Below are 57,671 nucleotides of genomic sequence, written 5' to 3'. Positions count from 1 at the left end.
GCAGAATGCCACCGTTGCCATATCCGGTGAAGCCGCTGACGAAATATTCGGCGGGTACCCCTGGTTCCACCGGGAGGAATCGCTGCAGGCTCGGACCTTTCCCTGGGCGCTTGCGTCCGGCATGCGTGCGGATTTGCTGGCCCCGGATATTGCCGATTGGATCAAGCCGCTGGATTATATCGAAGCCCGGTATGCTGAAGCAATCGGTGAGGTTCCGACGCTCGCAGGTGAAGATGCTGCCCAGCAGCGGATGCGTGAAATGTCCTATCTGAATATTACCCGCTTCATGCCCACTCTGCTCGACCGCAAGGACCGGATGAGCATGGCTGTCGGGCTCGAAGTCCGCGTGCCGTTTTGCGACCACAGGCTTGTTCAGTATGTATTCAATATCCCGTGGGAGATCAAGACGGCCGGTGACCGGGAAAAGGGCATTCTTCGTCAAGCGCTCAAGGGAGTGCTTCCCGATGATGTCTTAACCCGCAAGAAGAGCCCTTATCCCAAGACACATAACCCTAATTATCTGGAGGCCGTGAGAAGCCGCCTGCTGGAAGTGCTCGCGGACAGCTCTTCGCCGCTGCTGCAGCTGATTAATGTCAAGAAAATTAGAGAGATTGCCGAGTCGGATGCTGCCACCTCCAACATTCCTTGGTTTGGACAGCTGATGTCCGGTCCGCAGCTGTTTGCCTACCTGACACAAGTTGATACCTGGCTTCGAACCTATAAGGTCTCTATCCGATAGAGATGACTATGCATGCAAGAAAGGGCTGGGTCCAAAACCTGTTCAGTGCGAACAGGAGTGGACCAGCCCTTTTTTTCATCCTTATGATCGGTCTATATGCTAGTTAGTCCGTCCGTAAACCGCCAAGCTCATCAATCAGCCGTTTCAGCGCTTGCCCTCTATGGCTGATGGACTGCTTCTCATCCTTGGACAGCTCCCCCATCGTCCGGTTGTAGGAAGGAACCCAGAAGAGCGGGTCGTACCCGAAGCCTTCCTCGCCGAAGGGACGGTTAATTATCCAGCCCTCCGCAAACCCCTCTGACTCTGTGAAGGTACGGGAGATCGGATTGTAGAATGCCAGCGCGCACACGAAACGCGCCCGGCTGAGAACCTCAGCGCCATCAGGAAGCCTGCCAGCCACATCCCTGTTATACAGTTCTCCGGCAGCTTCCGGCCGCTCCTTCCTGATCCGTTCGAGCTCGCTCAGCAGCTTCTCATTATTTGCCCTATCGCTGGCACCTTCCCCGGCATAACGCGCGGAATAGACGCCGGGCGCCCCGTCAAGCAGTGCCACTTCAAGGCCGGAGTCGTCCGCTAGGACAGGCAGACCAAGTGCCCGGCCAACCGACTCCGCCTTCTTCCTGGCGTTTGCCCGGAAGGTGTCCCCATCCTCCACGATCTCGGGAAGATGATCATAATCGAACATGCTGTGAACGCTTAAACCAAGCGGGGCAAATGCATGGGCAAACTCGCGGACTTTACCTGCATTCTTCGTTGCTACGATAACCGTATTACCGCTGCCTGCCGCACTCATACCAGCTGAACTCCAATCCTGCTGCCCGCATCGCCCAGTACCTCGCGCTGCTTGCCGACCAATTCACGGATGCCTGTCTCGCCAAGCATCAGCAGCATGTCCAATTCATCACGGGAGAATGGTGCCTCCTCACCCGTGCCCTGAATCTCCACGAATTTTCCCGCACCGGTCATGACCACATTCATATCCACCTTGGCCTGCGAGTCTTCTTCATAGTTAAGATCAAGAAGGGCCTCTTCTTTGATGACCCCGACGCTGACAGATGCAAGGTAATCGGTGATCGGATATCTGGCGAAGTTGTGCTGCTGCGCCAGCTTATGTACAGCGAGCGACAGAGCAACAAAAGCGCCTGTTATCGATGTAGTGCGCGTTCCGCCATCCGCTTGGATTACGTCGCAATCCAGTGTAATCGTCCGCTCACCGAGCGCCTGAAGATCAACGACCGAACGCAGCGCACGGCCAATAAGGCGCTGGATTTCCATTGTACGACCAGTAAGCTTCCCGCGGGCCGACTCCCTCTGATTACGGGTTTGGGTCGCTCTGGGCAGCATAGAGTATTCCGCATTGATCCAGCCTTTGCCCTGCCCCTTCATGAATTGGGGCACCTTCTCTTCCACAGTCGCCGTACACAGCACCTTGGTTTCGCCCATCTCAATCAATACAGAGCCCTCAGCATATTTATTAACATTCAACTGTATCGTAACCGGCCTCAGCTCATCGCTCTGGCGTTTATCTGTTCTCATCCGGTATGCCTCCTGACAATCTTATGGTGGCCTTGAAAGCCTTTCTTATTTTACCAAAGTCATCAGCGAAAAGCATCCCGTGGGCCGGACAGCGGTTATCAGAGTCTCTGCAGCGCTTACTTATACCTTGCACATAATGAAGGAGGACCCGCGCACCAGGCAGGTCCCCCTTCTCGGTTTAGTGGCCTGATTCCTCTTCCTATCAAGCCTTCAGCGCATTCACGAAATCGGGCCTTCCCACCGGCTCCGCATAGGAGCGGTTGTTGGTATCTACCACATCCGACAAGCCGTTGACGCGGATTAACACCTTTGCTGCACCCGTATTCTCGGTGACGGACAGTACAACTGCCTGAAGCATCTCGGCCGGGAGCTGCTGGCCCTCCTCATAGGTTTCCTCGTTCAGCTCTACGGTTACGGTGTCGCCTTTCAAGCTGATAGACTTTACCTCGACATCCGATGTCATGACATAGTTAAGTTCACGGGTGTCCAGAGGCCCCGATATCAGCTGCTGAAGAACTTCCCTTGCCGGCTCCTCACTGCGGTCAACTAGACGTGTAACCGGCACATAATACTGCTTGTTATCCTCTGACAACGCGGAGAAGTACAGTGTTACCGGCATGGATTGGCTGTGCTCCACACCAGGACCTACTTCAAGATTAATGCCGATCTGTCGGGTTAGCGGCTTGCTGAGCGGATATCCATCCACCGGCATCTCCGCCAGCTTCTCCCCTTCATGCAGAATCTCTACCTGCTCAACACCGGCAATGCCAGTTAATGTCCAGGTGATGGCTTCGACAATTTTCCGTTCGTCCTGAAGGCTATAGTCTGTAAACGGCTTGGTAAAATCAACGGTTGCCAGCTTCTGCTTGGCATCGATGTGTACACTACTGACACCGGTACCCTTAGGCAAAATCCCACGGAAACCGGCCGGCAGCTCACCCGCATGCGGTCCATCCTCCACCATCATTTCCAGCGCGATACGGCCGGCTTCCCCTGCTTCCTCTGCCGGGTCAGCCGTCAGCGTTACCGGTGCCAGATAATCTGCGCTGTCCTTTAAGTAAACCGTCAGCTGCTGCCCCCCCTGCTTCGCAGCCGTGTCCGCTAGGGCAGCTCCCGCTTGCGCTGCCTCTTCATTGCCCATATTATACTGAACCACAGGCGGATCGATCTGCTCTGCCGATTGGCCGGGCAGCAGTCCGCATCCGGCCGTCAGCAGCGGTATAGTGAGCACCCCCAGCGCCGCCCTTCTCTTCCATCCACCAGTTCGAATCATAGTATCCGAGCCTCCCCTTTGCTTGTGTGTCCGAAATTTGGTACAACCATCGTTTTGTAGTACTATGTATACGAGCCCTTCTTCTTTTTAGACCACTAACGGCCAAAATCGTACAAGGGGTGTTGAACATGTCTGATCCAAGCAAGTACAGCCTGAACAGCAAGCTCGTCGCACAAGCAACCGAAGAATGGCTTGAGAAGCGGGGGGTCACAAAGAGGGAAATTGCCGAGCTCGTCATGGTGCTCCAGCAGGCCTATTTCCCGGATCTGACCATTGAAGAATGTGAGCAGAACGTCAATGCGGTTCTCTCCAAGCGGGAAGTCCAAAATGCCGTCCTGACAGGCATTCAGCTTGATTTGCTGGCGGAGGAGGGCAAGCTGCTGCCGCCGCTGCAGGAAATGATCAAGCATGATGAAGGCTTATATGGCTGCGATGAAGTATTGGCGTTGTCCATTGTAAACGTCTACGGCAGTATCGGCTTCACCAACTTCGGCTACATTGACAAACTGAAGCCCGGCGTACTTATGCGCCTGAACGATAAGTCGGATCGTGAAATCCACACCTTTCTCGACGATATTGTGGGCGCGATTGCCGCTTCCGCAAGCAGCCGGATTGCCCACCGCAAACAAGCAGAGCGGGAAGGCAATATGAATGTACCGATCGACTAAGCATAGAATGGCCTGTTAGGCGACTGTTACCCGGGCCGCAACAAGCAAATCGCCAGCGCAAGTCCTCCACGGACACGCTGGCGATCTTTTTATACTGTATGAAGTCTTTGACTGGTTCTGTTGACTGGTTCTGTTGACCGGTTCTGTTGATCGGTTCTGTTGATCGGTTCTGTTGACCGGGTTGCTATCCAGGTTGCTATACAGCTGCCCTGACGTATCTGAACAGGCCCGAGCCATCCTGCACTGCAGCCGCCCGGCCCTTCTGCACCAGATGCTCAAGATGGGCAAGCGTTTCGGACATGGCGAACCGTAAATTGTGGGCACTGCCCATTGTCCGCGCACCGAACAGACGCTCACAAAGCTCATAACCGGTCACAGGCTTTTCCAGGAGCCCCTCTATCAGTTGAAGACGCTGCTCATGATGGGTGATTAAGTCCTGAACCCTTCCGCGAAAACCGGCAAACGGTTCCCTGTGCCCGGGATAAGCCATGCCGACTTCGAGGCCCGACAGCCGGTTCAGGCTGTCCAGAAACTGCTGGAGCGGGTCAGGATGCTCACCCGGAACAAGGCTGATATTGGGCGTTATTCCCGGAAGCACAGCGTCACCGCAAATCATGTCCAGACCGGTATGATCATAGAAGCAAATATGCCCGCTGGCATGACCCGGCGTGTGAAGCAGCTCCCACGTTCTGCCGCCGAACATCATACTCATGCCTTCCTCAATATAGGTGACATTCGGCTGCGGGCTTACACGCTCTACGAAGCTGGCCAGATGGCCGGCTATCTGTTCAAGCAGAACATCCGGCATGCCATGCTGCCTGAACTGCCCGGTAAGCTCCCTATCAAAGCTGCGGTCCTCTCCCCATAATCTGGTTGCATAACGGTGTGCCTCCCGCGACATGTAGACAGGCGCCCCGGACTGCTCCTGAAACCACCCGGCCAGCCCGTAGTGATCGGGATGCTGATGTGTCAGCACAATCTGATTAATTTGGCCTGCCGTAACAGAAAGTCCTCCAAGCACCTCAGTCCATAAGGCTGCCGCTTCGGGGGTATGCAGCCCAGGATCGATCAGCGTCCAGCCTTCACCTTCAGGCAGAAGATAGCTGTTAACATAACGGAGGGAGAAGGGAAGCGGAACCTTCACCCGAATCCAGCCATTATCGCACAGTTGGAGAGGAAGCCCGTTCCCAGTCATACTCAAGCGGTTACGCCCCCTGTCATAATCAGCCGCTGTGATTCCCGGCTGTCATAATCCGTCCCGTCATAATTTCCGTATACCCGTTCCAGCTGCAGACCTGCAGCAGCCAGCTCCCTATTAAACCAGTCCAGCTGATAGAGCCTTACCCGCTCTGTATATACCCGCTCCCTGCCATCAGGCAGAATGATTCGAATATCCTTGATGACTGCTCCTGATTCAATCCGTCTGTCCTCACGAATGATCCAGCCCGTATCCCCATCAGTGCGTTCCGAATGCGGAACCAGATTCGCCTGCACATACACCGGGTTCAGAAAATCAATCAGGAACCGGCCCCCGGGTTTCAAAACCCTTCTCAGCTCCCTAATGACCGTCCTATTGTCCGCCTCATCCTCGAAATAGCCGAAGGAGGTGAAGAAGTTTACCGTCCCGTCAAACTGGCCGTCCGCAAACGGCAAGCACCGCATATCCCCGCGCTCCCACCTAACACTTCCCTCAGTGTCCCTGGCCCGCGCCTCTGCCAGCAGCTGTTCCGAGAGATCCATCCCGGTGACCCGAAAGCCCAGGTCATGAAGGGCAAGTGCATGCCTGCCCATCCCGCAGCCTACATCCAGCACCTCGGCACCTTGCGCAAGCCCCAAATAACCCACCATATTGCAGACCTCACGGTACGCGTTATCCCAGTCCCTATGCTTATAAACAACCATATAATCCTCGCCGAAGCTGTGTTCAAACCATTCCCCCACGACTATGTACCTCCTGTAGATCCCTGCTTATGATAAACGCACCAGACGGTCTGTTCCATGCAGCTCCTCAAGTGACGCCGCACCTATTCCGAACATGGCAGCCTTGAGTTCAAACTCAATACGCTCCAGCTGATGATAAATCGCGGCCAGACGCTCTTCGCGTCCGCCAACTGCCGCACCTGCCAGCAGGGAGCGGCCAAAGCCGGCCAAATCCGCGCCAAGGGCAAGCGCTTTGGCTGCATCCACCCCGCTTCTCAGGCCGCCGCTTGCTATGAGAGTGACATCCTTTAAGCAGGAGCGCACCTCATGTATGCATTCGGCTGTCGGAATTCCCCAATCCGTGAAGGCCTCTGCCGCTTCTCTGCGGACCTTATCCGTACTGCGGTGTTTTTCTACCTGGCTCCATGAGGTTCCGCCAGCTCCGGCCACATCTATAAAGGCTGCGCCAGCCTCTGCCAGCCGGACGGCATTGGCGCCGTCTATGCCCCAGCCGACCTCTTTGACCCCTACCGGCACCTCCAGCTTCGCACACAGCGTTTCAATCCGTGCCAGCAAATTCCTGAAGTTGGTGTCTCCCTCGGGCTGGAAGATTTCCTGCATGCTGTTCAGATGGAGGACAAGACCGTCCGCTTCCGCCAGCTCCACGATTTCACGGCACTGCTCCACACCGAAGCCATAGTTCAGCTGAACGGCTCCGACATTCGCGAGAACCGGTATAGTAGGGGCTGCCTGCCTGATTTTAAAGGTCGGGGCGAGCTCGCCATCCTCAATAGCTGCGCGCATCGAGCCGAGCCCGATTGCCCAGCCCCGCTCCTCTGCAGCTTCGGCCAGCAGCAAATTGATGGCGCCAGCTTCATCCGTACCGCCTGTCATGGAGCTGATCAGCAGAGGAGCCGCCACCTTCTTCCCCAAGAAATAAGCGCCCGTCCCTATATCCGAAAAATTCAGCTCCGGAACGGCAGCATGCCGAAACCGGTAGCTCTCAAAGCCGGCCGTTAATCCGCTTTCTACCTGTTCTTCCAGACAGATTCGGATATGCTCGCTCTTGCGCCTGGCCGTGAGGCGTCCTGCATTCTGTATCGTTTCATGCTCCCGTTTCATAGATCGACTCCCATCGGCTGCATCCAGCTTGGTGATTTACTTGCCGTTTTCCCCTAGACCTTAAAATATGTCATATAGACTTCCACTTTTGCTAGCATAGCAAAAATCTCCGGTGATTGGTATTCGATTGATTCATCCTTCCAATTGTACCCTTTTCCGCTGTTATGCGCATCCCAATGATACAAGAGCAGTAGAAGCCCCCTTTACATGAGAGTTGTGGAGCCGGTGAGCCTCTTGAGCATTATGGACGGCCTCTGTCTATACACTTGATTCCATTTACGAATGCTTCAATCCAGCTGTGTTGATTAAGCCGCAAAGGTAGGGGTACTATTAAGGAAAAACCGGACTCTGGATAGGAGGCTCTTAAAGCGATGAAGATCAAGAGATTCGACGACAAGGCTGCACTTTACGCCTATGCAGCCAGGCTGATCACTCAGCTTCTGCAGGAAAAACCGGATTGTACGCTGGGATTCGCCACCGGCTCAACACCTATCGGCATCTACGAGCAGCTCGTCAGCTTGTATTCGCAAGGCCGCGTTTCCTTCGCAAAAGCGCTGAGCTTCAATCTGGACGAATATGTCGGACTCTCCGGAAGCCATCCGCAGAGCTACCGGCAATACATGCTGCAGCACTTGTTCCGGCATACCGACTTCAATCCTCGGAACATATACATACCTGACGGAATGGCAGCTGATCTCGAGGCCGAATGCCAGCGATATGACAGCCTGCTGGAGGAGCATCCGATTGATTTGCAGCTGCTTGGTATCGGCCATAACGGGCATATCGGATTTAATGAGCCGGGTCATGCATTGACCGCGAGAACCCATTTGGTCACCCTGGAGCCGGAAACCCGCGCAGCGAACGCGCGTTTCTTCCACTCGGAAGATGAAGTGCCGAGGCAGGCCATTACAATGGGAATGGGTTCGATTCTGAAGGCAAGGTCCATTCTGCTCGTCGTCACAGGGGCAGACAAAGCGGCAGTTGTTAGTGAGGCTTTGGCTGGGTCAATCTCAACCGCATGCCCGGCATCATTGCTGCAGACCCATGCCGACGTTACCGTTCTGCTGGACCGCGATGCTGGGAGGGAGCTTCATGATTCCAGCCTCTAAAACGGAGTGGCGTCTCTACAACGCGCAGATTGCAGCAGGCAATGCTGTCATATTCGGCAGCGTTCATATACGGGATGGCCGAATTCTGGCGGTAGAAGCAACTGGTGCAGCAGAGCCTCATCATACCTTATCAGGTGAACAGCCTTCGCCGGACCACCAGAATGACTGTCCGGCTGTTGATGCGCATGGCGGATGGCTGCTGCCTGGCTTTATTGATATCCACTGTCACGGCGGCTCGGGCGGTGATTTTATGGATGCTTCCATCCCATCGTATGAGCAGATCACCCGCTTTCATGCAGCCCACGGCACAACCGGGATGCTGGCTACATCTGTGACGGCATCCAAGCCTGCAATTGAAAGGATGCTTGCCGCTGCTGCCTCCTGGCGAGAGCAGGATCTCAGCAAGGGGGCCAGGCTGCTCGGGGTTCATCTGGAGGGACCGTTCATCAGCCCGCGCTGGCCAGGCGCCCAAAATCCCGCTTTTATTACAGAACCGAATACGGTGTGGCTGAAGCAGTGGACCGCAGATTACCCGGAGCTCATCAAGATCGTAACTCTTGCACCCGAACAGCCAGGAGCAACAGAGCTGATCCGGTTTTTGAAATCAGAAGGGATTATTGCCAGCTGCGGGCATACCGATGCATCTTACGATGTGATCAGGGAGGCGGCCGGCGCGGGACTTCAGCATGCGGTTCACACGTTTAATGCGATGCGCGGCCTGCACCATCGAGAGCCCGGAACAGCAGGTGCTGTCTTGACTATGGACGGTATCAGCACCGAAATCATCGCTGACGGCCACCATGTCCATGAGGGGGCCATCAGGCTACTGCTGCGCTGCAAGCCGGCTGACAAAATAATCCTTATAACAGATGCCATCTCGGCAGCAGGTCTTGGCGACGGAAGCTACGAGCTCGGCGGGCTTCCGCTGACCGTTGAGGATGGTGTAGCCAGACTACAGAAGGACGGAAGCCTGGCGGGCAGCACATTAACCATGCTCAGCGCTTTCCGCTTTGTCATCGAGCATTGTGGTCTTAGTCCCCTGGAAGCCAGCCGTCTAGCCAGCACCAATCCCGCCCGCCTGCTCGGCATGGATGACCACCTTGGAACCATCGCTCCCGGTATGTCTGCCGACATGGTGCTCCTGAACAGACATTTTGAGCATCAAGCCACATGGATAGGCGGTGAGCTCGCCGGATAATTGTGTGGTTGTGCTGCCACTACAGCAAAGCCGGCTTTAGCCTACAGGACAAAAAGAAGAAGCTCATCCAGCCGGCAGGCTGAGAGAGCTCCTTCTTGATATTAGACGGAGAATACTAACGCTCCACCCATGCCCGGTCCTCAAGCAGACGCTCGACAGACTGCCAGTCGGGAAGCGCTTCCCAATCTCCGCGCCCTTGAACGACCAACGAGCCGCAGATGCTGGCAATCCGCACTGCGTCAACTGCTGTTCGTCCGCGCAGCAGACCTGACAAAAATCCTGCACAGAACCCGTCCCCGGCACCAACCGTGTCAACGACCTTCTCAGCCGGGTAGAACGGTACTTCGGTCCGGCTCCCTTGCTCCAGCACTAGCGTGCTGCCGTTATAGCCCTTCACAATTGACACGGCCTTAAGCTTCGCAAGCCTGGTCATGATATCCTGTTCGCTGTCTGTATCGTAGAGCAGCTGCAGCTCATCCCAGCCGGGCAGGAAATAATCCGCTTCCTCCGCTATTGGCAGCAGGACACGGCGGGCCTCCTCTGCGCTCCATAGCTTAAGCCTGAGATTCGGGTCAAAGCAGACGGTCACGCCGGCTTCCTTCGCCATCCGAACTGCCTCTAGCATCGTATTGCGAGCGGTTTCACTAATGGCTGCGGTGATGCCTGTCACATGGAGCAGCTTGGCTCCCTGTATGTATGCCTGGTCAAGATGCTGAGGCTCCATCCGGCTTGCCGCCGAATGCTTCCGGTAGTAATGAACCGCCAGCTTGCCGGCGATGCTCTCCCGGAACATTAAGCCAGTCTGTTCACCGGCCAGCAATCGGGCACGGGACACATCCACACCTTCCCCGCGGATTGCCTTGAGAATACGGGTGCCGAACGGGTCATTACCCAGCGCACCGAACCAGCCGACGGAGCTGCCCAGGCGGGCCGCTCCAATCGCCACATTACTCTCTGCGCCGCCGAATGAGTGCTCCAGCGCTGATGAATGCTCCAGCGCGCGAAATTCCGGTGTCATGAACAAGGCCATCGTTTCCCCGAATGTAATCAAATCAGGTGATTGTCCAGTCACGTTCCCTTCTCCCTTCGCTTTGGCTGTTTCTGCTTATACCACTTGCTTGTACATCGGATACTGCATGAAATACAGAATAACCAGATATATGACCAGAACAATCAGGCTCATCGTGCGAACGCGCTTGATCATCTCAGCTGCGCTCTTACCTGAACGGATTGAAGAGACAATTCCCTTCAACGGCTTGGTCATGATTCCGCCAAGCGCAGCAATCGCCAGGAACAGTACGATGACGATAATCATCCATGCAACGGTGTATTCACCAGCCTGTGAAATCAGGTAACCGCCGGTAAGAAGCTGCAGAATCAGAAAATACTGTGCGATCCGGTTGCCGAGCACCAGCCCTTCGGCCAGACCTGCCTGCCCTTCCCCTGTCAGCTGCGTGGTACGCCCTACGAGGAACGGCAGCAGCAGATAGAAGCCCATACCGCCTGTTCCAATTACATGGAGCAGCAGCATAATATCCAACATATCAGCACCCCCAAATTATTCTATTAAATAGTATACTGCAATCGCAATTCAAAGACAAAATCAGGCTCCCATTCTACGCTTGCACAGCACGGCCTTAATCATAAAATAATCAATTTCATCGGGCAGTGCTTCCTTCAGCGGCTTCAGCTTGTCGTCGCCCAGCTCGTCAGCCGCACGGTGAATAGCCGCCTCTTGTTCCTCGTTCACAATGCGGGACCAGTCCAGCTCGCTGCCTTCCTCCGCGCAGCGGATCAGATGTCCCTCGATTGTAACAGTGCTCATGCCCCTCTCCGCTGCAATCTGCTTAGGCGACATGCCGCTCTGAAACATTTCCCAGGTTACCGTGTGACTGGCCTCCGCCTTGCCCTCATCCCTTGAGCTGCTTCTCCGGTAATCCGTTCTTTCTCCGTGATCAGGATTGCTGTCAACCCGTTCTTCATCCCTCATCAAACTGCTGCCGCTGTCTATTACGCCGCCCGAATGCTCAGCTATCAAGCCGAGCACTGCTCGGCCATATTTCTGCGCCTTCGCAGTTCCTACTCCCTTGATGCCAAGAAGGTCCTCGAGCGTCCGCGGGCGGGCCTCCGCCATCTCCCTCAGAGCGGCATCAAAGAAGAGCATGAACGGCGGAACGCCTTCTGTAGCGGCTGCCTCCTTACGCCAAGCGCGAAGAGCCTCAAAGAGCGGGGTATTGACGGCGTTACTGGATTGTGCCGCACCCCCCGCGATTTTACGGGACGGCTGCGACAGAACGGTTTTACGGCGGTAGAGCGTCTCCTTGCCTTCAAGCACAGGCAGTGCCTTCGCTGTTAAGGCGACTGTGGGATACTGTCCGTCGCTCATCCGCAGCAGACCTTCGGCAACAAGCCAGTATAGAAGGTCCGCGATCTCCTTCTCGGAACGGCTGCGCATTAGACCGTAGGTCGTCAGCCTGTCCAAACCAAATTCCCGGATTCTCTTCTCTCCGGAGCCCTTCAGCACCTTTGCTGCCATTACGACCCCGAACCGGCCTTTCATCCGGCCAACACAGGATAGTGCCATCTGTGCATCCGCTGTTATATCAATCGGCTCGCTCGTATCCAGGCAGCTGCTGCATTTGCCGCAGGGAGCGACATCCGCTTCGCCAAAATACTCCACAATAAATTGCTGAAGGCAGCGCTCCGTGCGCGTGTAATTCATCATGGTCTGCAGCTTCGACAGCTGGATGGATTTGCGGGATTCATCACCGGTTCCCTGATCGATCAGGAATCGCTGGATCTGCGTATCCTGCGGTTCAAACAGCAGCACGCATTCGCTCTCCTCGCCGTCGCGACCGGCACGGCCTGCTTCCTGATAGTAAGACTCAATGTCGCCGGGCATCTGATAGTGCACGACATACCGGACATTCGGCTTGTCGATCCCCATCCCGAAGGCGTTGGTTGCCACCATGACACGCAGCTCGTCAAAACGGAACTTCTCCTGATTCTCTGTCCGCTCGGCATCGCTCAATCCGCCATGATATTTGCCCGCTTCCACTCCCCACTTGCCAAGCTCAGCATGCAGCTGCTCTACTTCCTTACGGGTCGCAGCATAAATAATACCTGATTGCTCCCGCCGCTCTGCCAGATACTGCCTCAGATAACCACGCTTGTCTCCTCCGCTCAGCACGGAAAGCGACAGGTTCGAGCGGGCAAATCCGGTAACGAATACATTGGGATTCCGCAGTGAAAGCATGGCAGATATATCTTCGGCCACATCCGGCGTTGCCGTTGCCGTAAATGCGGCAACAAGCGGCCGGTCTTGGAGCCGGCCAATCCATCCGGCGAGCTGCCTGTAGCTGGGGCGAAAATCATGGCCCCACTGCGAAACGCAGTGGGCTTCGTCAATAGCGATAAGAGGCACCCTCATCTGAGAGAGCAGGCCTGAGAAAGCCGGAGCATCCAGCCGCTCAGGTGCTATGTACAGCAGCTTGTAGTCGCCGCGCGCAGCCGACCGCATAACGTCCCTGTACTCGGTTGCGCCGAGCGAGCTGTTCAGATAAGCGGCCGGGACACCCAGCCTGTTCAGTGCATCCACCTGGTCCTTCATCAGCGAGATAAGCGGCGATACGACAACGGTCGTTCCCTCCAGGAGCATAGCCGGAATCTGGTAGCAAACCGATTTCCCGCCGCCTGTCGGCAGAATTGCCAGTGTGTCGCGCCCTTCCAGCAGCCCGCCGATAATATCCGATTGTCCTTTGCGGAAGCTGTCGTACCCGTACACCGACTTCAGCAGCACCGCAGCCTGTTCCAATGCTGTCTGCTGTCCTGCTCCGGGGTCCTCCCATTGTTGTTCCCACTGCTTACCTGCCATTTCTCTTTCCTTCCTTTCACCACAGCAGAAAAAGATGCAGGGGCCGCTAAACACGGCAAGACCCTGCCGTAAAGGTCAGGGCCTTGCCTGCAGGTGCTCCCTGCACTGCTGCAGAACATTCTATTGTCAGCCTGTTATGACTTTAATTACGTTACGCACGGAATCCGCAGACTTGTCCAGCGCCGCCTTCTCTTCCGCTGTCAGCTCCAGTTCAAGCACCTTTTCGATACCGTCACCGCCCAGAATAACTGGCACGCCCATGAACAGGTCATGGTATCCATACTCCCCTTGAAGCAGCGCGATAACCGGGATTATTCGCTTCTTGTCCTTCAGAATCGCTTCCGTCATCTGAACAAGTGATGCAGCAGGCGCATAATATGCGCTGCCGTTGCCGAGCAGGTTAACAATCTCTCCGCCGCCAACTCGTGTGCGCTGAACAATCGCTTCAATACGGTCTGCGGGGATCAGCTTCTCAATCGGAATACCGCCAACATTCGAATATCGAACAAGCGGCACCATGTCATCGCCGTGACCACCGAGAACAAAGCCGCGGACATCCTCCACCGATACGTTAAGCTCCTGCGCGATGAACGTGCAGTAGCGGGCCGTATCCAGTACACCGGACTGTCCGATTACGCGGTTCTTCGGAAAGCCAAGTGCTTCATTCGCTACAAATGTCATGGCGTCAACCGGATTGCTCAGAATGATGACATAAGCGTCAGGGCTGGTTGCCTTGATATTGCCGCACACTGATCTAACAATGCCTGCATTCGTGTTGACAAGATCGTCGCGACTCATGCCGGGCTTGCGTGCAATACCCGCCGTAATAATCACCACATCCGAGTCCTTCGTATCGCCATAATCGGAAGTGCCTGTAATCTTCGCATCCACGCCCTGCACAGGTGTTGACTCCAGCATATCAAGCGCTTTGCCCTTGGTCGGATTCTCAAGCTGCGGAATATCGACTAGTACGATATCCCCCAGCTCCTTTTGCGCCAGCATAAGTGCTGCAGTCGCACCCGTGAAACCTGCACCAATGACTGTGATCTTATTCCGTTTGATTGCCATGCCCTGCCAACCTCCTATGAATTCCTGAAATGCCGGGCCGCTGACCGACCGCTAGCTTACAGATTGTTGATGATTTGGTCCGCAAACTCCGAGCATTTCACTTCTGTGGCGCCGTCCATCAAGCGCGCGAAATCATAGGTTACTGTCTTGTTGTTGATCGAGGTTTCCATGCCTTTGTAGATCAGGTCTGCCGCTTCCTGCCAGCCCAGATGCTCGAGCATCATGACGCCGGAGAGAATAACCGAACCTGGATTTACAACGTCCTTGTCCGCATATTTAGGAGCCGTGCCGTGCGTCGCTTCAAAGATCGCATGGCCGGTCAGATAGTTGATGTTCGCGCCTGGCGCAATGCCAATCCCGCCGACCTGAGCAGCCAGTGCGTCAGAGAGGTAGTCACCGTTAAGATTCAGCGTAGCGATGACATCAAAGTCGGTAGGACGAGTCAGCACCTGCTGCAGCGCGATGTCTGCAATGGCGTCTTTGACAATGACCTTGCCTGCTGCTTCCGCTTCCGCCTGGGCTTTGTTCGCCGCGTCAACGCCATCGGCTTCCTTGATGCGGTCGTACTGTCCCCAGGTGAATGTCTTGTCAGCGAACTCCTGCTCAGCGACCTCATAACCCCAGTTTTTGAACGCGCCTTCTGTGAATTTCATAATGTTGCCCTTATGGACAAGCGTAACGGACTTGCGGCCGTGCTTGATCGCATACTCAATTGCAGCGCGGGCAAGACGCTTCGAGCCCTCGGAGGATACAGGCTTGATCCCGATGCCGGATGTTTCCGGGAAGCGGATTTTCTTCACGCCCATCTGCTCCTGCAGGAATGCAATCACTTTCTTCACTTCATCGGAGCCTTCCTGGTATTCAATACCGGCATAGATATCCTCCGTGTTCTCACGGAAAATAACCATGTTAACCAGCTCCGGCCGCTTAACGGGCGAAGGCACGCCATCGAAATAACGGACAGGACGCAGGCAGACATACAGATCCAGCTCCTGGCGCAGCGCTACGTTCAGGGAACGGATGCCGCCGCCGATCGGGGTTGTGAGAGGCCCCTTAATGGCAACAATGTATTCACGAATGGCAGTCAGCGTATCAGCAGGCAGCCACTCGCCGTATGTATTAAATGCTTTCTCACCGGCGAAGACCTCGTACCAGGCGATCTTTTTCTCACCTTTATATGCCTTCTCAACCGCTGCATCGAGAACCCGCTTGGAAGCGCGCCAGATATCACGTCCTGTACCGTCACCTTCAATAAAAGGGACAATCGGATTGTTAGGCACCTGCAGTTTACCGTCTTGAATCGTAATTTTTTCACCTTCGGTTGGCATTGCAAATTTTTCCAGTTGCATCGAATGAATTCCTCCTTATCAACTTCTTATTTTGCTTGTTTATTATAACACAATTGCTCCGGGAGGGTCGGACGCCATCATTTCACGATGTTACCGTCCTGCCCGCCCCTTATCTCCCGGCTCTGTTAACCTAACTGGATACTTTGCTTAACGCTGCTCCAATGGAATAAACGGACTATCCGCCGGCCCCGTATATTCGGCGCGCGGACGAATCAGACGATTGTTCTCGTACTGCTCCAGAATATGCGCAGTCCACCCCGACACCCGGCTGATCGCGAAGATCGGCGTAAAGAGGTCACGGGCAATCTTCAAGTTCGTATAGACGGATGCCGAATAGAAGTCCACATTTGGCTTAAGACCCTTCTGGCCTGTTACAAGCTCTTCAATCTTGACCGACATATTATAGAGCTCCATGTTTCCAGTAAGCTTGCCGAGCTCACGAGACATATGCTGCAGATGCTTGGCCCGCGGATCGCCGTTCTTGTAGACACGGTGGCCAAAGCCCATAATCTTCTCTTTATTGTTAAGCTTCTCGTTAATGTAAGGCTCTACGTTGTCAACCGAGCCGATCTCATCGAGCATAACCATAACCGCTTCATTGGCGCCGCCGTGCAGCGGTCCTTTGAGGGCGCCGATTGCGGAGGTAACGCCGGAATAGATGTCGGAGAGTGTGGCGACGGTTACCCGTGCTGCGAACGTAGAGGCGTTCAGCTCATGGTCCGCATGAAGCACAAGCGCCTGATCGAGCGCTTTCACAGCAACCTCTTCGGGCTCTTGTCCTGTCAGCATATAAAGGAAATTGTAGGCAATCGTTGCTCCCGCTTTCGGAGCGATCGGTTCCTGGCCTTCCCGGATGCGGGCGAATGCGGCGACAATTGTCGGGAGCTGGGCCTGGAGCTTGATGGCTTTGCGCAGGTTGGCTTCGGCTGACATATCGTTAGCCGACTCATCATACAGCGCTAGGCTTGAAACCGCTGTCCGCAAAGCGGCCATCGAGTTTGTTCCCTTAGGATAGAGCTTTATCTGCTCAAGCACCTCGGCAGGTACTGCGGCATTGGCACTTAATTCATCCATCAGACCTTTCAGTTCGGTCGCGTTCGGCAGTTTGCCGTACCAAAGCAGGTATGCGGTTTCTTCAAACGTCGCATGCTCCGCCAGCTCATCAATGTTAATGCCGCGGTAAGTCAACACGCCGTCAATGATCGAGCTGATTGACGATGTAGTGGCGACAATGCCCTCAAGTCCTTTGGTTGCTGTCATCTTTCTCTCTCCTTTAACGTCAAAATGTGCCATCGTTATGCAATGTAAACGAAATCATTTCTAGCCCATGCATCTTTTTAATCATATAGGATTTTGTCAGGGATGTGAACAAAAAGAGAAATAAAAATGCTTTATCGCCACCATAAAGTTTTTTTCTGATTATTTTGCAGTAAAACGTTGACTTTTGGCCGAAGCTGGCTACAAGGGAATTATTCCCACAATAACTCCACAATAACCGCATTTTACATCCGCTTTCGTATTACCCTGCCTTAGTGGTAAACTAACCTAAAAGGTTAGCTGGATACCGGATTTCAGTAAGCAGAAAGGACAACCATGATATGACGGAACAACGAATCGGTATTATCGATATTGGCTCTAACTCGATCCGCCTGGTCATTTATGAACGGACAGCTCTGGGAGCTTACAGGGTAGTGGACAGCAGCAAGCAGGCCGGGAGGCTCAGCGATCAAATTGACGAAGAGGGCCGTCTGAACGAGGCCGCAGTCCAGCGGCTTGTCGCTACACTCCGGCATTTCCGCCTGCTGTGCCAGCATCACGGCGCAGGCAGAGTGCGTACAGTCGCCACAGCAGCAATCCGCAACGCGGTCAACCGCGATGAAGTTGTAGAGCACCTGCAGCGGGAAACCGGCATGGACATCGAGATCCTTAGCGGCGAACAGGAGGCCGCCTACGGCTTTCTCGGTATGATCAATACCATGGGCATCCGGGACGGCTTCCTGATCGATATTGGGGGTGGAAGCACTGAGCTGTCGCTCTTCCGGGATGGCAGCCTGATGCGCAGCTTCTCTTTCCCGTTCGGCTGCGTGAATCTGGCCAAGGCTTATACGCGAAAGGGCATGCTTGAGGAGTCCGGCCTGCAGGAGCTTGAAGCCTATATTCTTCAGGCAATTGATGCTGTGCCCTGGATCAAGGAGTTCCCGGATCTTCCGCTTGTAGGAGTAGGAGGAACAGTACGGTCAGCCGCCAAAATCCAGCAGGCCAAAATCAAATACCCGCTCCCGCTTACGCATAACTATGAGATGGCTATCGAGGAGATGGACAGCCTGTTTGGCGAGCTTCGCAGTTTGCCCCTGGACAAGCGCAAGAAAACACCTGGCTTATCAAAGGACAGAGCCGATCTCATCGTTCCGGGACTTGCCATATTGCGCTGCTTCAGCCGGGCTGCACAGGCAAGCCATTATCTTGTATGCGGCGCAGGCCTCCGTGACGGTCTCTTCTATGACTCGCTGCTGGAGGAAGGGAGCAGGCTAGATAATGTACTGGAGTACAGCATCGCCAATTTGCAGGCTCTATACCCCGATGTGCCGCATGGACATGTCGGCCAGGTAAACCGGCTGGCGATGCAGCTCTATGAGACGCTTCGGCCTGTCTCTGATTTGGACAAGGATGCGACTGTATGGCTTCACACGGCATCTTCGCTGTTCCGGATTGGAGCAAGCATTGATTATTATCATTACGCCAAGCATACGTTCTACCTGATGACGAACAGCCGTCTGAACGGCTTGTCTCACAGAGGAATTATATTGGCAGCGGCGATCGCTTCCTACAAAAACAAGAGCGGAGCCCGGCATCTTCACCATGCCTTTCAGCCTCCGCTCCTGGAACAGGATCTTGACCTGATTTATAAACTGGGGACTCTGCTTCAGCTTGCTATCGCGCTGGACCGCAGCAAGTCACAGCTTATCATGAAGCTCGATATTGAGCTTCAAAGCTCGAAGCTGCTGCTAACAGCCAGCTCTGCCTCAGCGCCTCTTGACATGGAGAGAAAGGAAGTAGAAACTATGGCTGCCGATTTCAAGAAGGTGTGGGGTCTTATCCCCACCCTTCTCTAGAAACCGCTAGACATAACCTTTCCACTCCGGTGTATCCTTGGCTTCGAATTGGCTTCTGAACGGGGTAAGCTCATTGCACACCCGCACATAGCCGCCGCCCGACTGCAGCTCTCTTGCCTTGACATTATCGCGCAGGTTGAGCTGCAGAATATTAATCATGATCTTGCGAAGGGAAGGGTCGAACACCGGACACATCAGTTCGATTCTGCGAGTCAGATTCCGGGACATCCAATCCGCGCTCGACAGATAAACCTCCTCCTGTCCCCCGTTGCTGACATAAATAATTCTGGAGTGCTCAAGATAACGGTCCACAATACTGATCACCCTGATATTCTCACTTCTGCCCGGAACGCCCGGGCGCAGACAGCATACCCCGCGTACGATCAGCTCAATCTTGACGCCCGCCTGTGAAGCCTCATACAGCTTATCAATCATTCCCTGGTCGGATAACGAATTCATCTTGGCAATCAAATGAGCCGGCCGGCCCTCCCGGGCGTGCTCGCTTTCTCTGTCTATTAATTCATACAGCTTGTTCCTCAGACCGCTTGGAGCTACGGCAAATGCCCGCCATTCATATGGCGCCGAATAACCTGTCATCTCGTTAAACAAGGCGGAAGCATCTGCCCCGATAACCGGATGAGAAGTGAACAGGCCGACATCCGTATACAGCTTGGCCGTATTGCCGTTATAGTTGCCTGTGCCAACATGAACATAACGACGCAAATAATTGGTTTCCCGGCGCACAACGAGCAGGATTTTGGCATGCGTCTTCAGACCCACCAGCCCGTATACCACATGACAGCCTGCTTTCTCTAATTGGCGGGCCCATGCAATATTCCGTTCCTCGTCAAATCTTGCCTTCAGCTCCACAACGACCGTGACCTGCTTTCCTTCCTCCGCTGCCTTGGCCAGTGCCCGTACAAGAGTAGACTGACCGCTGACGCGGTACAATGTCATCTTGATTGCCAGCACATCCGGGTCGGAGGCTGCCTGCTGCACAAAGTCATTAACCGCCTCAAAAGACTCGTACGGGTGGTACAGCAGCACATCCCGCTGCCTCAGCACCTCGAACATGTCCTCAGCCTGTTCGAATTCACGGGGATATACAGGCTCCATCGGCGGATAGCGCAGGTTGTCCCGTCCGGGGATCGCGTTCGCAAACTTCATCAGAAACGACAGATCGAGCGGCCCTTCAATCGGAACGACATTCTCGCCAATCTCAAGCTCTTCCTGCAGCACCGCCAAAGCATATTCATTCATCCCCTTGGCAAATTCAAGCCGAACAGGCATGCCCCATCTGCGCTTCCTGAGCTCCTTCTCAATCTCCTCCAGGAGGTCCTCTGCACCTTCCTCGTTAAGCGTAAGGTCCGCGTTGCGCGTGACACGGAAGGGACAGACAGAGAACGGCTTATATCCGTAAAACAGCGTATCCATATGCCGCTCTATAATATCCTCCAGCAGCACATACTCCAGCTTCTTGCTGTTGCCTCTGCCCGGCACCTTTACACAGCGGGGGAGAATAGAAGGAACCTGCACAACGGCAAAATAAGGCTCCTCTTCATTCGTGTGCCCGTCCTTGCGCAACAGGACAGCCAGATAAAGCTCCTTCGTATGCACGAGAGGAAACGGCCTGCTCTGATCGAATGCCATCGGGGTGAGAACCGGGAAGACGATATCATTATAATAGTCTTCAAGCGATTCCTGCTGGCTTGGATTCAGTTCCTCATAGGAACGTATGATAATGCCTTCCTTCGCCAATCCTCTCAGCACATCCCGATAAGTGCGGTACTGCTCCGCTACCATCATCTGTGTCCGCTTCATCAGCCGCTTCCAAAGGCCTGCCGGTGAATAACCCGTATAATCGATTTTAGTTAGGCCCGCTTTCACTTGATCCTGTATGCCGGCTACGCGCACGCTAGTAAATTCATCCAGGTTGGATGTAACAATGGCCAAAAACTTCGCCCGCTCGAGGAGCGGATTGCTTGCATCCTGGGCTTCCTCCAGCACTCTTCTATTAAATTCGATCCAGCTTAAATCTCGATTCACGTACTGGGACAACTGTCTGGTCATACCCGGATCCTCCCCGTCATTTTCTCCCATTATGCGACATATTTATTATGTAAATGTTAAAATATTCTTTCTGCAAAGTAAACATGCTCGGCCTGCGTAAAGCATCCGTCCTGGTGGTAATGTACAAGCAACATACCACTGCCGAAAGGAGGACGAATATGGATCGAGTATTCTGGCAGCGGACCACGCGCGCTTTGTGGGTTGCAGCCTTTATTACTGCAGTTGTTCTGGCCATCATGTATCTTACACCGATTGTCTACCCGTTTGTACTCGGCTGGCTGCTGGCCTATCTTCTTAACCCGCTCATCAATTGGCTGCAGCGCAGGGCTCGATTTCCGCGCTGGCTGGCCGTCATCTCTACCTTGCTCGTTGCCGTCGGGCTGATCAGCGGCATTGCGACCGCACTGGTAAGCCGCATCGTAAACGAGATCATCTATTTATCCGGTAAAGTGGATACCACTATAGCATGGTGGGGCGAAACCATTCAGAAGCTCATGGAGCGGAAAGAAATACAGAATTTGACTAACCACATCACAGAATTTTATGAGAAGCATCCGGAAATGGAGGAAACGATTAAAACAAATGCCGCGGAGTCAACAACCGTTATAACGGATGCCCTTTCGCAGGCCGCTTCCTTCTTCTTCAACTTCCTGATCCGGATGATTTATTCACTCCCAACGTTTGCCATGATTTCGGTGATTGTAGTAATGGCCGCTTTCTTCATGAGCAAGGACTGGTACCGCTATACCACCCGTGTGAACAGCTGGTTTCCCACTAAGATCAGGCGAATGACCTTTATTGTGACTACTAATGTTCAAAAGGCACTATTCGGATACATACGCACCCAGCTGATCATCATCTCCATTACGGCTGTCCTGATCATTATTGGTCTGCTTATCCTCCGGGTTCCTTATGCTGTCACAATCGGCCTGCTCATCGGCCTCGTTGACCTGCTGCCCTACCTTGGGGTTGGTCTTGTCTTTGTGCCTTGGATTATCTATGTCTTCTTCTACGGTGATGTATCGCTGGGAATCGGTCTGTCGGTCCTATTCATTGTCATCGTCACCGCCAGACAAATCATTGAACCGAAGGTACTGGCAAGCAGTGTAGGCATGGAGCCGCTCCCGATGCTGATATCTATGTTTGTCGGTCTAAAGCTGTTCGGAGTGCTTGGCCTCATTATCGGCCCTGTCGCCCTTGTCGTGCTTACAGCCTTCCAGAAAGCGGATGTTTTCCGGGATACCTATTATTTCATAAAATACGGACAACGAAGAAAATAGCGGCGTGCTCAGAGATGAAGCCTGCGGCGAGCATGTCCTAAGCACGCCTAGCGTAATAAATCAGCTTACCAGCGGCGGACAACAAACTGGCCGCTGCGCAGCCGCTTCTCCAGCCACTTAAGCAGAATTCCCCGGTACATCATCCGCGTAGGCGGAATAAGCAGGGAGAATCCGACCGCATCCGTTATGAAGCCCGGTGTAAGCAGAAGTACACCGCCAATAACGATACAAATACCGTCCAGCAGCGTACGGCCGGGTATCTGGCCGCTCTGCATCTGCCGTTGTGCTTCAAGCAGTGCCTTCCGCCCTTCCTTGCGGGCAAGGTAGGCGCCAATTACGCCGGTCAGCAGGATAAGCAGGAAGGTTGCTGTGCCCCCGATCCAGCTGCCCATCCGGAGTATACCCCAGATTTCTATCGCAGGTATGATAACAATTGCAAGCAGTATCCATTTCCCCATCGTGATGCCTCCCTATTCGTGTCCTACTTAGAGCTGTTGTAGAGGCTTTGCAGTCGCTCATACAGCTCAGGCGCTGCCCTGTCAAGGCGGTGAGGCTTCCAGTCCCGGTTAACCCAAACATGCTTTGTTGCGCCCCTGACAAGCAGCTCTCCCGGCGGATCGCCGGCAGTTGTCGTGGCCTCCGTCTCTGCCCCGCCAGCCTCTTCCGGCAGCACACGGCGTACCTGTGATTCGAATGCAACCCTGAGCGGACTCATCTCAGCAACCCTTGTACAAATCAGTACCAGATCATCATACAAAGCCGGCTTCTCGAATTTAATTACAAGCTCGGTGACCGGCAGCAGGAGGCCCTTGTCCTCAAAAGCCCGGTAAGGAACCCCTGCATCCCGGATATATTCCGTCCTTCCGATCTCAAACCAATTCGCATAGTTGGCGTGATAAACAACCGACATCTGGTCTGTTTCCTGGTAACGGACACGGAGGCGGTGCATATGCCAATTAACAGCCATGCTATCCCTTCCTTCTCTTGATTTTACCACTTCATTCTATTGAATGGTACCAATGATGAAACAAAGAGCGACGGTGCCAGCACCATCGCTCTGTTCTGCCTGTAGAGGCTCATTTGCTATTCATATCTATCCGGGCTTGTCCAGCTTACAGTACTCTTGCTTGTCCCGTGTAAATCACGCCAGCTTCTGCATATACCGTAACTTCCATACCGTCCTTGAGAAGCTCAGTTGCATTGCTGACACCCAGGATGACCGGAATGCCAACATTCAAGCCAACAACTGCTGCATGGCTCGTGATGCCGCCTTGTTCCGTAATAACCGCTGCCGCTTTCTCAACTGCCGGCATAAATTCCTTATCTGTAGAAGGGGTAACCAGAATGTCACCGCGCTGCATCTTCGATATGGCTTCTTCCGGCGTGCGTGCAACAACAACCTTACCGGTAGCGGCCAATGTACCGATGCCCTGCCCCTTGGCAACCAGATCGCCTACTGTATGAATCTTGATCAGATTTGTGGAACCGGAACGTCCCACCGGAACACCCGCAGTAATGACAACCGTGTCGCCGAGACGGACAAGACCAGTAGTGATCGCGCCCTGAACAGCGATATCGAACATTTCATCTGTTGTCTCTGCCGGTGTGCCAAGTGCAGGAATGACACCCCATACGAGAGCCAGACGGCGGAGGACCTGCTCAACAGGCGTTACCGCAATGATCGGTGCCTTCGGACGGTACTTCGAGATCATACGTGCCGTATAGCCGCTCTCAGTCGACGTAATGATGGCGTTGGCGTTCAGGTCAAGCGCCGAGTTGGCAACAGCCTGGCTGATTGCTTCCGTTACGGTCGTCTGCTGAGCGTTCGCCTGCTTTGTAAAGATTTCACGGTACTGCAGAGCCGATTCTGCACGCTCCGCGATCCGGGACATCGTGAGAACAGATTCCACAGGGTATTTACCTGCAGCTGTTTCGCCGGAAAGCATGATTGCGTCCGTTCCGTCGAAAATTGCATTCGCCACGTCGCTTGCTTCCGCACGAGTTGGACGCGGGTTGCGCTGCATGGAGTCGAGCATTTGAGTAGCGGTAATAACCGGCTTGCCTGCGCGGTTACACTTCTCGATCATCTGCTTCTGAACGAGAGGAACTTCCTCGGCCGGAATTTCCACGCCAAGGTCGCCGCGCGCAACCATCAGACCGTCGGACACTTCAAGGATATCATCCAGATTGTCAACGCCCTGCTGGTTTTCGATTTTGGAAATGATTTGGATATGGGAAGCGTTGTGACGCTCAAGAAGCTCACGGATTTCAAGCACATCGCTTGCTTTACGAACGAAGGAAGCGGCGATGAAGTCTACGCCCTGCTCGACGCCGAATACGATATCGCCAGCGTCTTTCTCTGTGATGCCCGGCAGAGAAATATGAACGCCTGGCACGTTAACGCCCTTCTTGCTCTTAATTGGTCCGCTGTTAACGATCTGGCATTTGATTTCTGTGCCTTGGATGTCAACAACCGTCAATCCGATCAGACCGTCATCGATGAGGATCGTGGAACCGACTTGAACGTCAGCCGGCAGATTCTTGTATGTAACCGGCACACGGTTACGATCGCCCTGAATTTCTTCCGTAGTCAGCACGATGTAATCGCCCTGTTCAAGCTCGATCGGCTCTTCAGCCAGTTTGCCCAGACGAATTTCCGGTCCTTTGGTATCGAGAAGAATAGCTACGCTCTTGCCAAGCTCTGCACTTGCCTGACGGATATTCTTAATCCGGTTGCCGTGCTCTTCAAAGTCGCCGTGGGAGAAGTTGAGACGAGCAACGTTCATACCTGCCATAATAAGCTTCTTCAGATTATCAAGCGATTCGCTGGCCGGGCCGATAGTGCATACGATCTTCGTTTTCCGCATTAGTGGTTTCCTCCGTTTATCTACCTGTTTGTGGGAAATAGAGGCGTCACTCTGCACAAGCTGCAAAGCAAAGACGCAGTTTACGCTCCTATCCCGCAAGAAAATGCTTCACCCGCAGCTGTTGCGGGGAAGCTGTGTTCAACACGTCTCTGTTAAAATTACACGAATACCGTCGATCTGTACAGTAGCATTTACCATTTTTCAACAACATTTTGGTTACAGTTTTTCGACAGCATCTTTCACAGATCGTGATTTTCCGCACCTTGCCTCACCATATTACCATTTAAAGGGGGGCTGTTTCAATCGGTTCCGTAAGCTGCTCTTCATCCTTGCCGGCTTCTCCGCTGGAAGCGGCCGCCGATGCATAGATGCCGATCTTCCGGAACTTCATATAACGGTCCTCCACAAGTGCATCCGGTGTCATGGCCGAAAGCTCCTGAAGATGGCGCCACAGCGCATCCTTGATGGAATCCGCCTGCTGCTCGAGATTTCTGTGCGCCCCGCCACGCGGCTCGGGAATAATCTCTTCCACAATGCCAAAATCCTTCAGATCCTTGGCTGTAATTTTCATCGCTTCTGCCGCTTGATCCGCCTTCGAGGCATCCTTCCACAGAATGGAGGCAGCGCCGTTTGGCGAAATAACGGAGTAAATGGCATTCTCCAGCATTAATACCCGGTTGCCCACTCCAAGAGCGAGCGCCCCGCCGCTGCCGCCCTCACCGATAACTACACAGATAATCGGCACGCCAAAGGTAGCCATCTCGCGCAGGTTGCGGGCAATAGCCTCCGACTGGCCACGTTCCTCAGCCGTATTCCCCGGATAAGCACCCTTCGTATCGATGAACGTGATAATGGGCCGCTTGAACTTGTCCGCCTGCTGCATGAGGCGAAGCGCCTTGCGGAAGCCCTCCGGGTGCGGACTGCCGAAGAAGCGCGCAATATTATCCTTCGTATCCTTGCCGCGCTGGTGGCCGATGACGGTTACCGGTATACCGTTCAGCTTCGCGAGCCCGCCGACAATGGCCAGGTCGTCTGCGAAAAGGCGGTCACCGTGGACCTCAAGGAAATCCGTGAAGACCGTCTGGATAAAGTCAAGCGATGTCGGCCGCTGATGATGCCTAGCCAGATGCATCTTTTGGGCAGGCGTGAGCTCGCTGTAGAGCTCCTGCTCCAGCTGCGCGTAACGCTGCTCAAGCCGATTAATTTCATCCGTAAAGTCAATACCCTTCTCCTGGCCGAACCGCTTCAGCTCGTCAATCTTGTTACGAAGCTCGGAAAGCGGCTTTTCAAAGGAAAGCTCACCCGCCATGAGGTACAACCTCCTTCACCATGTGCATGTCCAGCAGCTTGGTTAGCACACTCTTCATTTCCTTGCGGTGTACGACCATATCAAGCTGCCCGTGCTGCATATTAAACTCCGCTGTCTGGAAGTTGTCTGGCAGCTTCTGCCTGATCGTCTGCTCGATGACGATCCTTCCGGCGAATCCGACCAGAGCGCCGGGCTCAGCCAGATTGTAATCACCGAGACTCGCAAAGCTCGCCGTTACCCCGCCCATGGTCGGATCCGTCATAACCGATATGAACAATCCGCCTGCACCCTGGAACTTTGCCAGAGCCGCACTCGTCTTCGCCATCTGCATAAGGCTGAGTATGCTTTCCTGCATACGCGCACCGCCGGATGTTGAGAAGATAATAACCGGAAGCTGTTTCTCGTGGGCTTGTTCGATTGCGCGCGTGATTTTCTCCCCGACAACAGAGCCCATGCTGCCGCTGAAGAAATCAAAGCTCATTACGGCTACAACAACGGGAAACCCGCCGATTTCTCCTTCGCCGGTTACAACAGCATCCTTCAGGCCGGAACTCATCTTCTGCTGCTCCAGCTTATCAGCGTAACCAGGGAAACCGAGCGGGTCCTCGGACAGCATGTCCGCATCAAATTCGGTCAGCCGCCCGTCGTCCATAATCATCTGAATCCGTTCCCAGGCATTCAGCCGGAAATGATGGCCGCATGAGGAGCATACTTTCAGATTCTTCTCCAATTCCTTACTGTATTGAATGTTACCGCACTTCGCACACTTATTCATCAGACCTTCCGGAATATCCCGTTTAGGACGTTCGGATGGTACCGTGGCGTATTTCTTCTTATGAAACAAATCCTTAAACATCGGGACACCTCACAAGGCGCAATAGTTTAGTGACACACATCTCGGCCGGCGCGCCTTCCAGCGAGGCTATGCTTGTCGTTCCGGGCCGGTGTCGGCACTTCCGGGGATGAGCCGTCATGAATGGAGAATGGAATTAAGCACTTCCTGAACCTCTTCCAATTCCCCGGATGGAACCAATATCTCAAATTGATGCTTGGAAAGATTGACGGGACGGACCTTCACCATAAAGCCTTCTTCAGTCAATCGCGTCCTGATCCTCTCCGAAATCTTGGCAGTAGGAGCGATATAGATTACCGTCCACATTAAAATGGTACCCCCTAAAATACTCGGAATGAGGCCGTTTATTGCCATAATGATATCATAAGACCGCTTTGGGCCGCAACAAACCGGGCGGCCGCGAATGCCTGTAAATCAAGCATAATACTCGCTAAAAGGCTTGGCCCGGGCGGCTTTTTCCGAGAACTGCTCCATGGGGAAAAACAGATTAAAATATTTCATAGCTGCGGACATGCTAAACCTTCATACCGGTTATTCGGGATCTGCCCAGCGCGGCAGGCCGTAATCCTTCGCTGCCGGGTCCTGATGGGCAATCCGTGCCGAGGCGGCTGCGGCAAGCCCTGCTACCAGGTCATCCAGAAAGACATGAATATGCTCTGTATCCCGGTTAAGCCTGTCAATGATACCCGGCTTAACTTTATCCAAATAACCGAAGCTCGTCAATCCAATCATGCCATAAACATGAACAATGCCCAAAGCCACTGTCTCATCCACGCCATACAAGGACTCATCCGATTCCATGATCGCCTGCAGCGGCTCGGGAAGCAGCTTCCGTTCCGCGAGCTCATCAAGCGCCATACCCGTGAACAGCACATACTGCACCTCACGCTTGCCCAGCACAGCACGGACACTCTCCAGGCAGTCTTCCAGTGTCAGCTTGTCATTATAAGGCCTCTGCAGGCTGTGCACGATCTCCGCCACCTCTTCGATGCGTACACCCCTTCGCTCCAGCCATTCTTCTATAGCGCCAGTCAACCGCATACCTCCTGTCTACGGGCGCCCCCACCCGATCTGTCGGTGGAGCCGCATGGTTACAGGCTTTGTCCTGTGTACTTCTACGTATATGCGCAATCCCGGCCCGATGTGTCAGTTTTTCGTTAAATCGTGTGCCAAAAAAGAAGACATCCGGGATTAGCGCCTGCTGCGCGAATCCGGATGCCTCCGGTTATTTGACGACTGCCGAGCCCTTGCCGAGCAGCTTGTCGATTTCGGTTATCAGCGATGGAGACGGCTTGACCCGGCTCTTCTCCGAGAGCACCATAGTCTTCTGTTCGCGCTCGTAGAACAGAACGGTGTCCAGCGGACCCGAATGGGAAGCGAGCAGCTGCTTCAGCTGCGCCAGCAGCGCCGGCTGCTCGCGGTCCGCTGTGATCTTGATGTACAGCCGCTGCGCACGGCCTGCGGCTGGGCGGCGCGGCGCGGCAGCGGGCTCCGCCCCGCGTGCCTGCGCCGCCTGAGCGGGCCGCTGCGCGCCGGCCCGCTCCTCCGGGGCCGGGCGCTTCGCCGGCCCCGTGCCCGCCGCCTGCGGCGCAGCAGCGCGGCCCTGCGGGCGCGCGCTTGCTGCCGCAGGCGGCAAGGCGGCCCCGGCCGCCGCGGCATTGCCCGCGGCCGGGCCGCCCTGCGGCCGCGCGCGCATGGCACGCGCGCGCGCCTGCCGCTGAAGGCGCCGAACCTGCTCCGCAAGGTTCGGCACCTCCAGCGGGACGGCTTCGTCCACGATTAGCTTGAAATCGTCCTCCTGCTGCTGGACGATTCCCTGGACAAGCACCAGCCGTCCCTTCTCTAGTACATCCTTCGCCTTCTTCCATGTGTTCGGGAAGACGACTCCTTCAACACGCAGGATACGATCCTCCAGCTCGATGAACCCCATAGCCTGCCCTTTACGGCTGGTAAACGGCTTTATAGATACCACCATAGCCGCTGTCACTGCGGGTGACTCATCGGCCGCTTCAGCGAGATTGCTGAGCCGTTCCAAATCCAGCTCCTCAAGCTCCTGCTCCCGCTCATCAAGCGGATGGCCTGACAGGTATAGGCCAAGCAGCTCACGTTCAAGCTCCAGCTTCTGCCCCTGAGTGAACGGCTGCACATCTGGCAGCTCCACATCCCAATTCTGCACCTCATCGAAGCCGAACAGCTCGATCTGCAGCTCTTCCCGCTCCTTGCGCCATTTCACTGCCGTTTCGATCGTCTCATCAAGCACTGCGAGCTGCTGAGCCCTGTGCCCTTCAAGCTGCTCGCAGGCCCCCGCCTGGATGAGCGATTCCAGCACCCGCTTGTTAACCACCCGCAGATCCACCCTGCGGCACAGATCCAGCATGCTCTCGAACGGCTTGTCCGCTCTTGCCATGCGGAGGGCTTCAATGGCCTGCGAGCCGACATTCTTGATCGCAGCGAGACCGAAGCGGACAGCCCCCTCCACCGGCGTGAAGGAAACGCCGCTCTCATTGACATCCGGCGGCAGAACCTCGATCCCCATCCGGCGGCATTCATCGACATATTCAGCCGTTTTCCTCTGATTGCCGGTTACAGATGCCAGCATGGAGGCCATAAACGGGATCGGATAATGGGTCTTTAGCCATGCCGTCTGAAAGGCCAGCACCCCATAAGCAGCCGCATGAGCTCTGGGGAAGCCGTAATCCGCAAACCGGACAATCATGTCATAGACCCGGTTGGCTTCTTCCTCGGTAAAGCCCTGCTTGACGCTGCCCCCTACAAAATGCGCACGTTCTTCATCGAGAACCTCACGCTTCTTCTTCGAGACGGCGCGGCGCAGCAGATCCGCTTCGCCAAGAGTAAATCCTGCCATCCTTGAAGCAATCTGCATAATCTGCTCCTGATAGACAATAATGCCGTAGGTATCACCCAGCACCGGTTCGAGTGACGGGTGGGGATAGACCACTTCCTCTCGTCCATGCTTAGCAGCAATATAGTTTGGTATGAATTCCATCGGACCCGGACGGTACAAGGCCAGAACGGATACGATATCTTCAAACGAGGTCGGCTTCAAATCACGCAGCACCCGCCGCATCCCCGCTGACTCCAGCTGGAATATGCCGGTTGTCTCCCCGCGTCCCAGCAGCTCATAAGTCGCAGGATCGTTATCCGGCACCGCGCGGAAATCTACATCCCTGTGGTACAGCTGCTTTACCCAGGCCAGCGTACGCTCCAGGATGGACAAGGTGCGAAGCCCCAGGAAGTCCATCTTCAGCAGGCCTACAGCCTCCAGATATTCCATCGAATACTGGGTCAGCGCAACGCCCTCTCCGCCGCTTTGCAGCGGTACATGATTAGTAAGTGGCTCCTTCGAGATCACAACGCCTGCCGCATGCGTCGAAGCATGCCGGGGCATGCCTTCCACCTTGATGGCGGTGCGGATCAGCTCATCAGTCTTCGGGCTGCGCGCACAAGCCTCGCGCAGCTCTGGGCTGGCCTGAAGAGCCGCTTCCAGCGTCATGCCCAGCTGATGGGGAATCAGCTTAGCCGCCCGGTCCACTTCGGTATAAGGGACGGCCAGCGCGCGTCCAACGTCACGGACGGCCGCTTTGGCCGCCATCGTACCGAATGTAATAATCTGCGCCACATGTGCCTCTCCGTATTTGGCTGCTACATAGGCAATAACCTCGTCACGCCGCTCATCATTAAAATCGATATCAATATCCGGCATTGTGATCCGCTCGGGGTTCAGAAACCGTTCAAAGAGCAGCTTGTATTTAAGCGGATCGACATCGGTAATGAAGAGCGAGTAAGCCACCAGGCTGCCTGCCGAAGAACCCCGGCCCGGACCTGTCCGGATACCGCGCTCATGCGCAAAACGGATGAAGTCCCACACTATCAGAAAATAATCGCTAAAGCCCATATTCTCAATGACAGACAGCTCATAGTCGAGCCTCTGCTCCGCTTCCGCCCTCAAGCCCCCACCCGGTTCCCAGCCGGGTAATGCGCCATAACGTGCCTCCAGCCCGTCACGACAGAGCGCCCGCAGATAGCCAGCCGAATCCATCCCCTCCGGTATCGGTCCAAATGACGGTAGCAAAGCCCGCCCAAAAGTCAGATCCAGCTCGCACTTCTCGGCAATCCGTACCGTATTAGCTATAGCTTCTGGCACATGGCGGAACAGCCGCGCCATCTCATCCCCGCTCTTCAGGTACAGCTGGTCGGTCATAATGCGCATGCGGTCTTCGTCCTCCACCGATTTGCCTGTTCCGATGCAAATCAGCACATCCTGAACCGCCGCGTCCTCCTGCTTGATATAATGCACATCATTGGTTGCGACCAGCTGAATCCCAGTCTCCTCAGCCAGACGAATAATCCCTTCCGCAACCTTCTTCTGGTCAAGTATGCCATGGTCCTGAAGCTCTAGGTAAAAATCATCGCCAAACATGTCCCTGTAACGCAGGGCTGCCCGCTTCGCTTCATCGTACCGGTCATGAAGCAAGTGCTGCGGAATATCGCCATTCATACAGGAGCTGAGGCAGATCAGCCCTTCCGAGTAAGCCGCAAGCGATTCCAAGTCAATTCTCGGCTTATAATGGAAGCCCTCCAGATGAGCAATTGACGTCAGCCTCATCAGGTTTTGATAACCCGTTCTGTTCTTGGCCAGCAGAATCAAGTGGTAAATCGGGTTGTCCTTCCTCGTCCCCTTGTCATGCCGGGAGCCTGTTGTCAAATACACTTCACAGCCGATGATCGGCTTGATTTCATGCCGTTTGCAGGCCATATAAAAAGGAATGGCGCCATACATGACACCATGATCCGTTAATGCGAGTGCTTTCATGCCAAGCTCCGCCGCTCTGGCGGTTAAATCCCGAATTCGGGCGGCGCCATCGAGCAGGCTGTATTCGCAGTGCACGTGGAGATGCACAAAATCATGTTTGGGAATCATCGCCGCACCTCTCTTCTTCAATCCGTATCTTTTCCTATTATTTTATCATAATCCTTCCCGTAAAGCCCATAGAATGATAGCAGCGGGGCATGTACACAAACCGGGAAACCGAGAACTTCGGAAGCCGGAGAGAAGGATGGGAAACGAGGTGCAAAAATTGAATCTTGTGCTAGCCAAAGCAGCAATGGATTTCTGTATTGCCTTCGGCGTTATTATTGGCGGCTCCCTGATGGCAGCCGTCGGGTCAGTGCTGGTATCCGGATCTGCCGCCACGGCCATGTACGATACGGCCATGAGACTGAAGATTTGGGCGATCGTTGTTGCCATAGGCGGCACGATCGACCCCGTACGGGTAATCGAATATAACATGCAAGAGGGACACCTGTCGCCCGTTGCACAGCAGATTATGTTTATTGGCTTTGCTTTCCTCGGTGCCCATATGGGTACCGAGCTGATCCGCTGGATATGCAGGGAGTCACTGTAGCTTATGAGAGTTCCGCCTTTTGCACGTTTCCGGCGCTTCAGCTCCTCCGCAGGTCTCTTCATACTGGGCATGATCGTGGGCGCTGCTGTCTATAACGGTTTACTCGTGGCCAAGTTTGAAGCACTCGTTACCCAAAACGGTGACCTCGAGGTAAAGCTGGAGCAGTATGAGCAGGAAATCCGCAAGCTCAACCGCTACAAAAACCAAAACAGTGTCATCAAAACCGTTCACACTCATGTCGAGAGAAGGAGAACCGAGCAGTCCGAGCAAGGTTCTCTAGACGCTGCGACCGAAGCGGCCCTCCGGAAGACTATAAAAGAGGATCTATCCGTATTCGAAGGCCGCAGCATCTATGAGATTGATTCGGATTCCCGGTTTGCGAGGCTGCTGCTGGACCGGAAGGTATATACTGTACTGGGGACGGATTACACGGTCGAGATTAAGACAGCCCTTGTTGTCGACAACACGCTTACGGTCTGGGTTACCGCCGAGCCGCGGGCTCCCGGGTGAGAACAGCAGCCCTCTTGGCACCAGCCACTAACCGACTATGCTGGAGCCGGTCACCTGTTTCTGGTACAATGAGATCCATACAGGGAACCGAAGGAGCGCTTGAGCTGACATGGAAATCATACAATGGATTGTAATTGCAGGCATTATTATGGCGTTGATACTCTCCGTATACAACAGCTTCAAAGCCCGCAGGAGCAGCGAGCATAAGACACGGGCACTGCACACCGCCAAGATGAACATCTATATGGGCATTATGTTAATCCTTATGGCCATCATACAGATTCTAATGTTCACGGGCGACACCGTGCGGGTCGTAATCGGTTCGGTTTTTCTTCTGCTCGGCTTGTTTAACCTGTTTGCCGGCATTCGGAACCACAGCATATTCAGCAAATAAACCATCCGGCCGGATGGTTTATTTGCTTTCTATTATCTAAATCTCAGGACGTCTCAATCATCTGGGCGGAGAGCATTCCCTTCACCACTATACCGTGCTCATCGTGAAGCTCCATCTCTACCTTGGCCGATTTTCGGCTGAGCTCAAGCACGCTTGGTCTGATGGTAACCTCGGAGTCAATCTGAACCGGGCGGACATAATAGGAGGTCATGCTTTCCACCACATGGTCGCGCCTGCCCAGCTCGCGGATCAGCGACCTGGAAGCCTGCGTCAGCAGCGTTGCCAGCACGCCTTCCGAGGCGGTTCCAAGCGGACCGGACATCTGCGGGGTAATTCTGCCCTTGTAGATGGCAAGCGTATCGTCACTTTCCTTTACCTCCTGAAAGCCGCTCCAGATCAGGTCGTCAAACGTCTCGCCGGTCTGCTTCTGCTTGCCTGCGAACTGCAGCGCCCGCGTTACCTCCGCCCTGGATACGACGGCAAGCAGCTTGCGGTGCTTATCCACTATCGGCAGCAGGTCGATTCCTTCATTCATCATCCGATGTGCTGCCGACACAACTGGGATAGTTGGGTGCGCGGTGATCGGGCTGCGCGTCATCAGCCGGTCCACCGTCTGCCCAGGCTCCGAGCCGGCCACATCCTTGGCCGTGATCATGCCGATAACCCTGTTCCATTCATCCACTACGGGGTAACGGGTATGACCGGTTCTCTGCAGCATGTGCTGAAAATCAGACACAGTTTGTCCAAGCCTCAACACGCCGGTAATGTTGCCAAAGGTCACGATATCTTCTAGCAGCATGATTTTCCGTTTAATCAGGCGATCATACATCGCCCGGTTAATCATCGAGGCAACCGTAAAAGTGTCATGTCTTGAGGATATGATCGGAAGCCCCTTCTCATCGGCCAAACGCTTGATATCGTTGCTCGTGTCAAATCCGCCCGTTATAAGAACGCCTGCCTGCTCATCTAGCGCTTTGCGGTGTGCATTCTCCCTGTTCCCGACAATCAGAAGGCTACCTGTGTCGATGTATGTCATCATATCATCAAGCTCCATCGCGCCGATTACGAATTTATGCAGGGACTTGCCAAGGCCAAGTACCCCCCCCAGCACATGCCCCTCCACAATGTCCGCCACATCCCCGAAGGTCAGCCGGTCCATCCTTCCCCGCTGTTTCTTATCAATTCTGACCGTGCCGATCCGTTCCTTAGTGCTGACATAGCCAATGTTTTCCGCCTCCTTTACGGCCCGGTATGCCGTTCCCTCGCTCACATTGAGCGCTTTGGCAATACCTCTGACGGAAATGCGGGTGCCTATATCCAGCTCCTTAATATGATTTAGTATCATTTCATGCTTCGTAAGCGCGTCCCCGCGCGGATCCAATGGAGACAACGGTCAACCCCTCCTGTAGCTTTCACTTGCCCTTCTATTCTTACAAAAAAATATTTTCATTTAAGCGAAAAGAAAGTAAAGTATAATATAGCCGGGCCCTGACATTCGACATTATTATACTTATCTGGAAATTGGTTCTCCGGTCCTGCGAATGCTTTAAAGATGTAATAGAGCATCCCACGGGCAAAAGGAGTGCAGTGCTATGAAAAAACAAGCCCGCAGACAAACACCCGTTATCTATATACTACTACTTCTTGCGATACAATTAAAAATTCTCGTACTCTTTATTCTAGCCCGGTACAGCTCGTACAGCGAATCCCTGCTAAAAATTGCATTTTGTATCGGACTGACTATCATCGCAGTTGTAACATTCTGTACCGTAAAAGTGATGGTGCGGATCCGTAACGAAGCAGCCGAAGCAGCCGGGAGGGCGTTCATTAATGATCTTATGCAGGTATTCAGCAGCCTTCGAGGCCAGCGGCACGATTTTATCGGCCATGTTCAGCATATGTATACTCTTTTGAAAAATAACGACCTGCAGGAGCTCCAGCGGTACATGAAAAGGACAGCACAGGAAATCCATCTGTTTAGCCCCGGCGAACACGCTATCCCTGCTTCTGCCTTGGAGACGTTCCTGCATGCAAGAATTTCTACAGCAATTGACCACAAAATTCACTATGAATATCAAATCATTCCTGAAGTCGAGACTATATTTCCGGGTAAAAATAGTGATCTGGTGCGGATTATCGGCAACCTTCTGAACAATGCGTTTGATGAGGTTATCAAGCTGCCGGCTGTACAGCGGTTTGTTCGTGTATATGTTGATCTAGACAAACGCGCAGGCAGCAGGGAGAAAGAGCTGTTGATTACTGTCACTAATACCTCCCGTTCTTTAACTGAGGAAGAGAAGCAGCGGATGTTTACACCTGGCTTCAGTACCAAAACCGACAACCATTCAGGTCTTGGACTCCCTATTGTCCAGAAGCTTGTCCATCAGTACGGCGGACGACTGGAAGTATGCCAGCAGCCTGAGCAGCGGATTTCTTTTATCATCCGGCTTCCATCTTCATGGGGTGCAGCTGGCTGATTGGAAAGGAGGCTTCCTATGGAACATTTCAAGCATGCACTAGAAGTAGCAGTCCTCCTGTCAGTACCCCAAGCGTTCAGCTCTATATGTCTGGTAATGGTGTTCTTCGGCTTGCTGCCGAGGAAGTTGGTCGCACGCACCCTTAGCTTTTCCATCACACTCTCGGTCAGTCTTAACTTTAGCTTCATGAGTTTGGAAACACCTGTGCACATGCTATTCTCTATTGCGCTCACCGTTCTGATGATGTATTTATTCTTCAATCGGTATAGCTGGCGTATTATTATCCTGCTTGCTGCCAGCTTCTTGGCCGCGATTACTCTATCAGAGCTCGCCGGTCTGATGTTCACCAGCCTGTTCATTCCCTATGAACTGCTGATTACAGGGCCTTTTTACTATAAGTTCATCTTATGGCCCTTCTTCTCGTTGTTCTTATTAATGGCTTGGTTCATGCACCGGTACAGCTTCTTCCCAGGCAAGCGGGCAGCCCTGCTTATAGCAGAGACCCGGGACAGCAACCTTCTCCTGTTTATTTTGCTGATAACTGCGCAGTTGATCATACTGTTTGTATTTTATGTTTCAACTGTCATGTTCGGTCAGTACAACTACCAGGATATCCTTTTTATAGCCGGCATCCTGTCTATTCTGGCGGTTACCGGCATATCCGTGAAGCTGCTGCTGCTCAGCCGTAAACAAGCTGTGGAACGGACCCGCACAGTTTATGTTGGAGATCTTCTGCAGCTGTTCACGGCATACCGGAGCCAGCGTCATGATTTTGTCAATCACGTACAGACGATGCATGCCATGCTGCAGTTAAACAAGAGGAAGCAGCTCGAAGCCTATATGGAAGAAGTAGTCGAGGATATTCAGGCGCTAAGCGAACAGAGGGAGGCCATGGGTGTGCCGGCGTTAGCTGCATTGATTCAGGCTAAAAGTGCACTGGCTGCCGACCACCGGATATCTATGCAAATACAGATTGGCGAACTCCCAAAAGGAAAGACAGATATCCGTATGTTGGATATGATCGGGATAATCGGCCAGCTAATTGACATGGTTTTGGAAGAGATGATGAAACTGCCCTATAATCTCCGTCAGCTGGAGCTCGCTATCTGCGAACAATCCGATAGACTCCTGATTCGTATAACCAAGCCTGCTGATCCGTATGCTGCCGCTTCTCTCACTGATGCGCCTGGCCTATCACCTGCTGCCAAACAACTGGTCAAACAGATCAAAAAGTGCCACGGTGAGCTTTCCATTAAGCTGGAAGCCCGTAATCAGATCAGTTATCATTTACATTTCCCTCTCTTCATGACAGGACTTTCCGGACGTTACGAATAAACTGACAGAGAAACCGTCAGTCCCAAGTTATTGGGTTCTGACGGTTTTTAATGTTTAGACCCCTCTGGATCTCGTGAGTTTGGGGGTTATAAGGCTTTGAGGCTTTGGAGTATAGTTTTGACGTCTTTTGGCCGCTATCCCTTCCGGTAAGGGAGCCCTCGACAAGCTGCCATCTCGTACAGGCCCTTATGGTCGTTATCCCGCTCTGTAAGTAATTAAGACAGTCTGCTGCTATCATTCTGATTCTGCCAGCCTTACTCTCACTTCTCCCCGCTGTCGGTATTTTCAGCCTACTCTCTCTCTCTGCTTCTCTAACCACAGTCCAATATCGCTTTCCAACAGGTCAGCTATCTGCGGCCAGCCGCTCATTGTAAGCTGATCGGCAGAATGATAAACAGAAAAATTCACTTTTGACACAGGAACGTATGTTTGGTAAAATAAGAACATGCGTTCCAATTGCCGTGGCGAGAGCGAGGGTTGAGTATGATAACTTGTGGTACTGATACTCCTATTATGAACCTGTATCAAACGGAGGCCGACTGTGTTGCTGCCCTATACGGTGCAAAATGGCCCGAAGGGTTTCGTTGTCCACGCTGCGGGCATCCTTCTGCCTACACCCTGCAAACTCGGCGGCTGCCCTTATACGAGTGTACAGCCTGCCACCGCCAAACCTCGCTCACTGCAGGTACAGTAATGCAAGGCAGCCGGACACCATTGTTGAAATGGTTTTTGGCGATCCATAGTATTTGCCATTCCTCAGCTTCAATTAACGCGGTAAAACTGGCCGGCTTAATTAAAGTCACATACAAAACCGCTTGGCTTATCCTTCATAAACTCAGGCATGCCATCACTACAGCTGAGAGCCAGCTCCGACTCTCGAATATCGTGAGGGTGGATTGCTCCCGCTTTTACAGCCTCTATAATGCGAAGCATCAGAACCATCGTATTCTTCTTGCAGCTCAAATATCCGCAAACCATATCGTTCAATTTAAGAGTGAACCGGTGCCTACTGCTACGGGCATCCAACAGCCTTATCTGCAGGCTGCTTATGTTCAACCCGACATAAAAAAGTTCGTCCAGCGTTATATCGACCCTTCTGCCACCGTCATTAACGGAGGACATCAGTTAGTCTATCGGCTTCGCTACTGGCCATTGAGACAAGTGCTTAAACAGGCATCATTCGTGATCAATAACACCTACCACGGCCTAGGACCCAAATACTTACATGCTTACCTTAACGAATATGCTTTTCGACTGAATACAGTAGAGCGGAAGGAGATACCTGCTCCTACGCTTATTTCTTACTGCTCACGAATTTCCGTAATTACATACTCTCAGCTTATAGGGCGACAGAGATTACCAGTCCGCAGAGTGTATGCCGGAGTACAAGCAACTGCTTGACACGTCTTTACCCTGATGGCATTGTCAGGCTGACAAAAGATTCATGTGACCTATTTGACCTTACACAAAGGGATAGCGATACCTTATAATGGTCCGGCTGTTCATTTTCCAAGAGCAATTCAGACTCCTACAATTTAAAAATTTTAGTGATTCAACCTGCCATTAACCCCCTAGGAACACCGATAGCTGCCCAATAATACGACATCGGTCTAATCAACCGCCTGGTTGCTAAAAGACTGCTCTATCTGTTCCTTACACTCAGGGATAATGACCAAAAGGGGAATAATAGCTTCATACGTGAAGATCTTCCACAACGATATCATTTGTCTATCACAGTCTTTAATTCCATAAAAAAACGCTCCAACCTTATCGGTTAAAGCGTCTTTCAATGGTCTGCTGCCACATGGCATATTTTTTTCGTTTCACGCTGGTTAAACGATTGCTCGTCTCCTCACTGACATTGAACAGCATATGAAGGTGTGCAGCAGCTACCATGATCGCGAACCCCACCCACATCGCGCCAAAAACATTTTGCAATGTCACTCCCTCCCCCAGCGCTATTTTCGGTAACCCGTAAAATAGCATGGCCAATGAAGCTATCGCAAATAATGCATGTTTAGTCTTACGCTTGTTCAACAACCGCTCACTCTCCTTCTGACGGATTCGCTAGGGGCATCTATATCTCACATACGCCCCGCTAACATCCTATTCCGAAGAGTCAACAATTATGTACAAGCAGAGATGTCTTTTGCACTAGTCATCCTGACTGAGCCCATCTTTTACATAAACCAGAGTATAAAAGCAGACTGGAATAATCCGATCAGGCCGCCAAGTACTGCCCCAAGCCAAGTAATTGCCTTAAACTCTTTGCCCGATACACTTAAAATGATATGCTCCAGCCGCTCAATAGGAAATTTCTCAACCTGCTGCTTGACCAAGGCAGGCAGCCCAATCGCCTCGATGATGGTGTGCATATTGCGATTAAGAAGCTGAAAGGAAGTTTGCATAATCGTCTGTACCCACTTGCGCCACACAGGCTCATTATGTAGAAGCCACTGGCTGATATCATAAGCTTCCAGCCGCTCAAGCCTTTCTTCAAGACGCAGTACATCATCTAATTTAAGCTTCATCCAGACAAGCGGCTCTTCATCACCCGCGAAGCGGCTAACCGCCTGTTCAAGCGTCCACTCGCCGGCCGCTTCAAGCTGTCTGGCAATCATACCCCTGATAGCCGTACGAACCGCTTCGCCCCCAAGCTGTTCGAGCAGCATAGGTGTTAAACGCTCAATCATTTTATCCTCATCCATGAAGATGCCTGCCAGTGCGCCGAGAAAACCGCCGGCTTTATCAAGCATTCCGGAGGCCAGCTGGCGAAGAAGCCTTTGGCCCCGCGATGAAAGAATTTCCTCCCGCAGCGCATTCACAATCATATTCTCTGCTGTTTGCGACCAGCTAAGAATCGTCTCTTCCGACCAACCGGGAACAGTCTCGGCTACAGTGCGGGTTGACCATCCCCTCTTTATCCAAATTTCCTCAAGACCGTTATGAAGATAGTCGCGAACGGAGCCGGACCAGTCAGCCTTCCTTGTGGCCCAGCCCTCCTCGCCCCAGTAGCTGGTCCCAATGGATTGCAGAGTTAGGCCGGGCTCCATATGTGCAATTTTGGTTAGTTTGGCATTGAGCTTATCTGCCGCCGCTTGCCGGAAGTTCTCCTGTGCCAGCAGTTCACGCAATCCCTCTGTTGTAACCAGATAGGAAGCGACGACGTCGCCTAGTGATTCGGCGATCTGTGACTTCCGTTTTGGAATCAGTCCGGGTGTGAACGGTATCCGTTTTCCCAAAAAATAAATGGCTTGTCTTGGGTGGAACAGCATCTTAATTGCAAAGTGGTTCGTCAGTCCACCCACAAACGCCGCAACTATCATATTAACAAGAATGAATAACCAGGGTTGCATATTAATCCTTCCTTCTCTAAAGAAACATGATGGCAGCTCGTGATGGACTCCATCCCAAGCAGTATAGCCAATAGGCGAAACGATTATAGGCGGACAGTCTCCAAGGAATAGATGTCCTCATATGATGAAGTAAATTCGTGAATATGCCCCAACCTCCTTATTAGCGCCTATGTAAGGCGCAGCCTGTCCGGTTGGAAGGAGATCAAGATGCAAAAATCAAAATTGGCCGTTCAAATTGTCAGCTCCGGAATCATTCCGGATGACACGCTCATGCTCGGCGAAGCTTACGTTAAGCATTGGAAGATTCCGCAGGGGCAGCCGGTGTGGCTCAAATTCGGTTCCTACCGCCAACATGTCAAGATTATATCCGTTCAGCGGTATGACGGGTTAAGAATTAGCCACAGCCTCGCGAGACGGATGGGGCTGGCAGGGAATCTCACCCTTCGCATTCAGTACCGGCCTTCTGTGCAAACCTTGTCTCTTGGCCCGTTAATTGGCGTGATGGTCAGCCGGGATTATCCGCAATCACCAGACCGGCCCTTCGGAGCCATCACTTCGTTTTGCAAGGAATTGGTTGACGCATGTGAGATTCAGGGGGCCCATGTCTATTTCTTTACCCCCAGCCATATTAACAGCTCCAGTTCACTGGAAGCATGGGTGTATGGTAACGGTTGGCGACGTATGAAGGTCCCGGTAGCCGATGTGCTGAATAACCGTCTTACAACCCGGAAGCTCGAGAACAAATCCAGCGTACAACATTTCTGGAGAGAAGTAAAATCCCGCTACGGGACCCAAGTATTTAACGAAAAGTTCCTGGATAAATCCGAAGTGTTTGATGCTCTGAAGAACGACTCATCGCTGCATCGTTATTTACCCGAATCTCATTTGCTGCGAAACTTCACGATTCTCAAAGCGATGTGCAGCCGTTACAACTCCGTCTTTCTTAAACCGGTTCGCGGAAGCTTGGGCAAAGGCATTATCAAGGTTACGAAGGCTCCCTCTAGCGGATACAATGCCCTCCATGCAACTGTTGGAGGGACCCGTAAACAGCATTATACCAATCTGCTTAAGCTGTTTGGCAGCATCTCAGGGAAGATGAAGACCGTCAAATACCAGATCCAGCAGGGGCTGCAATTAATTGATATTCAGAAGCGCCCGGTAGACTTTCGGGCACTTGTTCAGAAGAATGCAGCAGGTAAATGGGCCGTAACCTCCATTGTAGCCAGAGTAGCTGGCGGGCAGCATTTCGTCTCCAACCTTGCAAGAGGCGGCAGCTTAAGTACGGTCAAGGAGGCCATCACAAAGTCTAACGCAGCCTCTTCCGCTAAAAAAGACGCCTATTCCCGTCTAAACCGGGCCTCGCTGGATATTGCTGCCGGCGTTGATCAGCATATTGCCGCACATTTTGGCGAGCTTGGCATCGATCTGGCTATGGATGTTAATGGGCGTGTCTGGCTCCTGGAGGTTAACTCCAAGCCATCGAAGAATGATAATACCCCCTTAAACGATAAGGGTATCCGGCCATCTGTACGCATGATGCTCCAGTATGCCAGACATTTGGCCGGATTTTAGAGGATGGTATGCCCATGTTGAAACGCTTGGCAATTATGTCGGCCATTTCTCCTGTTCTTGGCGGCACTACGTTCAAAGTACCAGAGGAACGCTTATGCCGTCTGCTCGCTCTATGCGGAGAGGAGAACGGCTGGGAAACTACCGTCTTCCATCCTGCCGCTTACAACCCGTCAACAGGGCAGATCGATGGCATCACCCTGCATAATGGGGCTTGGGTGAGACATCTGACCAGTGCCCCGCATATCGTATACGACCGGCATTTCAGCCGGGATGCCGGTGATAGGGCTGCAGCCAAGCATACCCTGCAGCAGTTAAAGCTTCTCGGCAGCCCTGCACTTAACGGCTCTCCCCTTCCGGGAAAACGTGAAGTCTATCGCAAGCTCGCCGGCAGCCAGGAGCTTCGGAGCTTAATCCCTCCCACCTATCTGTTGAGCCCAGGCTCAGAACGTCTGCTTAACGGGATGCTTGCCCGTTTCCCTGATGGGGTGTTTATGAAGCCAACAAACGGGATGCAAGGTAAAGGTACCATCGCTATTCAACATCTCCCGCTGAACGGCGGCGGTTATCTGATTAAAGGAAGAAGCAGTCAAAATAAGCCTTATACCCTTATGTTAAAGGATCGCAACAGACTTCTTACTTGGGTTGGTGAGCACTCCTCCCGGCGTCCATACCTGCTCCAGCCTTTACTGAGCCTGCTCACGGCTGCTGGTGACCCTTATGATGTCAGGGTGCTGGTACAAAAGGATGGCAACGGCCATTGGCGCATATCAGGTACTGCTGTCCGTAAGGGAGCACCAGGAACGATGACAGCCAACCTGCACGGCGGCGGTTCTGCTCACCCGCTCAGCCCTTTTCTGACCATGCAATTCGGCAATCAACAAGCTGTTGAACTAAAGGAACACATGACTACAAGCGCGCTGCTGACTGCCCGGATACTGGAGCAATCCTATGGCCGGTTTGCCGAGCTGGGACTTGATTTTGGAATTGAGCCGGACGGTCGTCTATGGTTTATTGAGGCTAATTCCAAGCCGGGAAGAACCTTCTTCCGTAGGCTGGGCGATACGAAGGGCGAGCTTCGTTCCGTCTCCTGGCTTCTGCAGTACGCATGGACATTGTGCCGTCAATCGGCCCTCCGGCGAGGAAAGGTCGTTAACCCTGCAGCTGACGCTTACCATAAGAGTTTCCATAGCTGAAACCTTCAGGAGGTTCATTCATGAGTCTGACTTATTGTAATGTCCGTTTCTCCCAACAGCCTGATCGCATCCTCTATCTGTCCAACACACTGCTGAAACAGTTCAAGCTAACCGGCAAGAAACGGATTCATGTTAAATTCGGCAAAGAAGTCACTACCGCAGCCATCCGACCGCTCAAGCGGCAGGGCAAGCATATGTATGTCTCTGCGGGTCTGAGAAGTCTTATGCGTATACCAAAATCCGGAGGCATCTATATTCATAATACAGCAGATGATGAAATCCAGATCGGTCCCTTGATTGGCGTATTGACCGACTCTAACAACCGCTCAGGTCTGCTTCCTTTTGGAGCAAGAACAGGCTACATCAAGCAGCTGCTGAAGATCGGGCAGAACAAGGCTTACTTCTTCGCCTTCACGCCCCGTGATATAAACTGGCAGAACGAGACGGTCTTCGGCTACTTCCTGTCCCCCACCGGCAGCTGGGTCCGCAGAACGGTTCCTCTACCGGATGTTGTCTATAACCGGCTGCCCAGCCGCAAAGCTGAGACTACGTCATCTATTGCAGGACTGCGGGAACGCTTCGTACGCAAAAAGATTCCTTTCTTCAACTGGAGCTTCTTCAATAAATCAGATGTCTATAAACTGTTAGACGGAGATCTGGAAGCCTCACGCCATCTGCCCGAATCTATTACAAACCCCACGCCAGAGAAAATTAAGGAAATGCTTGAAAAGCACCAGTTCGTCTATTATAAGCCAACAGCTGGAAGCCTTGGCGCCGGCATCTACAGGCTCACCTATCATCCTAAACGCGGCTATTTCGTCCGATACCGCAAGGGCGCAAGCAACGTCCTGCTGCGATTCTCCAAGTTCAGCAGCCTAATGCGTATGTTTCGCGCCAGACACGGCAGCGGGCTCAGCCGCTACATTATCCAGCAAGGCATAAGACTGGTCGAGATCGATGGTTGTCCGCTCGATTTCCGCTTCCATATGCATAAGAATGGGCGCAACGAGTGGGTCGCTGCCGGGATTGGCGCAAAGAAGGCCGGCCGCGGCAGCGTGACAACACACATTAAGAACGGCGGCTCACTGCTAACGCCTGAACAGGCGCTGAACCGAACCTTTGGCGAAAAAGCCGGTGAAGTACTGGAACAGGCCAAACGTTCTGCAGTCCGGCTATCGGAAGCAATTGAACGCAATTATCCGCACACATTAGGTGAGTTGGGACTTGATATTGGAATCGATAAGGACGGAGAGATCTGGATGTTCGAAGCCAATGCCAAACCGGGGCGTTCAATCTTCAAGCATCCTGCACTTAAATCTCAGGGCCGGGCTTCGATGGAGTATATACTGGAGCACTGCTTGTATCTCAGCCGCTTCAGGAGGAGGGATGCATAAGTGGAGCACCCGATTCTGGAGGATACCCGCATTCAGTTCAAACGTCCCGTGCTCGCTGTACTGACCGTGGATGACGACCTGCAGCTGTTTCGCGGGAATCGCAGCAACTTCGCAGATATTTTGCGTATCGGTCAAGAATACGGATTTATCGTATATGTCGTGACAGTCAAAAACTTGAAGCTGCTTAAGAGCAAGGTGACCGGGTTCACTTTCATTGAAGAATCCCAGTCTTGGCAGAAAGGCTTGTTTCCGCTTCCCGACATTGTTTACAACCGTGTCCCTATGCGAGAAGATGAGCTGCAGCCCCAAGTTAAGCGAAAAATCAATGCGCTTCTGAAGCATCCGACGATCCGGATCTTTAATCCCTCTTTCTTCAATAAATGGAGTCTCTTTGAATGGCTGAACATGTCCAAATCCACGAGGCCCTATATTCCGGCAACTCGCAAGCTCGTTACTCAAAACAGTTTACGAATGCTCTTGAAGCGGCATCCATTCCTGTATCTTAAGCCAGTCAGCGGTAAAGCCGGCAAGGGCATCATGGCAATCCGGCTCCAGCCTGAGAAGCAAATGCCATACCGGCTGCGCATGCAGGAGAAACGGCGGAGCCTGAATTACAACTGTGCCACCATCTCTAAGCTCTGGGCCAAAATCCGTAAGGAAAGCAGCGGGGAGGCCTACATCGCCCAACAGGGAATTGAGCTTCTCAAGCATCAGGACCGGCAGTTTGATCTGCGGGTTCTGGTGCAAAAAAACCAGCGGGGACAATGGGATGTAACAGGTATTGGCGCGCGAATGGCCGGTAGCTCCAGCATTACAACCCATGTACCGCGCGGCGGCAGTATTGAAGACCCCGACAAGCTGCTGCAGTACTCATTCGGTCAGGAACAGGCTAAGAAGGTTATGGTCAAGGTCAAAAGCGCCGCTATCCTGATAGCCAGGCAGATTGAGCGGGGTTCAGGCCACACTCTTGGCGAAATGTCAATGGATCTTGGCGTAGATAAGCATGGGGGCATCTGGTTTTTTGAGGCTAACTCTAAGCCTATGAAATTTGATGAGCCCCATATTCGGAAGAAGTCACTGGAACGACTCTTCCAATACAGCCAATATTTATTAACCAAAAAAACAAAACGGGCAGGTGGAGCGTAATGGAGGTTCAGTGGATCACACCAATGAACTGGATCATGCACCGTAAACGGCTGCTGGCATTTGCCCTGAAGTATGGTGACAAAAGAATTACGGCAGACAGCTTAAAGCAGTTTGCCCGCATTGATCCCGCCGAGCTCGCCCATCCATACAGCAGCAGAACGGCTGTCGCTGTTGTACGCGATGGAGGGCGGCTAGTTGGCTTAGCCGCTGCAATCAATAAAGGCAAGGATGCTTGTCTGGTTATTGTACACCCCGACTCGCGGCGCCAAGGGATTGGAACGCTGCTTCTCGGCTCCCTCCGCAATAAACTCGGCGGTCTCAGCTGTCATGTCGCCGCAGATAATATGGCCAGCATTTCCGCATGTCTCCGAGCCGGGATGGCTGCTGTTCACGTGGTGACGGGTACAACAGGCAAGCCAACCCTGTGTTTTGAGGGGAAATCACCCGCTGCTGCGGGAATGAAGCCTCGGGTCAAAAGGAGGAGGTAACGGATGACAAATCCTGTACTTGGCATCCTTACCTTATATCTGAATGAAAAACGGACACTCGAAGAGCGCCCGATCTACCAGCGTATGACAACTGCCGCCAAAAATCTGGGCATAGACGTAATGGTTTTTACACCTGAGGATGTAAATTACAAGCTGGATAGAATACATGCACTTATATACAATCCGGATTTGAAACGCTGGTCACGCAAGTGGACTTCTTTTCCTCATATCATATTTGACCGATGCCGGATACAGAAGAGCAAGCGCTTTGAACGACTTAAGTATTTCCGGGCTAAATACGGCAACCGCCTGTTCCTGAACCGCCCTATGCGTAACAAGTGGAGTGTTTATCGAACATTATCCCAAGACAGCCGCTTTCGCCCCCACCTTCCGGAAACGAGGCTGTACCATTCTTCACGGGATTTAACGGAGATGCTGCACAAGTACCCCCTTCTGTACCTTAAGCCCTTTAACGGAACAGGAGGCCGTGGTATACTCCGGATTCAGAAGGACAACGGCAGGCTGCTCATTCAGGGAAGAGATTTGTCCCGCCGCATCATTCGTCCTCAGCGTGTCCTGCCCCGGGCTCTTCTGGGGAGACTTTCTTCATGGAGCCTGAAGGAGAGGAACTACCTGGTTCAACAGGGCATTCAGCTCAAGCTGGATAACGGGCGTGTTCACGATTATCGCATGCTTGTTCAGAAGAATGGGAATGGTGTATGGGAAGTAACCGGATGCGCCGGCCGAGTCGGAGCTGCAGGGAGTGTGACCTCCAATCTTCACGGCGGCGGCAGGGCTGAGCGGATGGATGACCTGTTGAGGCAGTGGATAGGCAATGAAGCCCAGGTTATTCGGATTAAACAGCAGGCCGACGCACTCGGTTTGGCTGTTGCCCGTTTCTTGGAAGAAACTTACGGAGCTTTATGTGAGCTGGCACTGGACATAGCCATTGACCGAAACGGTCATATCTGGCTGCTTGAGGTTAACCCCAAGCCTGCACGTGAAGTATTCGCAAGAATTGGTGAGAAAGAGACATACCATAAGGCAATCGTAAGGCCTTTGGAATATGCCATGTGGGTATACAGCCAGCGTTCGCGTTCCAAGGGGCTGAAATCCCGCACAAGCAAACGCCCGTCACAAACCCGTCCCCACCATGGCCGTCCGCGTTCAGGCTAACATTTTTACAACAGCAGAAAATAAAAATAACGCCGGGCTAATATAGCCCGGCGCCTTCTGTTATGCTGGCCGATGGCCAGCTGAAGCTATTACACTTTCTGCTCAGGGAGCAGGTCCAGCAGCTCACGGAAATCTGTAATAATTGCATCTGAACCTTCAAGTTCACCCGGCTTGCCGAAAGCAGCGTAACCGCAGCCGACAACTTGCAGTCCATTGCCTTTGCCTGCTTCAACATCCGATGAACGGTCCCCGACCATCCAGGCGCTCTTGATGCCGTGCTCCTCCAGAAGTATTTTAACCAGCTCTACCTTGGTTGCCGTACTTCTTCCCCCCGCTGTATAAAGGCCGTCGAACAGCTTGTCTATTGTGCGGTGCAGCACGATTGCCTCTACATAGTCCTGCAATCCGTTGCTTGCCACGAACAGCTTGATCCCTCTGTCCTTGAGAGCCTTCAGTGTTTCAGGTACATGCGGATACAGGTTGCCGCGGCTAGCCGCAATTTCCTCCAGCTCAAGATCAAGCATCAACTCATCGGCACGCTGATGAACCTCAGGTGTGCCCTCTGGAATGACGCGGAACCAGATATCCTTAAGGAGCATCCCAAGACAAGACAGAAGAGCGTCTACCGGGGGAGTCTCCTTCGTATACAGTCCTTCCTCGCGCAGCTGCTGAAACAAACGGTCATGAACCACCGTGAGCAGCGTCTCCGTTTGAAAGAGCGTGCCGTCCATATCAAAAATTACTGCCTCCGGAAAAGATAATTGCCGGTCAGCCATCTCTTGCACTCTCCTTTCATGTTCAATGCAGCGTATCTAACTGCAGTCATCTACTCCATTATAGGGAAATTTTACTCTGGAACAAGCCTGCCTTGCGGGCTGCCATGTAAATAATTACAACAATCGGGCCAAGGAATACGCCGATCACACCAACCAGCTTGAAGCCCACATACAGACTCACCAGCGCAGACAAGGCACCAATGCCAACCGAATCGCCAAGCACCTTGGGCTCCACCACTCTGCGGAACACCGTAATAACTAGGAACAGAATCAGCAGTCCCACACCCGTAAACATGTCGCCTGTAAGTATAAGATACGAGGCCCAGGGAACGAGCACGGAGCCGGTGCCGAGAATTGGCAAAATATCGACGATTACGACCAAAAGTGCAATCGCAAGCGGATATTTTACGCCAAGGAACAGAAACCCAACCAGAGTAATCGCATAGGTCAGCGCACTGAGAATAATCTGGGAGCGCAAAAAACCGAAGATCGATTTACGCAGATTTTGCAGTACATTATCCACTTTACCCCTTGAATCCTCGTCGAACAGGGACAATACCTGTGCCTTCATCGTGTTAAGACTCATGCTGAACATATACACCGCCACAAGGAACACGATGAAGAAGATGAACATGCCGGGTATTCCCGCTGCAAAGTTCAAGAACACGCCGGAGATGCGGGAAATCAGGCCATTTAATGAATTCGTCAGCGTTACGGTCCAATTCTCAAGTTGCACAGCCGTCTCGGGCGGAAGCGTGTCATACAAGTCCTTGGCATCTTGAATGGTGCGCTGTATGAAGATGTTGGCTTCCTGAACATAACCCGGCGCTTTATCCCAGAAGGCAATGAGCTCTGCCAAAACCTTGGCGCCAAGCAGTGCCATTAATCCAAGCAGTCCCAAGGTGAATATACTGCTGGATGCTGTAGCGGCAGCCAACCGGTTCATCCGCAGTTTGCGCATGAAAAACATAGTCAGCGGCTCCATAAATATGGCAACGACTAATGCAAGCAGGAAAGGAGCACCAACGGTGAAAAACAAATACAGAAGCACAAGACCAAGTCCCATGGTAACCAGTGTACGGATTGTCATAAAACCTTGCCATCTCCTCTGAATCCCGCCCGTACCCGGGCGGTTCCAATACTTACCGTCCCTATCCTATTCGAGAATAGCGCTTCTCAGAAGAAAATTTTCTTCAGGGTAATACATATCCTTGACGAGCAAATTGGGGCCGCAGCAGCCCGCTGCCGGACAATGGCAGTTCACGCTAGCTGCCAGCGGTCCCTGCAACCATCGGTCAAACAAGTCATCCAGCTTATCCGTCTTCACACTGCCGAAGGACGGCACGTCAGCAAAGTCGGTTACAAATACGTCACCGGTAAACAAATTGACATTCAACCGGTTGCGGCCATCCGGATCATTACGTACGGTTACACCCTGTTCCTCCGAAAGCCGCTTGACAAGCCCTCTCTCCTTGTCATTCACACTGCAGCGGAAGAACGGGAGGGTTCCAAACAGCATCCATACGTTAGGGTCACGCGCATCCAGCAATCGTTCAACGGCCGCTGCCATCTCCTCCCTCGACAGCATGGGCAAATCCATGGCGAAGGAGCTTGGGTACATTGGATGCACCTCATGCCTGCGGCAGCCCATCTCAATGATCTGCCGGTGGATCTCCACGATATCCAGATGGGTTCTATAGTTAATCATGGACTCGGCAGAAACGAGCATGCCCCCCGCGCTCAGGCGGCGGGCATTGTCAATCATACGCTCATAGAGCTTATAAGCCGTCTCTTTCGGCACAGGATGAGGGGACTTGCCAAATCCGATGCGGTGAAAGTCATCTGCTGACAGATAATTGTAGGAAATATGCATGACGTCCAAATAGGGGGCCAGACGCTCATATCGTCCGTAATCAAGCGTTAGATTCGAATTGATCTGCGACCTGATTCCGCGCTCCTTAGCATAGCGAAGCAGTGGAACGATATACTCGTCAACTGTCCGCTCGGTAAATGAAGGCTCTCCGCCGGTTATACTGATCGTCTCCAGGTGCTCGACCTCGTCCAGCCGGTTCAGCATCAACGACAGCGGGATTTTATCCGGTTCGCGGAACGTCAGTGTATCGCCTACAGCACAGTGCTCACACCGCATATTGCAAAGGTTGGAAACCGTCATTTCCACACTGGTCAGAACGTGCCTTCCATGCTTCTCCAGTGACCGGATCGGATCCCAAGGGTCCCACTCGGGAGAAAGCCGATAGCTGCCGGAAGCAGGGATATTCATATCCTGTAAGAGATTCATATGCTTGTTCATCTGTAAACCACTCATGTATAAACACCTAATTCCATATCATTATCGCTTGCGCTCATCTATTCATCTATTGTAATGTCACTGATACTGCCTTGGCAAATACAACAAAAAATAGACCACCGGTTCAATGGTTGAACGGGCGGTCCCTGACTAACCGGCCGCGCTATCCGGGCCGACATCCTCACCTGGTATTCCTGATATCATGATCGACAGATGCTTAGATAAATCAATTTCGTAAGGCTCGCGCAGCTCTTCCCCCGCTTCGTTGAACAGCACGCGTACAATGGGCCGATGGGCGTAGGCTGAATTGATATCCACAACTACCCCTTCTTCTCCCGTACTCAGCTTAACCGTCAGTCCGATTGGGTAAATCGCCACCTTATCCCGGAACAATTGAATCATTCGCTGCTCATAGAGCGTACCCGTACCGGCAAACAATGATTCAATAGCCTGGTGGGGCAGCATAGCACTGCGGTATACACGTGAAGAAGTCATGGCATCGTAAGAATCAACAACCCCGATCCACTTGGCGTAATCATGAATTTCATCACCTCTAATGCCTCGGGGATAACCACTTCCATCCAGTCTCTCATGGTGCTGCAGTGCACAATGGGCCACTAGCAGAGGCAGGTTCGGTTCATCCTTTAACAGCTGGAAGCCCTGCTCTGTGTGCCGTTGAATTGCGACATATTCCTGCTTGGTTAACGAACCCGGCTTGGTGAGGAGAGGTCGCGGGATATAGATTTTGCCCACGTCATGAAGCAAAGCACCTAGACCAAGCACCATTAACTCATCCTTCGAGTATCCTGCCGCTATCCCCAGCAAAGTGGTATAGATACAGACATTAAGAGAGTGCTGATACAGATAATGGTCAACCGTGCCCATGTTATGAAGCATAATCATCGCGTCCGCTTGATCTGCTATCTCGTCCAGGATCGAAGTCATGATCCCTTTAAACTGTTTGGCTACATAAGGATAGGTAACTCCTTTTCTGCCAGGCGTATTGGCCATAGCGCGAAACCCGCTTCGCAGCTCTCCCAGCGCCCTGATTCTCGTCTCGTCTGACATCAGCTGGGGGACTTTAATATCATCGGTGGATGCATCCTGTATATACACATAGCTGATTCCGCATTGACTCAACCTTCGAATCAGCCTATCGGTCAGTTCTTTTTGCTCGGTTAGCAGGACTTGACCATCCTCGGCATAAATCCGCTGTGCCAGCTTCATACCGGGCCTGCACTTGTTTATAGGTATTAATCGCATTCGTGTCGACTCCGTTTCCGCTTCTGCACGCAATAATGACAAGGGATTATGAACACCAGAAAATATCCGTTCATCTGCCCTATTATAATATCGGCTAAATGTAGGCTTTATTTTACTTTATGACATTTTTCCATGATCTGCAATGCATTTTCGCCAAGTAATGACATATTAAGGTCGAATATTGTCGTATGAATACATAAAAAAAGGGTTTAGTCTGCAGCTATATGCTCTGCAGACTAAACCGTTACCCAGCGTTCTCTATTGGAATCCGCAATTGCATCTTGACTGCGGAGCTCGCTAGCGAGCAGATCACGGAGAAACTCCGGCAAATAATAGCGTGGCTGCTTATCATCCTTAAGCGTATGGTAACCGATCCCGAACGAGAACATGGAGATCGTACCAACTGTATAAGGACGACTGTCCAAGAGCGGGCCGTCTGAAAACAAAATAAGACGGATCTTATTCATTGGCGGCGCCTCAGGATCATAATGAATGGTAAGGCCATCGACCGCCAGCGTCCCAAGCACCAAGCCCCGAAAGCCAAATCCAAAAATCGGCTTATGAATATTTTCATCAAGCAGCGACTCCTCGAGCGCTCGGCGGATCTGGCTGCCGGTTAACTGCATCCGGCATGGATTGATCGGGGACGGGCACAGCGCATGAAGCTGCGCTTCCGTCACATCGCCTTTGGCAAGGCCGCCGAGGAGCTGTCCAGCATTTACGATGCCAATTTCGGCATCGGTCCAGCGGCGCAGGGCAGCGGCGAGCAAGTTGCCAAGCGGAGATTCCCGCTCGGCAGAAGCTGGTACAGCTTCTCCGAGCCTTGCAATTACCCGGCTCATGCGCCGGGTACCCGACTCACGGAAGCCGCTTATGATAGCTGCGGCCTCCGGGTCCTCGTCGAATGCCGCCATGGGCACACATTCCGCTTCTATAATCACCCGACCGGCAACAACATTCCCTGTAATCTCTACACGGCCGAGATAATCACCATACCTGCCAGCCGCACAGATCGTCGTTCCATTCAATCTTAGCGGCTCTTCAAGCAGATGATGCGTATGTCCGCCAAGAATGAGGTCAATTCCCTCTATTTCCTCTGCCATCTGCTTATCATAGTTTAAGCCAAGATGGGAAAGCACAATGATGCAGTCAACCTCAGGGCGCAGCAGCTCCACCTGCTCTGCACAGCACGCCACCGGGTCCCGGGCAGACCATCCCAGCATGTCATAGAACGTGGAGAATGCCGCTGTCAAACCAATTATTCCAAAACGCATTCCGCCCTTGACGATGATGGTGTGCGGCTGCATCCATGCCGGTGGCTCTCCGGTAGCTGTCTCAAGTAAATTAGCACATAGAACCTGAAATCGCGCTTCCTCACCGTAAGCGCGATCCAAAACCTCATGGGAGTAAGTCAGACCTTCGTTATTGCCAAGTGTTACCGCATCATAACCCGCTTCATTCAAGAGTGCGATATTAACGAGTCCGTCACTGCCCTCCGTCTCCAGCCTCATGCGATCCATATGATCCCCGATATCCAGAACCAGCAGGTCTTCGCCATAAGTCCGCCGCGCCTCCGTAATATAAGTCGATATCCTCGCGGCCTGCTCCAGGCGGCTGTGAAGATCGTTGCTGTGGAGAAGGAGGACGCGGGCAGGTGTGTTTGCTGTCTCCATACTTGCCTCCTGCGAGTTGTCTTTCTATATCTGTCTCCTATTGTACATAAGCATCCTGACAGCGAGTCAAACTTTACGCAGCGAGCTTGTCAGCTCCGCGGGGGTAAATTGATTCTTGAACCCGTAAGTCGCTTCCGGCTGCTTACCGTCCGCATAGCCAATCCGAAACACCGTCACACGCTTAACATTCAGACAAGCGCTTTCCCCGTCCGGAACGTACAGACGAAGAGGCCCTGAACTGCCAAGATCTTGGCCGTTAATGGAATAGACTACCGCTGCCTTGCTCAGCTGTGACCAGGGGATAACAGCCTCGAAGGAATCCGCCGCTTCCACCTGAAGGTGGGTTGGCTCAGGGCTTCCTTCCCGCTTCAAGCCCTGCTTGGCAGACCAAGCCTGATACCAAGCATGCCAATCAAAGGCATCCCCCGCTGCACCCGGAATACGGTCAGCCGCGGGAAAGCTTCCTCCCGCTTCAATCGCCATGGCCTCTGGTGTAGTGGTAACAGCAGCTTGGCCAAAATGTTCTATCCTGATACTACGGGGGGGCATCCTCTCACGTCTCCTTCGTCTTCCTTCATCTAGTATAATTTTACCTGCGAAGCGTCATCCGCCAATCTGAGACATTCTTCTCTCCGTCGGGTTGTGACTTTGCGCCTCGTCAGCGAGCTTCGCTGCCATTTCGTGGTTCTCGGGCTTCAGGTCCAAGGCTTTCAGAAACAGTTTCTGCAGCGCAATCGCATCTCCGGCAGCAGGCCGTACGTTAAGCTCATCCATCCAGTACAGACATGGCTGCAGATGGCCGTCAGCCGTCAACCTCAGACGGTTGCACCGGGAACAAAATTGATCACTGACCGGGTGTATTAATCCGAACGAGCCTCTGCCTCCTATTAACCGCCAGTCCTCCGACGGGCCATTGCCTCTTACGTCTTCTCTACGCTCAATCGCAAAACCCTCTGCGCGCGCCTTATCCAGTACGGCTGACAAAGGAAGGTAGTGATTCCGCCAGCTCTCATCGGCATGGCCTATTGGCATATATTCAATGAACCGGACATGAAGAGGCTGCTCATAGGCCAGCTTGAGAAAAGCCGGAATCTCATCCTCATTAACACCCTTAAGCAGCACACAGTTCAGTTTAATAGGATCAAACCCGACGCGCCCTGCTGCCTCGATCCCTTCAAACACCCGCTTAAGGTCACCTCTGCGGGCAATAAATCGGAACCTAGCAGGATCAAGTGTATCCAGGCTAATATTTACACGGGTCAAGCCCGCTTTCTTCAGTGCCTCTGCTTGCTGTGCAAGGAGTATCCCATTAGTTGTAAGTGCGATGTCATGAATGCCCGGAATCGCGGATAGACGGCTGATAAGAGAATCCAGTCCCGGTCTTACTAACGGCTCCCCGCCCGTAATTCTAAGCTTAGTTATTCCCATGGAAGCAGCGGTCTTGACGACTGACTCAATCTCATCAAACGTCAACAGGCTGGAAGGTTCAGCGAACGGCACGCCTTCTTCGGGCATACAGTACATGCATCTTAAATTACAGCGGTCTGTCACGGAAATACGCAGGTAGTTGTGCACGCGTCCGAAGCGGTCCTTTAACTGTAGTGTCATCGTCCGCACCCCTTTCTGTCTTCCTCTTAGTTTAACATTAAACCTTAAAATATGATATGCTTATCCCATTGAAACCAGTAAATATGTGAGGTTATCTGCCATGAAAAACGAATGGAATATCCAACTATTCGCCGGTTTGGCTGAGCGAATCGGTACCCAGTCGCTGACTATAGAGAGCGAAGCATCCGCCTTGACCGCCGGTGAGCTTAAAGCACTCATCATACGACTATATCCCGACCATGAGGAACTGCTGCGCGTATCTTTCGCAGCCTGCAACCAGCAATACGCACCGGATGACGCAGCGCTTAAGCATACCGATGAGATCGCCCTGCTTCCGCCGGTCTCCGGTGGTGAGGATACAGAGATTATGACCGGCAGCACAGCAATGCCTGAAGAACGGTTTAGCTTGACCGAGCTTCCCTTAAATGCGGAGCAGACAGCCTCTTATGTCATGTCGCCGAATCATGGCGCGTCTCTCGTGTTTATCGGAACTACACGAGAATGGACTGGTGACCAACAAACCGTGCATCTGTCCTATGAAGCTTATGCGCCTATGGCTCTGAAAACCATGCGCCAAATCGGGGACGAAATCAGTGAACGCTGGCCCGGAACCCGGACTGCAATTACTCACCGACTCGGCATTGTGAAAATCGGTGAAGCAAGTGTAATCATCGCTGTTTCTTCTCCACACCGTGACGCCTGCTATGAAGCCAGCCGCTATGCAATTGATCGTCTGAAGCAGATCGTGCCCATCTGGAAGAAGGAGATTTGGGAGGACGGCTCCGAGTGGAAGGGTCATCAGCAGGGCCCTTGGGATCCGACGGTGCCCTCTACTTGATACAACGAAGCAGGAGGACAACTGGATGAACGATAGGATACCTGATGAAGTTCGCTATGCCCGGCAAATCCGGTTTAGCCCAATTGGTACGGAAGGACAATCCCGTATTACCGCGTCAACGGTGGCAGTAGTCGGAATGGGGGCACTCGGCTGTGTGATTGCCCAGCACCTTGCCAGAGGGGGTGTCGGTCGACTGCGACTTATTGACCGGGATATTGTGGAGGCGAGCAATCTGCAGAGGCAAATTCTCTATGATGAAGATGATGTCCGCCAGGTCATGCCAAAAGCGGAGGCAGCCGCCAGACGGCTGAAGGCAGCCAACAGCTCTATTCAAGTGGATGCCGAGATAGCAGACTTGTCTCCAGCCAATGCCGAAGAGCTTCTTAGGGGCGTTGACCTGATCCTCGACGGTACCGACAATTTTAGCACCCGCTACCTGATCAACGACTATTCTATCAAGCACCGTATACCCTGGATATACGGGGGGGCCGTCGGTTCCGGCGGCATGATGATGACCATTCGTCCCGGGAGCACTCCCTGTTATCGTTGCCTGTTTCCTTCTGCACCCCAGCCCGGTACGACAGATACTTGCGAAACCGCAGGAGTTCTGTCGCCTGCTATTGATATGGCTGCCAGCCTTCAGACAGCTGAGGCTTTCAAGCTTCTCGCCGGCAGAAGTGACATGCTGCACGGCAATCTGCTGCAGTTTGATATCTGGAACACCCGGCTTACGCAGCTGAAGATCGCAGGCTCCAAACGCGCAGAATGTCCATGCTGCGGTCTGTGCCAATATGAATTCTTGGAACCGGGTGAAGCATACCCTGCAGTTGAAGCGCTCTGTGGACGCAGCAGCGTTCAGCTTACTCCTGCTGCTCCCATGCGGCTTAATCTGGACGAGCTAGCTGCCCGGCTTCAGGCTGCCGGCACCGTTGAGCGCAACCCCTATCTGCTTAAGCTGCTGCTTCAGGACGAGTATGCACTGATTCTCTTTCCCGATGGCCGAGCCCTTATCCAAGGGACCAATGACCCAGTTCTGGCAAAGCGCATCTATACCCGAATCATGGCACCTTGAAACATATAATCAAACAAAAGTCTTATGTTTTCACATTTTAGACACATTTGATCTCATACCAACTATTGTAAGTATAGATAATAGCTGATAATATGAGGCTAAAAACCTATACCCCCAGAGGTGAGCAATGCGCATACACATCATGGATTTACAACCAGGAGATAAGCTGGCCCAGGACGTCTTCAACAACTACGGGTTAAATGTGCTTTCTCAAGGAACAACACTTAACGATCGGGAAATTTCCAGACTCTTTCAGCACCAAGTTGACTATGTTGACATTGAAGAGCGGACAGTGCCTGGCTTATTGGATTCAACGCA

52 protein-coding genes and 1 pseudogene (2 of these 53 only partly in view) are annotated in these 57,671 nt (G+C 52.9%); 21 read left to right on the top strand and 32 right to left on the bottom strand.

All coding sequences use genetic code 11. From position 1 onward, the window contains the following. On the top strand, nt 1-739 hold the end of the coding sequence (asnB, locus tag L1N82_RS09875; RefSeq protein WP_235287210.1) for an asparagine synthase (glutamine-hydrolyzing). 1,106 nt of this gene lie to the left of the window's left edge; only the last 739 of its 1,845 coding nucleotides appear in the window; its start codon lies beyond the left edge, outside the window; its stop codon occupies nt 737-739. A gap of 103 nt (nt 740-842) precedes the next feature. Here asnB and L1N82_RS09870 read toward each other — a convergent pair whose 3' ends face one another. From L1N82_RS09870 to L1N82_RS09860, 3 genes are all read right to left on the bottom strand, one after another. Then, complete coding sequence (locus L1N82_RS09870) at nt 843-1,532, bottom strand: non-canonical purine NTP pyrophosphatase (RefSeq protein WP_235287209.1); 690 nt, start codon at nt 1,530-1,532, stop codon at nt 843-845. Then, nucleotides 1,529-2,275 carry a ribonuclease PH gene (gene rph / locus L1N82_RS09865; RefSeq protein WP_235287208.1) on the bottom strand — a complete coding sequence of 249 codons (747 nt, stop codon included), beginning with the start codon at nt 2,273-2,275 and terminating at the stop codon, nt 1,529-1,531. The genes L1N82_RS09870 and rph overlap by 4 nt, the downstream gene beginning before the upstream one ends. Nucleotides 2,276-2,477: 202 nt before the next feature. Then, nucleotides 2,478-3,548, bottom strand: coding sequence for a GerMN domain-containing protein (locus L1N82_RS09860; RefSeq protein WP_235287207.1), 1,071 nt, complete (start codon nt 3,546-3,548; stop codon nt 2,478-2,480). 128 nt (nt 3,549-3,676) lie between these two features. On the opposite strand from L1N82_RS09860, the gene L1N82_RS09855 reads away from it, so the two are divergent. Then, nucleotides 3,677-4,216, top strand: a complete 540-nt coding sequence (locus L1N82_RS09855) for a phosphatidylglycerophosphatase A family protein (protein WP_235287206.1) — start codon at nt 3,677-3,679, stop codon at nt 4,214-4,216. Between the two features lie 196 nt (nt 4,217-4,412). On the opposite strand, the gene L1N82_RS09850 is transcribed toward L1N82_RS09855, so the two are convergent. From L1N82_RS09850 to fni, 3 genes are read right to left on the bottom strand one after another with little or no spacing between them, the layout of a single operon-like run. Further along, nucleotides 4,413-5,411, bottom strand: a complete 999-nt coding sequence (locus L1N82_RS09850; RefSeq protein ID WP_235287362.1) for an MBL fold metallo-hydrolase — start codon at nt 5,409-5,411, stop codon at nt 4,413-4,415. A 2-nt stretch (nt 5,412-5,413) separates the two neighbouring features. Then, on the bottom strand, nt 5,414-6,157 hold the full coding sequence (locus L1N82_RS09845) for a class I SAM-dependent methyltransferase (RefSeq protein WP_235287205.1): 744 nt from the start codon (nt 6,155-6,157) through the stop codon (nt 5,414-5,416). Between the two features lie 27 nt (nt 6,158-6,184). Then, nucleotides 6,185-7,258 carry a type 2 isopentenyl-diphosphate Delta-isomerase gene (fni, locus tag L1N82_RS09840; RefSeq protein ID WP_235287204.1) on the bottom strand — a complete coding sequence of 358 codons (1,074 nt, stop codon included), beginning with the start codon at nt 7,256-7,258 and terminating at the stop codon, nt 6,185-6,187. 371 nt (nt 7,259-7,629) lie between these two features. On the opposite strand from fni, the gene nagB reads away from it, so the two are divergent. Both nagB and nagA read left to right on the top strand, forming a co-directional pair. Further along, nucleotides 7,630-8,367 (top strand): glucosamine-6-phosphate deaminase, encoded by a 738-nt coding sequence (gene nagB, locus L1N82_RS09835; RefSeq protein WP_235287203.1) that lies wholly within the window; start codon nt 7,630-7,632, stop codon nt 8,365-8,367. Continuing rightward, nucleotides 8,351-9,565 carry an N-acetylglucosamine-6-phosphate deacetylase gene (nagA, locus tag L1N82_RS09830; RefSeq protein ID WP_235287202.1) on the top strand — a complete coding sequence of 405 codons (1,215 nt, stop codon included), beginning with the start codon at nt 8,351-8,353 and terminating at the stop codon, nt 9,563-9,565. Before nagB ends, nagA begins: the two co-directional genes overlap by 17 nt. Before the next feature lie 115 nt (nt 9,566-9,680). Here nagA and L1N82_RS09825 read toward each other — a convergent pair whose 3' ends face one another. The 6 genes from L1N82_RS09825 to citZ all read right to left on the bottom strand — a co-directional run bounded on the left by L1N82_RS09825 (nt 9,681) and on the right by citZ (nt 17,116). Next, nucleotides 9,681-10,637: a sugar kinase gene (locus L1N82_RS09825; RefSeq protein ID WP_235287201.1), complete on the bottom strand. Its 957-nt coding sequence runs from the start codon at nt 10,635-10,637 to the stop codon at nt 9,681-9,683. Nucleotides 10,638-10,670: 33 nt separating this feature from the next. Next, the gene (locus L1N82_RS09820; protein WP_235287200.1) at nt 10,671-11,108 is read right to left on the bottom strand and encodes a hypothetical protein; all 438 of its coding nucleotides are present in this window, start codon (nt 11,106-11,108) and stop codon (nt 10,671-10,673) included. Nucleotides 11,109-11,168: 60 nt separating this feature from the next. Next, complete coding sequence (gene recQ / locus L1N82_RS09815; protein WP_235287199.1) at nt 11,169-13,439, bottom strand: DNA helicase RecQ; 2,271 nt, start codon at nt 13,437-13,439, stop codon at nt 11,169-11,171. A gap of 126 nt (nt 13,440-13,565) precedes the next feature. Beyond that, nucleotides 13,566-14,507, bottom strand: a complete 942-nt coding sequence (gene mdh, locus L1N82_RS09810) for a malate dehydrogenase (protein ID WP_235287198.1) — start codon at nt 14,505-14,507, stop codon at nt 13,566-13,568. Nucleotides 14,508-14,563: 56 nt separating this feature from the next. Beyond that, nucleotides 14,564-15,856 (bottom strand): NADP-dependent isocitrate dehydrogenase, encoded by a 1,293-nt coding sequence (icd, locus tag L1N82_RS09805; protein ID WP_235287197.1) that lies wholly within the window; start codon nt 15,854-15,856, stop codon nt 14,564-14,566. A 147-nt stretch (nt 15,857-16,003) separates the two neighbouring features. Beyond that, a complete protein-coding gene (gene citZ / locus L1N82_RS09800; protein ID WP_235287196.1) occupies nt 16,004-17,116 on the bottom strand; it encodes a citrate synthase in 1,113 nt (370 codons plus the stop codon). Nucleotides 17,117-17,454: 338 nt separating this feature from the next. Here citZ and L1N82_RS09795 point away from each other — a divergent pair, with 338 nt between their 5' ends. Continuing rightward, nucleotides 17,455-18,969: a Ppx/GppA phosphatase family protein gene (locus L1N82_RS09795; protein WP_235287195.1), complete on the top strand. Its 1,515-nt coding sequence runs from the start codon at nt 17,455-17,457 to the stop codon at nt 18,967-18,969. A gap of 6 nt (nt 18,970-18,975) precedes the next feature. Here L1N82_RS09795 and ppk1 read toward each other — a convergent pair whose 3' ends face one another. After that, nucleotides 18,976-21,039, bottom strand: coding sequence for a polyphosphate kinase 1 (ppk1, locus tag L1N82_RS09790; protein WP_235287194.1), 2,064 nt, complete (start codon nt 21,037-21,039; stop codon nt 18,976-18,978). Nucleotides 21,040-21,197: 158 nt separating this feature from the next. Here ppk1 and ytvI (L1N82_RS09785) point away from each other — a divergent pair, with 158 nt between their 5' ends. Beyond that, a complete protein-coding gene (gene ytvI, locus L1N82_RS09785) occupies nt 21,198-22,319 on the top strand; it encodes a sporulation integral membrane protein YtvI (protein ID WP_235287193.1) in 1,122 nt (373 codons plus the stop codon). 65 nt (nt 22,320-22,384) lie between these two features. On the opposite strand, the gene L1N82_RS09780 is transcribed toward ytvI (L1N82_RS09785), so the two are convergent. From L1N82_RS09780 to L1N82_RS09745, 8 genes are all read right to left on the bottom strand, one after another. After that, nucleotides 22,385-22,777, bottom strand: a complete 393-nt coding sequence (locus tag L1N82_RS09780) for an FxsA family protein (RefSeq protein WP_235287192.1) — start codon at nt 22,775-22,777, stop codon at nt 22,385-22,387. 23 nt (nt 22,778-22,800) lie between these two features. Continuing rightward, a complete protein-coding gene (locus L1N82_RS09775) occupies nt 22,801-23,286 on the bottom strand; it encodes an acyl-CoA thioesterase (RefSeq protein WP_235287191.1) in 486 nt (161 codons plus the stop codon). A 145-nt stretch (nt 23,287-23,431) separates the two neighbouring features. Then, nucleotides 23,432-25,186: a pyruvate kinase gene (pyk, locus tag L1N82_RS09770; protein ID WP_235287190.1), complete on the bottom strand. Its 1,755-nt coding sequence runs from the start codon at nt 25,184-25,186 to the stop codon at nt 23,432-23,434. A 283-nt stretch (nt 25,187-25,469) separates the two neighbouring features. Beyond that, nucleotides 25,470-26,495 (bottom strand): acetyl-CoA carboxylase carboxyltransferase subunit alpha, encoded by a 1,026-nt coding sequence (locus L1N82_RS09765; protein WP_235287189.1) that lies wholly within the window; start codon nt 26,493-26,495, stop codon nt 25,470-25,472. Next, nucleotides 26,485-27,351 carry an acetyl-CoA carboxylase, carboxyltransferase subunit beta gene (gene accD / locus L1N82_RS09760; protein WP_235287188.1) on the bottom strand — a complete coding sequence of 289 codons (867 nt, stop codon included), beginning with the start codon at nt 27,349-27,351 and terminating at the stop codon, nt 26,485-26,487. Before accD ends, L1N82_RS09765 begins: the two co-directional genes overlap by 11 nt. 114 nt (nt 27,352-27,465) lie before the next feature. Next, complete coding sequence (locus tag L1N82_RS09755; protein WP_111148371.1) at nt 27,466-27,654, bottom strand: glutamate decarboxylase; 189 nt, start codon at nt 27,652-27,654, stop codon at nt 27,466-27,468. A 225-nt stretch (nt 27,655-27,879) separates the two neighbouring features. Then, nucleotides 27,880-28,383, bottom strand: coding sequence for a phosphatidylglycerophosphatase A family protein (locus tag L1N82_RS09750; RefSeq protein WP_407946733.1), 504 nt, complete (start codon nt 28,381-28,383; stop codon nt 27,880-27,882). 190 nt (nt 28,384-28,573) lie between these two features. Beyond that, nucleotides 28,574-32,290: a DNA polymerase III subunit alpha gene (locus L1N82_RS09745; protein WP_235287361.1), complete on the bottom strand. Its 3,717-nt coding sequence runs from the start codon at nt 32,288-32,290 to the stop codon at nt 28,574-28,576. A 157-nt stretch (nt 32,291-32,447) separates the two neighbouring features. On the opposite strand from L1N82_RS09745, the gene L1N82_RS09740 reads away from it, so the two are divergent. The 3 genes from L1N82_RS09740 (at nt 32,448) to L1N82_RS09730 (ending at nt 33,678) form a co-directional block, all read left to right on the top strand. After that, nucleotides 32,448-32,774: a YtrH family sporulation protein gene (locus L1N82_RS09740; RefSeq protein WP_111148311.1), complete on the top strand. Its 327-nt coding sequence runs from the start codon at nt 32,448-32,450 to the stop codon at nt 32,772-32,774. A 3-nt stretch (nt 32,775-32,777) separates the two neighbouring features. Continuing rightward, nucleotides 32,778-33,284 carry a hypothetical protein gene (locus L1N82_RS09735; RefSeq protein ID WP_235287186.1) on the top strand — a complete coding sequence of 169 codons (507 nt, stop codon included), beginning with the start codon at nt 32,778-32,780 and terminating at the stop codon, nt 33,282-33,284. 109 nt (nt 33,285-33,393) lie between these two features. After that, nucleotides 33,394-33,678: a YtpI family protein gene (locus tag L1N82_RS09730; protein ID WP_235287185.1), complete on the top strand. Its 285-nt coding sequence runs from the start codon at nt 33,394-33,396 to the stop codon at nt 33,676-33,678. Nucleotides 33,679-33,721: 43 nt separating this feature from the next. On the opposite strand, the gene L1N82_RS09725 is transcribed toward L1N82_RS09730, so the two are convergent. Then, complete coding sequence (locus tag L1N82_RS09725) at nt 33,722-35,023, bottom strand: DRTGG domain-containing protein (protein ID WP_235287360.1); 1,302 nt, start codon at nt 35,021-35,023, stop codon at nt 33,722-33,724. Nucleotides 35,024-35,270: 247 nt separating this feature from the next. On the opposite strand from L1N82_RS09725, the gene L1N82_RS09720 reads away from it, so the two are divergent. The 3 genes and pseudogenes from L1N82_RS09720 to L1N82_RS23565 form a co-directional block, all read left to right on the top strand. Beyond that, nucleotides 35,271-36,155: a sensor histidine kinase gene (locus L1N82_RS09720; RefSeq protein WP_235287184.1), complete on the top strand. Its 885-nt coding sequence runs from the start codon at nt 35,271-35,273 to the stop codon at nt 36,153-36,155. An 18-nt stretch (nt 36,156-36,173) separates the two neighbouring features. Beyond that, complete coding sequence (locus tag L1N82_RS09715) at nt 36,174-37,490, top strand: Spo0B domain-containing protein (RefSeq protein WP_235287183.1); 1,317 nt, start codon at nt 36,174-36,176, stop codon at nt 37,488-37,490. 483 nt (nt 37,491-37,973) lie between these two features. Continuing rightward, nucleotides 37,974-38,147 (top strand): annotated as a pseudogene (locus tag L1N82_RS23565) (transposase); the annotation flags it as partial. 132 nt (nt 38,148-38,279) lie between these two features. On the opposite strand, the gene L1N82_RS09710 reads toward L1N82_RS23565, so the two are convergent. The 3 genes from L1N82_RS09710 to L1N82_RS09700 all read right to left on the bottom strand — a co-directional run bounded on the left by L1N82_RS09710 (nt 38,280) and on the right by L1N82_RS09700 (nt 40,816). Beyond that, complete coding sequence (locus L1N82_RS09710) at nt 38,280-38,477, bottom strand: hypothetical protein (protein ID WP_235287182.1); 198 nt, start codon at nt 38,475-38,477, stop codon at nt 38,280-38,282. Between the two features lie 780 nt (nt 38,478-39,257). Then, complete coding sequence (locus L1N82_RS09705; protein ID WP_235287181.1) at nt 39,258-39,527, bottom strand: hypothetical protein; 270 nt, start codon at nt 39,525-39,527, stop codon at nt 39,258-39,260. 143 nt (nt 39,528-39,670) lie between these two features. Then, entirely contained in the window at nt 39,671-40,816 is a 1,146-nt protein-coding gene (locus L1N82_RS09700; RefSeq protein ID WP_235287180.1) for a DUF445 family protein, read from the bottom strand. A gap of 237 nt (nt 40,817-41,053) precedes the next feature. Between L1N82_RS09700 and L1N82_RS09695 the strand changes: the two genes are divergently transcribed. Genes L1N82_RS09695 through L1N82_RS09670 form a run of 6 tightly spaced genes read left to right on the top strand, consistent with a single transcriptional unit; the run spans nt 41,054 to nt 47,815 of the window. Beyond that, nucleotides 41,054-42,418, top strand: coding sequence for a YheC/YheD family endospore coat-associated protein (locus tag L1N82_RS09695; protein WP_235287179.1), 1,365 nt, complete (start codon nt 41,054-41,056; stop codon nt 42,416-42,418). Between the two features lie 14 nt (nt 42,419-42,432). After that, complete coding sequence (locus L1N82_RS09690; protein WP_235287178.1) at nt 42,433-43,611, top strand: YheC/YheD family endospore coat-associated protein; 1,179 nt, start codon at nt 42,433-42,435, stop codon at nt 43,609-43,611. A 20-nt stretch (nt 43,612-43,631) separates the two neighbouring features. Beyond that, nucleotides 43,632-45,005 (top strand): YheC/YheD family endospore coat-associated protein, encoded by a 1,374-nt coding sequence (locus L1N82_RS09685; protein ID WP_235287177.1) that lies wholly within the window; start codon nt 43,632-43,634, stop codon nt 45,003-45,005. After that, the gene (locus tag L1N82_RS09680) at nt 45,006-46,151 is read left to right on the top strand and encodes a YheC/YheD family endospore coat-associated protein (RefSeq protein ID WP_235287176.1); all 1,146 of its coding nucleotides are present in this window, start codon (nt 45,006-45,008) and stop codon (nt 46,149-46,151) included. Then, nucleotides 46,151-46,639, top strand: a complete 489-nt coding sequence (locus tag L1N82_RS09675) for a GNAT family N-acetyltransferase (protein ID WP_235287175.1) — start codon at nt 46,151-46,153, stop codon at nt 46,637-46,639. The genes L1N82_RS09680 and L1N82_RS09675 overlap by 1 nt, the downstream gene beginning before the upstream one ends. A gap of 3 nt (nt 46,640-46,642) precedes the next feature. Next, nucleotides 46,643-47,815, top strand: coding sequence for a YheC/YheD family endospore coat-associated protein (locus tag L1N82_RS09670; RefSeq protein ID WP_235287174.1), 1,173 nt, complete (start codon nt 46,643-46,645; stop codon nt 47,813-47,815). Nucleotides 47,816-47,904: 89 nt separating this feature from the next. Here the strand turns inward: L1N82_RS09670 and L1N82_RS09665 are convergent, their stop codons facing one another. The 7 genes from L1N82_RS09665 to moaA form a co-directional block, all read right to left on the bottom strand. Beyond that, complete coding sequence (locus tag L1N82_RS09665; protein ID WP_235287173.1) at nt 47,905-48,591, bottom strand: HAD hydrolase-like protein; 687 nt, start codon at nt 48,589-48,591, stop codon at nt 47,905-47,907. 58 nt (nt 48,592-48,649) lie between these two features. After that, on the bottom strand, nt 48,650-49,681 hold the full coding sequence (ytvI, locus tag L1N82_RS09660) for a sporulation integral membrane protein YtvI (protein WP_235287172.1): 1,032 nt from the start codon (nt 49,679-49,681) through the stop codon (nt 48,650-48,652). Nucleotides 49,682-49,747: 66 nt separating this feature from the next. Beyond that, nucleotides 49,748-50,890 (bottom strand): radical SAM/CxCxxxxC motif protein YfkAB, encoded by a 1,143-nt coding sequence (gene yfkAB / locus L1N82_RS09655; RefSeq protein WP_235287359.1) that lies wholly within the window; start codon nt 50,888-50,890, stop codon nt 49,748-49,750. A gap of 159 nt (nt 50,891-51,049) precedes the next feature. After that, entirely contained in the window at nt 51,050-52,162 is a 1,113-nt protein-coding gene (locus L1N82_RS09650; RefSeq protein ID WP_235287358.1) for an HD-GYP domain-containing protein, read from the bottom strand. Nucleotides 52,163-52,398: 236 nt separating this feature from the next. Beyond that, complete coding sequence (locus L1N82_RS09645; protein ID WP_235287171.1) at nt 52,399-53,835, bottom strand: bifunctional metallophosphatase/5'-nucleotidase; 1,437 nt, start codon at nt 53,833-53,835, stop codon at nt 52,399-52,401. A gap of 66 nt (nt 53,836-53,901) precedes the next feature. Then, on the bottom strand, nt 53,902-54,384 hold the full coding sequence (locus L1N82_RS09640; RefSeq protein WP_235287170.1) for a hypothetical protein: 483 nt from the start codon (nt 54,382-54,384) through the stop codon (nt 53,902-53,904). Between the two features lie 54 nt (nt 54,385-54,438). Next, nucleotides 54,439-55,443: a GTP 3',8-cyclase MoaA gene (moaA, locus tag L1N82_RS09635; RefSeq protein ID WP_235287169.1), complete on the bottom strand. Its 1,005-nt coding sequence runs from the start codon at nt 55,441-55,443 to the stop codon at nt 54,439-54,441. 100 nt (nt 55,444-55,543) lie between these two features. Here moaA and L1N82_RS09630 point away from each other — a divergent pair, with 100 nt between their 5' ends. The 3 genes from L1N82_RS09630 to L1N82_RS09620 form a co-directional block, all read left to right on the top strand. After that, complete coding sequence (locus L1N82_RS09630) at nt 55,544-56,281, top strand: molybdenum cofactor biosynthesis protein (RefSeq protein WP_235287168.1); 738 nt, start codon at nt 55,544-55,546, stop codon at nt 56,279-56,281. Nucleotides 56,282-56,306: 25 nt separating this feature from the next. Next, nucleotides 56,307-57,353 (top strand): ThiF family adenylyltransferase, encoded by a 1,047-nt coding sequence (locus tag L1N82_RS09625; RefSeq protein WP_235287167.1) that lies wholly within the window; start codon nt 56,307-56,309, stop codon nt 57,351-57,353. 142 nt (nt 57,354-57,495) lie between these two features. Further along, a protein-coding gene (locus L1N82_RS09620; RefSeq protein WP_328284461.1) for an HD-GYP domain-containing protein crosses the window boundary here: on the top strand, nt 57,496-57,671 show its 5' end (the start). 859 nt of this gene lie beyond the right edge of the window; 176 of the gene's 1,035 nt are visible here — the first part of the coding sequence; it begins with the start codon at nt 57,496-57,498; the stop codon falls past the right edge of the window.

The sequence above is a fragment of the Paenibacillus tarimensis genome, assembly GCF_021532315.1.
Taxonomy (GTDB): domain Bacteria; phylum Bacillota; class Bacilli; order Paenibacillales; family Paenibacillaceae; genus Paenibacillus_I; species Paenibacillus_I tarimensis.
The sequence above is the reverse complement of the archived record's forward strand: the minus strand, read 5'-3'. Positions and strand labels throughout refer to the sequence as shown.

What these genes read in the sequence shown, in the direction of transcription:
- L1N82_RS09725 (WP_235287360.1), bottom strand. Translation starts at nt 35,023, where the DNA reads ATGATACTAAATCATATTAAGGAGCTGGATATAGGCACCCGCATTTCC.
- ytvI (WP_235287172.1), bottom strand. Translation starts at nt 49,681, where the DNA reads ATGACAATCCGTACACTGGTTACCATGGGACTTGGTCTTGTGCTTCTG.
- citZ (WP_235287196.1), bottom strand. Translation starts at nt 17,116, where the DNA reads ATGACAGCAACCAAAGGACTTGAGGGCATTGTCGCCACTACATCGTCA.
- pyk (WP_235287190.1), bottom strand. Translation starts at nt 25,186, where the DNA reads ATGCGGAAAACGAAGATCGTATGCACTATCGGCCCGGCCAGCGAATCG.
- fni (WP_235287204.1), bottom strand. Translation starts at nt 7,258, where the DNA reads ATGAAACGGGAGCATGAAACGATACAGAATGCAGGACGCCTCACGGCC.
- moaA (WP_235287169.1), bottom strand. Translation starts at nt 55,443, where the DNA reads ATGACACTACAGTTAAAGGACCGCTTCGGACGCGTGCACAACTACCTG.
- L1N82_RS09625 (WP_235287167.1), top strand. Translation starts at nt 56,307, where the DNA reads ATGAACGATAGGATACCTGATGAAGTTCGCTATGCCCGGCAAATCCGG.
- rph (WP_235287208.1), bottom strand. Translation starts at nt 2,275, where the DNA reads ATGAGAACAGATAAACGCCAGAGCGATGAGCTGAGGCCGGTTACGATA.
- L1N82_RS09755 (WP_111148371.1), bottom strand. Translation starts at nt 27,654, where the DNA reads ATGTGGACGGTAATCTATATCGCTCCTACTGCCAAGATTTCGGAGAGG.
- L1N82_RS09645 (WP_235287171.1), bottom strand. Translation starts at nt 53,835, where the DNA reads ATGGAGACAGCAAACACACCTGCCCGCGTCCTCCTTCTCCACAGCAAC.
- L1N82_RS09870 (WP_235287209.1), bottom strand. Translation starts at nt 1,532, where the DNA reads ATGAGTGCGGCAGGCAGCGGTAATACGGTTATCGTAGCAACGAAGAAT.
- L1N82_RS09850 (WP_235287362.1), bottom strand. Translation starts at nt 5,411, where the DNA reads ATGACTGGGAACGGGCTTCCTCTCCAACTGTGCGATAATGGCTGGATT.
- L1N82_RS09720 (WP_235287184.1), top strand. Translation starts at nt 35,271, where the DNA reads ATGAAAAAACAAGCCCGCAGACAAACACCCGTTATCTATATACTACTA.
- L1N82_RS09780 (WP_235287192.1), bottom strand. Translation starts at nt 22,777, where the DNA reads ATGGGGAAATGGATACTGCTTGCAATTGTTATCATACCTGCGATAGAA.
- L1N82_RS09700 (WP_235287180.1), bottom strand. Translation starts at nt 40,816, where the DNA reads ATGATAGTTGCGGCGTTTGTGGGTGGACTGACGAACCACTTTGCAATT.
- mdh (WP_235287198.1), bottom strand. Translation starts at nt 14,507, where the DNA reads ATGGCAATCAAACGGAATAAGATCACAGTCATTGGTGCAGGTTTCACG.
- L1N82_RS09820 (WP_235287200.1), bottom strand. Translation starts at nt 11,108, where the DNA reads ATGTTGGATATTATGCTGCTGCTCCATGTAATTGGAACAGGCGGTATG.
- L1N82_RS09715 (WP_235287183.1), top strand. Translation starts at nt 36,174, where the DNA reads ATGGAACATTTCAAGCATGCACTAGAAGTAGCAGTCCTCCTGTCAGTA.
- recQ (WP_235287199.1), bottom strand. Translation starts at nt 13,439, where the DNA reads ATGGCAGGTAAGCAGTGGGAACAACAATGGGAGGACCCCGGAGCAGGA.
- L1N82_RS09650 (WP_235287358.1), bottom strand. Translation starts at nt 52,162, where the DNA reads ATGCGATTAATACCTATAAACAAGTGCAGGCCCGGTATGAAGCTGGCA.
- ppk1 (WP_235287194.1), bottom strand. Translation starts at nt 21,039, where the DNA reads ATGACCAGACAGTTGTCCCAGTACGTGAATCGAGATTTAAGCTGGATC.
- L1N82_RS09765 (WP_235287189.1), bottom strand. Translation starts at nt 26,495, where the DNA reads ATGGCGGGTGAGCTTTCCTTTGAAAAGCCGCTTTCCGAGCTTCGTAAC.
- L1N82_RS09730 (WP_235287185.1), top strand. Translation starts at nt 33,394, where the DNA reads ATGGAAATCATACAATGGATTGTAATTGCAGGCATTATTATGGCGTTG.
- L1N82_RS09675 (WP_235287175.1), top strand. Translation starts at nt 46,151, where the DNA reads ATGGAGGTTCAGTGGATCACACCAATGAACTGGATCATGCACCGTAAA.
- L1N82_RS09670 (WP_235287174.1), top strand. Translation starts at nt 46,643, where the DNA reads ATGACAAATCCTGTACTTGGCATCCTTACCTTATATCTGAATGAAAAA.
- L1N82_RS09695 (WP_235287179.1), top strand. Translation starts at nt 41,054, where the DNA reads ATGCAAAAATCAAAATTGGCCGTTCAAATTGTCAGCTCCGGAATCATT.
- yfkAB (WP_235287359.1), bottom strand. Translation starts at nt 50,890, where the DNA reads ATGAATCTCTTACAGGATATGAATATCCCTGCTTCCGGCAGCTATCGG.
- icd (WP_235287197.1), bottom strand. Translation starts at nt 15,856, where the DNA reads ATGCAACTGGAAAAATTTGCAATGCCAACCGAAGGTGAAAAAATTACG.
- nagA (WP_235287202.1), top strand. Translation starts at nt 8,351, where the DNA reads ATGATTCCAGCCTCTAAAACGGAGTGGCGTCTCTACAACGCGCAGATT.
- L1N82_RS09860 (WP_235287207.1), bottom strand. Translation starts at nt 3,548, where the DNA reads ATGATTCGAACTGGTGGATGGAAGAGAAGGGCGGCGCTGGGGGTGCTC.
- L1N82_RS09775 (WP_235287191.1), bottom strand. Translation starts at nt 23,286, where the DNA reads ATGGCTGTTAATTGGCATATGCACCGCCTCCGTGTCCGTTACCAGGAA.
- L1N82_RS09685 (WP_235287177.1), top strand. Translation starts at nt 43,632, where the DNA reads ATGAGTCTGACTTATTGTAATGTCCGTTTCTCCCAACAGCCTGATCGC.
- L1N82_RS09735 (WP_235287186.1), top strand. Translation starts at nt 32,778, where the DNA reads ATGAGAGTTCCGCCTTTTGCACGTTTCCGGCGCTTCAGCTCCTCCGCA.
- L1N82_RS09690 (WP_235287178.1), top strand. Translation starts at nt 42,433, where the DNA reads ATGTTGAAACGCTTGGCAATTATGTCGGCCATTTCTCCTGTTCTTGGC.
- L1N82_RS09745 (WP_235287361.1), bottom strand. Translation starts at nt 32,290, where the DNA reads ATGATTCCCAAACATGATTTTGTGCATCTCCACGTGCACTGCGAATAC.
- ytvI (WP_235287193.1), top strand. Translation starts at nt 21,198, where the DNA reads ATGGATCGAGTATTCTGGCAGCGGACCACGCGCGCTTTGTGGGTTGCA.
- L1N82_RS09630 (WP_235287168.1), top strand. Translation starts at nt 55,544, where the DNA reads ATGAAAAACGAATGGAATATCCAACTATTCGCCGGTTTGGCTGAGCGA.
- accD (WP_235287188.1), bottom strand. Translation starts at nt 27,351, where the DNA reads ATGTTTAAGGATTTGTTTCATAAGAAGAAATACGCCACGGTACCATCC.
- nagB (WP_235287203.1), top strand. Translation starts at nt 7,630, where the DNA reads ATGAAGATCAAGAGATTCGACGACAAGGCTGCACTTTACGCCTATGCA.
- L1N82_RS09855 (WP_235287206.1), top strand. Translation starts at nt 3,677, where the DNA reads ATGTCTGATCCAAGCAAGTACAGCCTGAACAGCAAGCTCGTCGCACAA.
- L1N82_RS09795 (WP_235287195.1), top strand. Translation starts at nt 17,455, where the DNA reads ATGACGGAACAACGAATCGGTATTATCGATATTGGCTCTAACTCGATC.
- L1N82_RS09665 (WP_235287173.1), bottom strand. Translation starts at nt 48,591, where the DNA reads ATGGCTGACCGGCAATTATCTTTTCCGGAGGCAGTAATTTTTGATATG.
- L1N82_RS09640 (WP_235287170.1), bottom strand. Translation starts at nt 54,384, where the DNA reads ATGCCCCCCCGTAGTATCAGGATAGAACATTTTGGCCAAGCTGCTGTT.